The organism is Pseudomonas sp. Pseusp49 (assembly GCF_059491875.1).
This window is the reverse complement of sequence record NZ_CP168514.1, coordinates 4,311,695-4,367,694: the sequence shown is the minus strand read 5'-3', so window position 1 is coordinate 4,367,694 and position 56,000 is coordinate 4,311,695. Positions and strand designations below refer to the sequence as shown.

Annotated in this window: 53 protein-coding genes (1 of these 53 cut by a window edge); 19 read left to right on the top strand and 34 right to left on the bottom strand. The window is 62.2% G+C overall.

What is annotated here, in order from left to right:
• Positions 1-207 precede the first annotated feature (207 nt).
• On the bottom strand, positions 208-1,104 hold the full coding sequence (locus ACEN83_RS19525; protein ID WP_495578130.1) for a LysR substrate-binding domain-containing protein: 897 nt from the start codon (positions 1,102-1,104) through the stop codon (positions 208-210).
• Between the two features lie 222 nt (positions 1,105-1,326).
• Between ACEN83_RS19525 and ACEN83_RS19520 the strand changes: the two genes are divergently transcribed.
• Genes ACEN83_RS19520 through ACEN83_RS19510 form a run of 3 tightly spaced genes read left to right on the top strand, consistent with a single transcriptional unit; the run spans position 1,327 to position 3,580 of the window.
• Complete coding sequence (locus tag ACEN83_RS19520) at positions 1,327-2,343, top strand: aldo/keto reductase (RefSeq protein WP_218483689.1); 1,017 nt, start codon at positions 1,327-1,329, stop codon at positions 2,341-2,343.
• Between the two features lie 2 nt (positions 2,344-2,345).
• Positions 2,346-3,143, top strand: a complete 798-nt coding sequence (locus tag ACEN83_RS19515; RefSeq protein ID WP_218480381.1) for an SDR family NAD(P)-dependent oxidoreductase — start codon at positions 2,346-2,348, stop codon at positions 3,141-3,143.
• Positions 3,144-3,169: 26 nt separating this feature from the next.
• Positions 3,170-3,580, top strand: coding sequence for an SRPBCC family protein (locus ACEN83_RS19510; protein ID WP_495578129.1), 411 nt, complete (start codon positions 3,170-3,172; stop codon positions 3,578-3,580).
• 88 nt (positions 3,581-3,668) lie between these two features.
• On the opposite strand, the gene ACEN83_RS19505 is transcribed toward ACEN83_RS19510, so the two are convergent.
• On the bottom strand, positions 3,669-5,072 hold the full coding sequence (locus ACEN83_RS19505; RefSeq protein WP_116583260.1) for a sensor histidine kinase: 1,404 nt from the start codon (positions 5,070-5,072) through the stop codon (positions 3,669-3,671).
• Positions 5,050-5,733: a response regulator transcription factor gene (locus tag ACEN83_RS19500; RefSeq protein ID WP_020796732.1), complete on the bottom strand. Its 684-nt coding sequence runs from the start codon at positions 5,731-5,733 to the stop codon at positions 5,050-5,052. Before ACEN83_RS19500 ends, ACEN83_RS19505 begins: the two co-directional genes overlap by 23 nt.
• A gap of 782 nt (positions 5,734-6,515) precedes the next feature.
• Here ACEN83_RS19500 and ACEN83_RS19495 point away from each other — a divergent pair.
• Positions 6,516-7,445: a hypothetical protein gene (locus tag ACEN83_RS19495; RefSeq protein WP_495578128.1), complete on the top strand. Its 930-nt coding sequence runs from the start codon at positions 6,516-6,518 to the stop codon at positions 7,443-7,445.
• A gap of 188 nt (positions 7,446-7,633) precedes the next feature.
• Here the strand turns inward: ACEN83_RS19495 and ACEN83_RS19490 are convergent, their stop codons facing one another.
• Positions 7,634-8,239: a glutathione S-transferase gene (locus ACEN83_RS19490; RefSeq protein WP_495578127.1), complete on the bottom strand. Its 606-nt coding sequence runs from the start codon at positions 8,237-8,239 to the stop codon at positions 7,634-7,636.
• A 382-nt stretch (positions 8,240-8,621) separates the two neighbouring features.
• Here ACEN83_RS19490 and ACEN83_RS19485 point away from each other — a divergent pair, with 382 nt between their 5' ends.
• The 3 genes from ACEN83_RS19485 to ACEN83_RS19475 all read left to right on the top strand — a co-directional run bounded on the left by ACEN83_RS19485 (position 8,622) and on the right by ACEN83_RS19475 (position 11,349).
• Entirely contained in the window at positions 8,622-9,026 is a 405-nt protein-coding gene (locus ACEN83_RS19485; RefSeq protein WP_007935965.1) for a TraR/DksA family transcriptional regulator, read from the top strand.
• 235 nt (positions 9,027-9,261) lie between these two features.
• Positions 9,262-10,869 carry a methyl-accepting chemotaxis protein gene (locus ACEN83_RS19480; protein ID WP_495578126.1) on the top strand — a complete coding sequence of 536 codons (1,608 nt, stop codon included), beginning with the start codon at positions 9,262-9,264 and terminating at the stop codon, positions 10,867-10,869.
• Positions 10,870-11,145: 276 nt separating this feature from the next.
• Positions 11,146-11,349, top strand: coding sequence for a hypothetical protein (locus tag ACEN83_RS19475; protein WP_429382853.1), 204 nt, complete (start codon positions 11,146-11,148; stop codon positions 11,347-11,349).
• Between the two features lie 5 nt (positions 11,350-11,354).
• Here ACEN83_RS19475 and ACEN83_RS19470 read toward each other — a convergent pair whose 3' ends face one another.
• From ACEN83_RS19470 to ACEN83_RS19460, 3 genes are all read right to left on the bottom strand, one after another.
• Positions 11,355-11,591 carry a DUF2789 domain-containing protein gene (locus tag ACEN83_RS19470; RefSeq protein ID WP_007973758.1) on the bottom strand — a complete coding sequence of 79 codons (237 nt, stop codon included), beginning with the start codon at positions 11,589-11,591 and terminating at the stop codon, positions 11,355-11,357.
• A 132-nt stretch (positions 11,592-11,723) separates the two neighbouring features.
• Positions 11,724-11,954, bottom strand: coding sequence for a hypothetical protein (locus ACEN83_RS19465; RefSeq protein ID WP_495578125.1), 231 nt, complete (start codon positions 11,952-11,954; stop codon positions 11,724-11,726).
• A gap of 161 nt (positions 11,955-12,115) precedes the next feature.
• On the bottom strand, positions 12,116-12,364 hold the full coding sequence (locus ACEN83_RS19460) for a hypothetical protein (RefSeq protein WP_495578124.1): 249 nt from the start codon (positions 12,362-12,364) through the stop codon (positions 12,116-12,118).
• Between the two features lie 412 nt (positions 12,365-12,776).
• On the opposite strand from ACEN83_RS19460, the gene ACEN83_RS19455 reads away from it, so the two are divergent.
• The 4 genes from ACEN83_RS19455 to ACEN83_RS19440 all read left to right on the top strand — a co-directional run bounded on the left by ACEN83_RS19455 (position 12,777) and on the right by ACEN83_RS19440 (position 15,127).
• Entirely contained in the window at positions 12,777-13,247 is a 471-nt protein-coding gene (locus ACEN83_RS19455) for a hypothetical protein (RefSeq protein WP_495578123.1), read from the top strand.
• Positions 13,247-13,450 carry a hypothetical protein gene (locus tag ACEN83_RS19450; protein WP_007973767.1) on the top strand — a complete coding sequence of 68 codons (204 nt, stop codon included), beginning with the start codon at positions 13,247-13,249 and terminating at the stop codon, positions 13,448-13,450. Before ACEN83_RS19455 ends, ACEN83_RS19450 begins: the two co-directional genes overlap by 1 nt.
• Before the next feature lie 118 nt (positions 13,451-13,568).
• Positions 13,569-14,582, top strand: coding sequence for an ABC transporter substrate-binding protein (locus ACEN83_RS19445; RefSeq protein WP_495578122.1), 1,014 nt, complete (start codon positions 13,569-13,571; stop codon positions 14,580-14,582).
• A gap of 107 nt (positions 14,583-14,689) precedes the next feature.
• On the top strand, positions 14,690-15,127 hold the full coding sequence (locus ACEN83_RS19440) for a DUF3995 domain-containing protein (protein WP_495578121.1): 438 nt from the start codon (positions 14,690-14,692) through the stop codon (positions 15,125-15,127).
• A 141-nt stretch (positions 15,128-15,268) separates the two neighbouring features.
• Here the strand turns inward: ACEN83_RS19440 and ACEN83_RS19435 are convergent, their stop codons facing one another.
• The 7 genes from ACEN83_RS19435 to ACEN83_RS19405 form a co-directional block, all read right to left on the bottom strand.
• Positions 15,269-15,631, bottom strand: coding sequence for a Na+/H+ antiporter subunit G (locus ACEN83_RS19435; RefSeq protein ID WP_218483711.1), 363 nt, complete (start codon positions 15,629-15,631; stop codon positions 15,269-15,271).
• Entirely contained in the window at positions 15,628-15,906 is a 279-nt protein-coding gene (locus tag ACEN83_RS19430) for a K+/H+ antiporter subunit F (RefSeq protein ID WP_007973773.1), read from the bottom strand. The genes ACEN83_RS19435 and ACEN83_RS19430 overlap by 4 nt, the downstream gene beginning before the upstream one ends.
• Positions 15,903-16,391, bottom strand: coding sequence for a Na+/H+ antiporter subunit E (locus tag ACEN83_RS19425; RefSeq protein ID WP_116583265.1), 489 nt, complete (start codon positions 16,389-16,391; stop codon positions 15,903-15,905). Before ACEN83_RS19425 ends, ACEN83_RS19430 begins: the two co-directional genes overlap by 4 nt.
• On the bottom strand, positions 16,388-18,073 hold the full coding sequence (locus ACEN83_RS19420; RefSeq protein ID WP_116583266.1) for a monovalent cation/H+ antiporter subunit D: 1,686 nt from the start codon (positions 18,071-18,073) through the stop codon (positions 16,388-16,390). Before ACEN83_RS19420 ends, ACEN83_RS19425 begins: the two co-directional genes overlap by 4 nt.
• Entirely contained in the window at positions 18,070-18,414 is a 345-nt protein-coding gene (locus tag ACEN83_RS19415) for a Na+/H+ antiporter subunit C (RefSeq protein WP_007973781.1), read from the bottom strand. Before ACEN83_RS19415 ends, ACEN83_RS19420 begins: the two co-directional genes overlap by 4 nt.
• Positions 18,414-21,332, bottom strand: a complete 2,919-nt coding sequence (locus tag ACEN83_RS19410; RefSeq protein ID WP_495578120.1) for a monovalent cation/H+ antiporter subunit A — start codon at positions 21,330-21,332, stop codon at positions 18,414-18,416. Before ACEN83_RS19410 ends, ACEN83_RS19415 begins: the two co-directional genes overlap by 1 nt.
• 207 nt (positions 21,333-21,539) lie before the next feature.
• Positions 21,540-22,475, bottom strand: coding sequence for a DMT family transporter (locus tag ACEN83_RS19405; RefSeq protein ID WP_495578119.1), 936 nt, complete (start codon positions 22,473-22,475; stop codon positions 21,540-21,542).
• An 84-nt stretch (positions 22,476-22,559) separates the two neighbouring features.
• On the opposite strand from ACEN83_RS19405, the gene ACEN83_RS19400 reads away from it, so the two are divergent.
• Both ACEN83_RS19400 and ACEN83_RS19395 read left to right on the top strand, forming a co-directional pair.
• Positions 22,560-23,123: a helix-turn-helix domain-containing protein gene (locus ACEN83_RS19400; RefSeq protein ID WP_116583269.1), complete on the top strand. Its 564-nt coding sequence runs from the start codon at positions 22,560-22,562 to the stop codon at positions 23,121-23,123.
• A 14-nt stretch (positions 23,124-23,137) separates the two neighbouring features.
• Entirely contained in the window at positions 23,138-24,544 is a 1,407-nt protein-coding gene (locus ACEN83_RS19395) for an FAD/NAD(P)-binding protein (RefSeq protein ID WP_495578118.1), read from the top strand.
• 170 nt (positions 24,545-24,714) lie between these two features.
• Here the strand turns inward: ACEN83_RS19395 and ACEN83_RS19390 are convergent, their stop codons facing one another.
• The 4 genes from ACEN83_RS19390 to ACEN83_RS19375 are packed head-to-tail and all read right to left on the bottom strand — an operon-like array spanning position 24,715 to position 30,348.
• The gene (locus tag ACEN83_RS19390; RefSeq protein WP_495578117.1) at positions 24,715-26,166 is read right to left on the bottom strand and encodes a curlin; all 1,452 of its coding nucleotides are present in this window, start codon (positions 26,164-26,166) and stop codon (positions 24,715-24,717) included.
• A 28-nt stretch (positions 26,167-26,194) separates the two neighbouring features.
• Positions 26,195-26,656 carry a curlin gene (locus tag ACEN83_RS19385; protein WP_007973790.1) on the bottom strand — a complete coding sequence of 154 codons (462 nt, stop codon included), beginning with the start codon at positions 26,654-26,656 and terminating at the stop codon, positions 26,195-26,197.
• Between the two features lie 60 nt (positions 26,657-26,716).
• Positions 26,717-28,966, bottom strand: coding sequence for an Ig-like domain-containing protein (locus ACEN83_RS19380; protein WP_495578116.1), 2,250 nt, complete (start codon positions 28,964-28,966; stop codon positions 26,717-26,719).
• 35 nt (positions 28,967-29,001) lie between these two features.
• Complete coding sequence (locus ACEN83_RS19375) at positions 29,002-30,348, bottom strand: hypothetical protein (RefSeq protein WP_495578115.1); 1,347 nt, start codon at positions 30,346-30,348, stop codon at positions 29,002-29,004.
• A 279-nt stretch (positions 30,349-30,627) separates the two neighbouring features.
• Between ACEN83_RS19375 and ACEN83_RS19370 the strand changes: the two genes are divergently transcribed.
• The 5 genes from ACEN83_RS19370 to ACEN83_RS19350 all read left to right on the top strand — a co-directional run bounded on the left by ACEN83_RS19370 (position 30,628) and on the right by ACEN83_RS19350 (position 39,195).
• Positions 30,628-32,073 carry a sensor histidine kinase gene (locus ACEN83_RS19370; protein WP_116581595.1) on the top strand — a complete coding sequence of 482 codons (1,446 nt, stop codon included), beginning with the start codon at positions 30,628-30,630 and terminating at the stop codon, positions 32,071-32,073.
• 185 nt (positions 32,074-32,258) lie between these two features.
• Positions 32,259-35,066, top strand: coding sequence for a multicopper oxidase domain-containing protein (locus tag ACEN83_RS19365; RefSeq protein WP_495578114.1), 2,808 nt, complete (start codon positions 32,259-32,261; stop codon positions 35,064-35,066).
• 17 nt (positions 35,067-35,083) lie between these two features.
• Entirely contained in the window at positions 35,084-36,196 is a 1,113-nt protein-coding gene (locus ACEN83_RS19360) for an SCO family protein (protein WP_007973795.1), read from the top strand.
• A 103-nt stretch (positions 36,197-36,299) separates the two neighbouring features.
• Complete coding sequence (locus ACEN83_RS19355; RefSeq protein WP_116581598.1) at positions 36,300-37,793, top strand: sensor histidine kinase; 1,494 nt, start codon at positions 36,300-36,302, stop codon at positions 37,791-37,793.
• Positions 37,762-39,195, top strand: coding sequence for a sigma-54-dependent transcriptional regulator (locus ACEN83_RS19350; protein ID WP_007973797.1), 1,434 nt, complete (start codon positions 37,762-37,764; stop codon positions 39,193-39,195). The genes ACEN83_RS19355 and ACEN83_RS19350 overlap by 32 nt, the downstream gene beginning before the upstream one ends.
• Here the strand turns inward: ACEN83_RS19350 and ACEN83_RS19345 are convergent, their stop codons facing one another.
• Positions 39,196-39,576, bottom strand: a complete 381-nt coding sequence (locus ACEN83_RS19345; protein WP_495578113.1) for a hypothetical protein — start codon at positions 39,574-39,576, stop codon at positions 39,196-39,198.
• 172 nt (positions 39,577-39,748) lie between these two features.
• On the opposite strand from ACEN83_RS19345, the gene ACEN83_RS19340 reads away from it, so the two are divergent.
• Entirely contained in the window at positions 39,749-40,561 is an 813-nt protein-coding gene (locus ACEN83_RS19340; protein ID WP_116581599.1) for a class I SAM-dependent methyltransferase, read from the top strand.
• A gap of 14 nt (positions 40,562-40,575) precedes the next feature.
• Here ACEN83_RS19340 and ACEN83_RS19335 read toward each other — a convergent pair whose 3' ends face one another.
• The 15 genes from ACEN83_RS19335 to ACEN83_RS19265 form a co-directional block, all read right to left on the bottom strand.
• Positions 40,576-40,884: an addiction module antidote protein gene (locus tag ACEN83_RS19335; RefSeq protein WP_007973802.1), complete on the bottom strand. Its 309-nt coding sequence runs from the start codon at positions 40,882-40,884 to the stop codon at positions 40,576-40,578.
• Between the two features lie 2 nt (positions 40,885-40,886).
• Positions 40,887-41,180: a type II toxin-antitoxin system RelE/ParE family toxin gene (locus ACEN83_RS19330; protein ID WP_015094529.1), complete on the bottom strand. Its 294-nt coding sequence runs from the start codon at positions 41,178-41,180 to the stop codon at positions 40,887-40,889.
• 197 nt (positions 41,181-41,377) lie between these two features.
• Positions 41,378-42,073, bottom strand: coding sequence for a GNAT family N-acetyltransferase (locus tag ACEN83_RS19325; RefSeq protein ID WP_218480357.1), 696 nt, complete (start codon positions 42,071-42,073; stop codon positions 41,378-41,380).
• Between the two features lie 304 nt (positions 42,074-42,377).
• A complete protein-coding gene (locus ACEN83_RS19320) occupies positions 42,378-43,136 on the bottom strand; it encodes a ChbG/HpnK family deacetylase (RefSeq protein WP_495578112.1) in 759 nt (252 codons plus the stop codon).
• Complete coding sequence (locus tag ACEN83_RS19315; RefSeq protein WP_495578111.1) at positions 43,108-44,319, bottom strand: GNAT family N-acetyltransferase; 1,212 nt, start codon at positions 44,317-44,319, stop codon at positions 43,108-43,110. The genes ACEN83_RS19320 and ACEN83_RS19315 overlap by 29 nt, the downstream gene beginning before the upstream one ends.
• 4 nt (positions 44,320-44,323) lie before the next feature.
• On the bottom strand, positions 44,324-45,013 hold the full coding sequence (locus ACEN83_RS19310; RefSeq protein ID WP_116581604.1) for a GNAT family N-acetyltransferase: 690 nt from the start codon (positions 45,011-45,013) through the stop codon (positions 44,324-44,326).
• 87 nt (positions 45,014-45,100) lie between these two features.
• Positions 45,101-47,020: a hypothetical protein gene (locus ACEN83_RS19305; RefSeq protein ID WP_495578110.1), complete on the bottom strand. Its 1,920-nt coding sequence runs from the start codon at positions 47,018-47,020 to the stop codon at positions 45,101-45,103.
• Positions 47,017-48,321, bottom strand: coding sequence for a lipopolysaccharide biosynthesis protein (locus ACEN83_RS19300; RefSeq protein WP_007973813.1), 1,305 nt, complete (start codon positions 48,319-48,321; stop codon positions 47,017-47,019). The genes ACEN83_RS19305 and ACEN83_RS19300 overlap by 4 nt, the downstream gene beginning before the upstream one ends.
• Complete coding sequence (locus tag ACEN83_RS19295) at positions 48,318-49,319, bottom strand: polysaccharide deacetylase family protein (protein WP_495578109.1); 1,002 nt, start codon at positions 49,317-49,319, stop codon at positions 48,318-48,320. Before ACEN83_RS19295 ends, ACEN83_RS19300 begins: the two co-directional genes overlap by 4 nt.
• A 12-nt stretch (positions 49,320-49,331) precedes the next feature.
• Positions 49,332-50,468: a glycosyltransferase gene (locus tag ACEN83_RS19290; RefSeq protein WP_495578108.1), complete on the bottom strand. Its 1,137-nt coding sequence runs from the start codon at positions 50,466-50,468 to the stop codon at positions 49,332-49,334.
• Positions 50,461-51,429 carry a glycosyltransferase family 2 protein gene (locus ACEN83_RS19285; protein WP_495578107.1) on the bottom strand — a complete coding sequence of 323 codons (969 nt, stop codon included), beginning with the start codon at positions 51,427-51,429 and terminating at the stop codon, positions 50,461-50,463. Before ACEN83_RS19285 ends, ACEN83_RS19290 begins: the two co-directional genes overlap by 8 nt.
• Positions 51,426-52,793, bottom strand: coding sequence for an O-antigen ligase family protein (locus tag ACEN83_RS19280; protein WP_495578106.1), 1,368 nt, complete (start codon positions 52,791-52,793; stop codon positions 51,426-51,428). Before ACEN83_RS19280 ends, ACEN83_RS19285 begins: the two co-directional genes overlap by 4 nt.
• Positions 52,790-53,884: a glycosyltransferase family 4 protein gene (locus ACEN83_RS19275; protein ID WP_495578105.1), complete on the bottom strand. Its 1,095-nt coding sequence runs from the start codon at positions 53,882-53,884 to the stop codon at positions 52,790-52,792. Before ACEN83_RS19275 ends, ACEN83_RS19280 begins: the two co-directional genes overlap by 4 nt.
• On the bottom strand, positions 53,881-55,473 hold the full coding sequence (locus tag ACEN83_RS19270) for a GumC family protein (protein WP_495578104.1): 1,593 nt from the start codon (positions 55,471-55,473) through the stop codon (positions 53,881-53,883). Before ACEN83_RS19270 ends, ACEN83_RS19275 begins: the two co-directional genes overlap by 4 nt.
• A 16-nt stretch (positions 55,474-55,489) precedes the next feature.
• Positions 55,490-56,000, bottom strand: partial view of a polysaccharide biosynthesis/export family protein gene (locus tag ACEN83_RS19265; RefSeq protein WP_116581611.1) — the 3' end only. 518 nt of this gene lie beyond the right edge of the window; only the last 511 of its 1,029 coding nucleotides appear in the window; its start codon lies off the right edge, out of view; its stop codon occupies positions 55,490-55,492.

Below are 56,000 nucleotides of genomic sequence, written 5' to 3'. Positions count from 1 at the left end.
AGGCGCTGTAGCTTTCATCAAGTTACGCTGACAGCCGTTAAACAAGGTCGGTCAGTCGATGTTTAATGTGCGGTTGTCACGACAAAAACATGGCTTTGGGCTGGGCACGAAACCTGTGGGAGCGGGCTTGCTCGCGAAAGCGGTGTGCCAGTCGACAACATTGCTGGCAATGCCGACGCCTTCGCGAGCAAGCCCGCTCCCACAGGTTCATGGGGTGGATTCAGGCTCGGTCAACATTTTGCGGAAGGTCTCCACCAACGGCCGCAAATTGATCCGGTGCCACGCCGCCCACAGCGGTCGGGTGAGGGAAATCCACGGCACTTCCCGCAGCACCACGCCCGGCGGTGCATTGCGGCTCAAGCCTTTCTGGATCATGGCGATGCCCAGTCCCGAGGCCACCAGCGCCATTGCGGTGAAAGGGCCGGTGGCTTCCATGCGGATATCCGGAGTGAAGCCGGCGCGGATGCAGGCGCTGACGAAGTTTTCGCGGCTGGCGACATTCTGGTGTTGCACGCCAATCCACTCCTGACCGGCGAGGTTCGCCGGGGTCAGCACGGCCTGTTGTGCCAGCGGATGGTGCTCGGGCAGGGCCAGCAGCATCGGGTCGTCCAGCACCTGGAAACCCAGCAGGTCCGGGTCGTCTTCGGTCGGTGGTTCGCTGACCAGGGCGATGTCCAGGCTACGCTGGCGCAAGCCTTCGAGTTGTTCGGCCGAGCGCAGGTTGTACAGCGCCACGTGTACGTTCGGCCGGTTGACTCGCAGCACGCGCAAGGCATTGGGCAGCACGCCGGCGTGCATGGCATTTTCGATGTAGCCGATGCACAGGCCGCCTTCCTCGCCGCGCCCCAGGCGTTTGCCGAGGGATTCCAGGCGATTGGCGTGGGTCAGCAGGGCGCGGGTTTCGGCGAGGAAGGTCTGGCCGTCGCGGGTCAGGCGGATGCGTTGCTGGCTGCGCTCGAACAGGGTCAGGCCCAGGCGTTCTTCGAGCTGGGCGATCTGCCGGCTCAGGGGCGATTGGGAAATATGCAGGCGTTCGGCGGCGCGTCCGACGTGTTCTTCCTCGGCGACGGCGACGAAGTAGCGCAATTGGCGGATGTCGATCATGTCAGACCTTCAGGGACTCAAGTGCTGCACATTATGTCTTGGACGGTCCGATGCTCGCAATCTAGGATCGGCTCAACGGTCACCTGCAACGAGGTGACCCTCTGTAGGAGCCGGCTTGCCGGCGATAGCGGTTCGTCAGACGACACTTGCTTCGGCTGTTCCGGTGCCATCGCCGGCAAGCCGGCTCCCACAGGTTGACCTGATACTCAAGAGGACTCATCCATGAGCTTGAAAGACAAACTGCCTGGCGCGCTGGGCCTGGGCACCGCACCACTGGGCAATATGTTCCGCGCCATTCCCGAAGACGAGGCGATGGCCACCGTCCATGCCGCCTGGGACGCCGGCGTGCGTTACTTCGATACCGCGCCGTTCTACGGTTCCGGCCTGTCGGAAATTCGCCTCGGCGCCGCATTGGCCCGCTACAACCGCGACGACTATGTACTGAGCAGCAAGGTCGGCCGGGTGATCCTCGATGAAGTCGAAGACACCGCCGCCCGTGACCTGGGCGAGAAGAGCGGGGTGTTCGAGCACGGCCTGCCGAACAAAATCGTCAACGACTACAGCGCCGACGCGACCCTGCGTTCCATCGAAGACAGCCTCAAGCGCCTGCAAACCGACCGCCTGGACATCGTCTGGGTCCACGATATCGCCCAGGATTTCTACGGCGATCAATGGCTGGAGTACTTCAACCAGGCCCGCACCGGCGCGTTCAAAGTGCTCACACGCTTGCGCGAGGAAGGTGTGATCAAGGGCTGGGGCCTGGGGGTGAACAAGGTCGAACCCTGCGAGCTGACCCTTGATCTGAGCGAAGCGCAGCCGGACGGTTTTCTGCTGGCGGGTCGCTACACTCTTCTGGACCATGATCGCGCCTTGCAGCGTTTGATGGACGCCGCCCTGGCGCAGCAGGTCGAAATCGTGGTCGGCGGTCCTTACAGCTCGGGCATCCTGGCCGGTGGCGCGCACTTCGAATACCAGAAGGCCAGCCCGGCGATCATCGACAAGGTCGAGCAGATCAAGCGCATCGCGGCGGCCCATGGCGTCGACGTCAAGGCCGCCGCATTGCAGTTTTCGCTGGCTAACCCGGCAGTCGCCGCGGTGATTCCGGGTTCCAGCCGTCCGCAGCGGATTGCCGAAGACGTGGCCGCGCTGTCGGCGGTGATTCCCGCTGCTTTCTGGCAGGCGTTGCGTGAGGCCAAGCTGGTCTCCGAGCGCGCGCCCTTGCCCCTCATTGGAGCTTGAACATGAAGATTGATTTGAGTGGAAAACTGGCAGTCGTCAGTGGCAGCACCGCCGGCATCGGCCTGGGCATCAGCCAGGCACTGGCCGAGGCGGGCGCCACGGTGGTGGTGATTGGCCGCGATACGGCCAAGGTCGAGCAGGCACTGGCGAGCATCCGTCAGCGTGTTCCTGCTGCGCAATTGCGTGGCGTGACCGCCGACCTGGGCACCGCCGAAGGCGCCGAAAAACTGTTCGCCGCCGAACCTCGGGCAGACATCCTGGTGAACAACCTCGGGATCTTCAATACGGTGGATTTCTACGACGCCCCGGACAGTGAGTGGACGCGCTTCTACGAGGTCAACGTGATCTCCGGTGTGCGCCTGTCCCGGCACTACACACCGGGCATGGTCAAGCAGGGGTGGGGGCGGGTGATCTTCCTGTCTTCGGAATCCGGCGTGGCGACCCCGGCGGACATGATCAACTATGGCGTGACCAAAAGCGCCAACCTTGCCGTGTCCCATGGCCTGGCCAAACGCCTGGCCGGCACCGGGGTGACGGTCAACGCGATCCTGCCCGGCCCGACCTTTACCGATGGCCTGGAGGACATGCTCAAGGACGCCACGGCCGAATCCGGGCGCAGTGCCCGGGACGAAGCCGATGCGTTCGTGCGCAAGGCCCGGCCGACGTCGATCATCCAGCGCGTGGCGGACGTCGAGGAGGTTGCCAATCTGGTGGCCTACATCGCTTCGCCGTTATCCTCGGCCACCACCGGTGCTGCCTTGCGGGTCGACGGCGGTGTCGTCGACAGCCTGGCCATCTGAACCTTATTGATTGGAGAAAGCATTTCATGGCAACTGCAACAGCCTTCATCGACATCCCGGCTTCGGCCGAGCAGGTCTGGCAATTGATTGGCGGGTTCAACTCGCTGCCGGACTGGCTGCCGTTCATTCCCAGGAGCGAGCTCAGTGACGGCGGGCGCGTGCGCAGCCTGCAAACGGCGGATGGCGCGGTGGTGATCGAACGCCTGCAAACCTTCGACAACGCGGGCCGAACCTACAGCTACTCGATTGAGCAGGCACCCTTTCCGGCGACTGATTATCTGGCGACGATCAAGGTCGAGGCGCAAGGCGAGGGCGCGCGGGTGACCTGGTCCGGGCGGTTTGAACCGGTGGGTGTGAGCAACGAGGAAGTGGAGGCGTTGTTTACCGGGATTTATTCCGGCGGACTGCAAGCATTGCGGGCCAACTACCCGGGTTGAGATTTTTAAAAGATCGCAGCCTTCGGCAGCTCCTACAGGTGTACACAAAACCCTGTAGGAGCTGCCGAAGGCTGCGATCTTTTGCTTTTCAAGTCTGCGGTATCAAGCTTTCCCGACAATCAAGCACCAGCCGCGCACCGCCCAGTTCGCTGCTGCCCACCTCCAGCGTAAATCCGTGCAGGCTGACAATCGCCGCGACGATGGACAGGCCCAGCCCGAAGCCGGTCTTTTGATTGCCGGCCTCGGCGCGATAGAAACGCTGGAATACCGCTTCACGCTCCGCCTCGGGGATGCCGGGGCCTGAGTCGAGCACTTCGATCCGTGTATGCCCACCAGCATTGACCCCGCGCAGGATCACCGCACCACCGGGCGGGGTGAACTTGATCGAATTGCTGAGCAGGTTCGCCACGGCTTCGAACAGCAGCGCCCGGTCGCCATTGAGGGGGGGCAATGACGCGGGCAGGTGCAGCTGGAAAACCAGGCCGTCGTCTTCCGCCAGGGGCAGGTAGAACTCATGCAGTTCCTGCAGCAACGCCACGGGGTCCAGTTGCACGAAACCGGAGCGGCGTCGGCGATCTTCCAGTTCGGAAATCCGCAGCAGGCCACGGAAACGCGCCATCAGCGTATCGGCTTCGGCCAGCACCAGGTCCAGTTGCATGGCCTGCGGTGAGCCTTCGCCGGCTTGCTGCTGCATACGGTAAAGCTGCGCGCGCAGACGGGTCAGGGGCGTGCGCAGGTCATGGGCGATGTTGTCGCACACGCCCTTGACCTCGTGCATCAGGCGCTCGATGCGTTCGAGCATGGCGTTGACGATGGCGGCGAGCATGTCCAGTTCGTCACGCCGATTGGACAGTGGCAGGCGCCGGCTCAGGTCGCCGGCGACTATGGCTTCGGCACTGGCCTGGATCCCGCGGATGCGGCGCAACGGCCGGCGCCGCAGCAGATACCAGCCAACGATGCCCGGCAGGATGGTCAGGGTCACCCCCCAGAACAGCGCGTGAAGAATGATGCGGGTCACGGCGAACAGCGAACCGTTGTCGCGCACCAGCACCAGCCAGCGGCCGTCGAGGGTGCGGGTCGCCACGGCGTCGCAACTGTCGGCGGGCAGCGTCTGGTCATCATTGTCGCCGGAGGCATCGCAGTCGCGCAGCATGTGGATCTTGCCATCGAGCGGCAAGCCGTCCGGAATGTAGCGCAGGGCGCCGCTGAGGTAATGGTGCCGGGCATCGAACAGGCCATAGGCGTCGATGCCGCGGATGTCGAAGGTCATGCTGACGGCGAGGGCGTCCACCAGTTGCTCGCCCGAGAAGCGCGAAAACAGGTGCTGGCGCTGCATCAGTGAGTGCTTGGCCAGGTTGTCCAGGTAAGCGGAAACCTCGTAGTACATGACCCCCATGAGGATCCCGCTCCAGATCACGAACAGCGAACTGTAGAGCGCCAGCAAACGGCTGCTGGAGGAGCGCCAGCCTTTAGACGGGTTCGGCAATGACATAACCGGAGCCTCGCACGGTCCGAATCAGTGGGACATTGCCAGGCGGGTCGATTTTCTTGCGCAGACGGCCGATGTGTACGTCGATCAGGTTGGTGCCGGGGTCGAAGTGGTAACCCCAGACTTCTTCGAAAATCATCATCCGCGAGAGGATTTGCCCGGTATTGCGCATCAGGAATTCCAGCAGTTTGTACTCGGTGGGCAGCAGCGTCAGCAGTTGACCGTCGCGGCTCGCTTCGTGGCTGATCAGGTTCAGTTCCAGGTCCGCCACCCGCAACGTGGTGGCCTGGGCGGTCACGGTGTTCTGCCGGCGCAGCAGGACTTCGACCCGGGCCGCCATCTCATCGGTGGCGAAGGGTTTGGTCAGGTAGTCGTCGCCGCCGGCGCGCAAGCCGCGCACGCGCTCATCGACGTCTGACAGTGCGCTGATCATCAGGATCGGCGTCGCCACGCCCATGGTCCGCAGCGTGGTGACGATCGCCAGGCCGTCGAGCTCGGGCAACATGCGGTCGAGGGTGATCAGGTCATAGTTACCGCTCACCGCACGCTCCAGCCCTTCGCGGCCATTGTCGACCCAGTCGACGTCGAGGCCGTGGCTACTCAGTTCGGCGACAATTTCCCGGGCGGTCACGGCGTCGTCTTCGATGGTCAAGATGCGGGTCATAAGGCTGGCCTGATTTGCAGTTCAATACGAAGTTGCGAGCATTTTGCCAAGAAAAAACCGCGACTTAATAAATTAACTTTCATCTGGGCGGGGTCGCGGTCCGCAACATTGAGGTCATTGAGCCATAATTTTGGGTTCCTCACACATTCCCGGAGAATTGTAGGAGCCAGCCTGCTGGCGATGAACTCAAGTGCGCCACGTTTATCCAGTTCACACGCGTAATCGTTAACGACCATCGCTGGCAAGCCAGCTCCCACAAAGGGTCATGCCCACGCTGAAACTGTAGGAGCCAGCCTGCTGGCGATGGACTCAAGTGCGCCACGTTTATCCAGCTCACACGCGTAATCGTTAACGACCATCGCTGCGATGCGGCGACCCGACAAGCCAGCTCCCACAAGGGGTCATGCCCACGCTGAAACTGTAGGAGCCAGCTTGCTGGCGATGGACTCAAGTGCGCCGCGTTAATCCAGTTCACACGTGTAATCGTTAATGACCATCGCTGGCAAGCCAGCTCCTACAAAAGGCCGCGTCCTAATCGAAAAACCGGTGAATGCCCCGAAAAAGGTTGTCTGACTCCCCAGTGGCAATAAAAGCTACAAATAACCCATGCATAAAACCCGTTGGTTCAACCTGTTCCTTGCAGTTTGCATGGGACTGGGAAGTTCAAACTTTCTAAGCGATTGAAGCGCAACGATTTATTCAAAGTGCGTGACTGGCACGGTGACTGCAATTCCTTCCTCGAAGAGTTGTAACACCATCTTTCTGCCTGGAGCGATATAACAATGAATAGATCCTCTGACGGTTTCTATCCCGCCATGGACGAGTCCACGACGCTGTCCGGCGTGTCCTGGGGAGCGATTTTCGCGGGTGCCGCTGCCGCGGCGGCGTTGTCGCTGATCCTGGTGTTGCTCGGCTTCGGCCTGGGTTTTTCGGCGGTGTCGCCCTGGGCCAATGAAGGCGTGAGCGCCAAAGGCCTGGGGATCTCGACCATTGTCTGGCTGGCCTTCACCCAGATTGTCGCTTCGGGGCTTGGCGGTTACATCGCCGGGCGACTGCGGGTGAAGTGGGCGTACATGCACGGCGATGAAGTTTACTTCCGCGACACGGCCCATGGTTTTCTGGCCTGGTGCGTGGCGACGCTGGTGACGGCCACGCTGGTCGCCGGGTCGGTCAGCAGTCTGGTCGGCGGTGGCGTGCAGGCCGGGGCGAACATGGTCGGCGGTGCCGCCAGTGCCGCGACGCAAGCCGTTGGCACTGCGGCGGGCAATACCCAAGGCGATGAGTACGGTTACTTCGTCGACAGCCTGTTCCGTGATGATCGCCCGGTTGCCGTCAGCGATGATGCGGCCCGGGGCACCGTCTCCCGGATCTTTGTGCGTTCCCTGAACAGGGGTGAACTGGCCGCCGAAGACCGGACTTACCTGGCGCAACTGGTCGCGCAACGGACCAACCTCACTCAGGCCGACGCCGAACGTCGTGTCGATGAAGTCTATGCCCGCACCCAGAAAGCCGTGGCCGACGCCAAGCTGGCCGCTCAACAAGCCGCTGACACCGCTGCGACAGTGGCGGCGTGGACCACGCTGTGGATGTTCGTTGCGCTGTTGGCCGGTGCGTTCTTCGCCAGCCTTGCCGCAACCTTCGGTGGTCGTCGCCGGGATGCGGTGGTGTATCTGGAAACCGATACCTACGTCACCACTGCACCGATTCGTTAATCCAGGAGAACTACCATGCGTTCATTACTGCTGTTCTTTCTCGGCGTGCCGATCCCGATCATTATCCTGATTGCGTTGTTTGTGCATTGATTCGACTGAAGCTATAAAAGCTTCGCGAGCAAGCCCGCTCCCACCCCTGTGGGAGCGGGCTTGCTCGCGAAGGCGGTCGATGAGGCGAAATGAATCTGTCAGTCAATCGGCGTACCGACAAACACCTCAAGCCCTTCGGCATACGCCGTGAACGCGGCGATCCGTGGAAACTGCGCCGCACTCACTTGGTCCGGCACCACCAGGTTGGTGAAGCTCCAGGCTACCGCCAGCGTAATGCCGTCCTGCTCGATCACACCCTCAGTCTTCAGCGGCTGCTTTTCCAGCTCCCGCTCCAGCGCCGAATACGCCGCCACCAGCTGTCCTTCGACCCGCTGCACCCAAGGCTCGAACTGAATTTCCGCCGGCCGCAGGTTGCGCTCGTAGTAAAGCTGCACGGACTTTTCGCTGGCGGCCAGCGCCAGGCCGATCAGGCGCAACGCGCGCAGACGCTGAGCCGGTTCGACGGGCATCAGGCTGTTATCGGCGAGGGTTTCCAGGTAGTCGATGATCAGCGTCGAGTCCATCAACACCTCACCGTCATCCAGCACCAGGGTGGGCGCCTTGACCACCGGGTTGATCTGCCGGAATTGTTCAAAGTGGCGGAACACCGAGACCGATTGATGTTCCAGCGTGATTCCCAGGCATTTGGCAGAAATGGCGGCGCGCCTGACATAGGGCGAGTCCAGCATACCGATCAGCTTCATGGTCCTTTCCTTTATATGGCCATTTCGGGAGGGACAACCTTAGCTGAGGTTCGCAGCCATGCAAATGGCAGGGAAAAAGGCGGGGAAAATGGCCCGGTGCAGGCCGTTTGTCTTCTATATACAGCCGCTCGATTGAATTTCTTGCTATAAACGCACTCCGATTACCGCCTCAAAGCCTGCCGTAGAGCATTTTCAGGGCTTTGTCGGACAAATTCGCTGTCTTTTCAGTTGCTGAGGCCTCAAGTCGGCCTTAGACTGCCGCCCCTCGTAAATTGAGTGCCGGGTGGCGCTTGGAACAAACGGCGCCTTTCCGATGGCCTGCCCAGGTCTGCCGGAACGCTCCCTTATTCGCCTTAATGCACGTTTTTTTATAGAGATATCAATGACAAAGGACAAGTTGCTGGCCATGCCGGCGGATGACTACATGAATGCCGAGCAACATGCTTTTTTCTCCGAGCTGTTGCAGAACATGAAAGTCGAAACCCATGAGCGCATCGAACAGAACCGCATCGCCATCGAAAGCCTGGACACCCCGGCCGATCCGGCAGACGCGGCTTCGGTCGAAGAAGAGCGCACCTGGCTGGTGAACGCGATCGATCGCGACCAGCGCATGCTGCCTCAGTTGGAACAAGCCCTTGAGCGCATCAAGGAAGACAGCTTTGGCTGGTGCGACGACAGCGGCGAGCCGATTGGCCTCAAGCGCCTGCTGATCAGCCCGACCACCAAGTACTGCATCGAAGCTCAAGAGCGTCACGAGCAAATCGACAAGCACCAGCGTCAGGCCTGATTCTGTTAGGCAGCCCCGTTAATCCCGGGCTGCCTGGAAAAGATCGCAGCCTTCGGCAGCTCCTACATTTGTTCCGTAGGTGCTGCCGAAGGCTGCGATCTTTGTTTTCTGTCGTCTGCGATTTCCCGATTCTTCTGTTGATCTGCTGCAACGTTCGCGACTAAAGGCTCATGGATAATGGCCTTATGCTGGCGTTTAATGCGAAGACAACAATTAGAAGTTTTCCGGGGTGACGATGATGACAAGAGACGGGTCTCTGGCTGCGGCAGTGCCTGCACCAGTGCTGTTGCCGAAAAACCGCTGGCTGACTCCGACGCTGCAAAGCATCGCCCTGATGCTGTTGTTATGTGGCATGACGTTGGGCGGTGGGTCGCTCTACCTTGGCCTGCCCCTGGCCGTATTGATCATCTGGCTGCCTCGCTTGCGTTCGCGCGCGACCCCGCAGGCGGCTTCCTCCGACAACCCCGATGCCATCGGCGCGTTGACTCGCGATCTTTCCTACACCACCAGCCATAACGCGCTCTCGGCCGCCGGGGTGGCGTTCTCGGTTCGGCAGCTGGCGGAAAAACTGCAATCGCAGCTCTCGGCGGCGGCACAGATCGTCAGCAACGCCGAGGTCATGATTACCACCGAACACGCCACCTCGCTGCTCAGTCGCCAGGCGCTGAGCGCCGCCAGCGAGGCTCATCAAAGCGGCGCGGTGGGGCGTACGGAACTGATCGAGTCCATTGCCCGCATGCATCAGCTCAGCCAACGCGCCAGCAACAGCCGTGAACTGATCGAAGCCTTGAGCCTGCGCAGCGATGATATCCAGCGTGTGACCCTGGTGATTCAGTCTATCGCCAGCCAGACCAACCTGTTGGCGTTGAACGCCGCCATTGAAGCGGCGCGGGCGGGGGAGCACGGTCGCGGGTTTGCCGTGGTGGCCGACGAGGTGCGCGGGCTTGCCGCGCGCACGGCGACCGCGACCGGCGAAGTCGGCGAGATGGTGGCCGATATCCAGCAACGTACGGCGCAGGTGGTGGAGCAGATCCGCCAACTGTCCAGCGATCTCGACACCGGCGTCGAGCAGGTCGAGCGCACGGGGCAGCACCTGGAGAACATTGCCCGTCTGGCGGCCAGTGTCGAGTCCCAGGTCGGGGAAATCGCCCAGGGCGCAGACACCAACCGTGAACAGCTCGACAGCCTGTTTCACGCCATCGAACAGATGCGCAGCGACCTGGCGGTCAGCGACCAGCAGACTCAGCGTCTGGCCCAGGCGGCGGTGCAAATGGAAGGGCAGGCCGAAACCATCAGCGAGCGGTTGGCCGAGGTCGGGCTGGATGATTATCACCAGCGGATCTATGACCTGGCCCGGGAAGGCGCGAGCCGGATTGCAGAACGTTTCGAGGCGGATATCGATGCCGGTCGAATCAGCCTGGACGATCTGTTCGACCGCAACTACCAGGTCATCCCCAACACCAGCCCGACCAAGTACCAGACGCGTTTCGACCGCTACACCGATCAGGTGTTGCCAACGATCCAGGAACCCTTGTTGCCGCGTCACGAAGGATTGGTGTTCGCCATCGCCTGCACCCAGCAGGGTTATGTGCCGACCCACAACCATGCGTTCAGCCAGCCGCTGACGGGGGACGCGCAGGTCGATGCCTTGCAGAACCGGACCAAACGCAAGTTCGCCGACCGCACCGGGATCCGCTGCGGCAATCATCAGAAGGCCGTGCTGCTGCAAACCTATACCCGCGACACCGGCGAATTGATGCACGATCTCTCGGTGCCGATCATGCTCAAGGGCCGGCATTGGGGCGGTTTGCGCCTGGGCTACAAGCCGGAAAAACCGCGCTAGAAACCTCGAATGCTGCTCACTCAAGCGAACAATTAGGAACCTGTGGCGAGGGAGCTTGCTCCCGCTGGGCTGCGAAGCGGCCCCTCCTTTTTCCTAAAGAGCAGGGACTGCTTCGCAGTCCAACGGGAGCAAGCTCCCTCGCCACAGTTACAGTGTTCATCCTTGAGGGATTGTTACAAATCCTGCAACTGACCTGTGCAGCGTTTTGCTGTTTCCTCGTCGAGAATTTAACTAGCATACCTATTAATTAGGTTGCTAATGAAGTTCGAGGTCAGCATGCAAGGCAAAGTTGATGTCGCGGTCATGATCGGCAGTGGCGTACCTGCCAATCTGCGCTCCATGGGACGCAAGGTTTGCTGGGTGGTGTTGCTCAATGGCGAGCGCCGGGGCACGGCGTTCTCCAGTCGCGACGAAGCGGAGGAGTGCAAGGCTGCCTGGTTGGCGCAATTGAACGCGGAACGACCTGACAGCCTGCATTGAAGTGGTCAGTGGGTCTGGTGCATGCGCAGGTTCAGGTCGTCGACCACCCGCGCCCAGTCTGCGTCTTCGCGCAGTTGTTCCTTGAGGAAGCCGGCCTGCTGTGGTGACCAGAACTCGGCGTCGATGAGCTTCTTGTCGTCGGGCAGGGAATGGCCGGCAATGAAGTCGTCGATCGCTTTCTGGCTCGAGTCCAGGCCGAGCTGGTCGAACAGGCCTTTCAAGTCATGTGTCGGTGATTCCATCTTCATCTCCTTGCAGGTCATCAGTCGGGTCGAGGGGCGACGTGCGCTCTCCTGTTTTCGAGGGCGCCGCACGGGTGGAGTTCGATCACGATGTTCAAACGCAACACAGAGCATAGACCGCCAATCCGGCTATCAGGCTTTAAGTGCCCCGGCATCGACCGCCGCCTTCAGTTCCCTGGCCGATTCCCGGGCCGCAATCGCAGCGACATCCGCGGTTTTGAACCAGCGATCTTTTTCGACCTGGTGATAGGTCACGGTCTTGAGCGGAGGTTTGGCGCGCATGACAATCACGGCCTGGAATTCACCCTCGACTTCTCTGGCTTCACCCCGGATAAAAAACTCGCCGATATCAAATTCCGTCACGTTGCAGACTTCCCCTGGAAATACATTGTTGTTGTCAACGCCATCCGATTGGTTGCGGATCCGTTTTATTGGGCGGGCAGTATGGCAGTAGTTGCCCGTCGACGGCTGAGATAAGTCGACGGGCAGACCAAACGTCGATGAAAATGAGCGTGGCGGGCATGTCAACCCTGTGATTCAAGGAACCGGGCGAGGGCGCAGGCTTCGTTATGATTGGCTCGGAAACCTCTTACGCAGCCTGTAGAAATATCCTTGATGTGAAAGAAGGCAATGCCCGCCATCACCACCTGAAAGCGCGCGCGGGGCGGGACATCGGGAAACGGTTCAGAACGGCCGAGCGGTAACGGGTGCGAGATCGTTGTTGTTTCCGAGTCAGGCAGCAAGGGATAGGCAAAGTGTGTCAGTGTGCACATATGAAGTCCTTTTCATTGTTTTACCGACGTATGTACGTCGTTTTGGCTAGTCTCCAGGAGCATCGCTGCTCTAGAATCACCCTGACTGGTGGGTGAATGATGTTTATCTAAAGCAATTTTTTGCTGAGGATATGTAGGAAAATTTGTTCTCTTGGTGAGATTTTTCCCCGAAGTTGATAGTCCATAATTTTCTGGCAGCAGGAAGGGCGTTTTCCTTCAGCCTGTGACGAACGCCAGTCAGGACGACGCGAGTGACGTTCCAGTAGTCTTCTCAAGCTTCGTGATGAATGAGTGCACTGCTCATTCAGGACTTCAATCCGGGTTCTCTGGCTACACCTTCGGCATTGCCGCTTTTTTGGCTGTGCGATTATTTTCGCGTACGGCACCATTTTTCAGATGTGGGGATGTTTCCTTGGCAGTAAGTAATCTCGATATGCATGCCCTGTTCGTGCTGGGCGATTTGCGCGCAAAGCTGGTCAAGCAGTTTCAGTCACGTTTCGTTTACATCACCGAACAGAACGCTGAAGGCATTTACATTGCCGAAATCGACACCGAATCAGCCCTGGTGGTGGACGACAAACCCGGACTCAAGCTCAAGGTCGGCGATCATTTCAGCGCCTCCGTGCTGCCCAGTCGCGAAGGCGGCAAGCTGGACATCAAGTTCCGCGACATCAAGCTGACGGTTTACGGCATTGGCGATTACGCCTTCGTGACCACGGTCGACGGTCAGGGGATCGTGTTCAAGGAAGGTCACAGCGTGGTGATGGTGTTTGCCGCCCATCAACAGCTGCAGGAAGGCCTGACCAAGACCCTCAAGGCCGTGACCGCCAAAGCGGCCAAGTGGCGCAAGGGCGAACTGGTGACCTTCAAGGCCAGCGAGTGATGACCCAGACCCGCGCCGACTTCCATGAACAGAACCTGGCCAGCGCTCAAGACGAAGCGCGGCGGCTGTTAGGGCACAAGACCCTTCTGCAAGGAGCCTGGCTGAACTGGGTGGCGTCACAGCTTTACCAACTGCAACCGGCGCCCTACGCCAGCATGGTCAGACGTGAGCTGGCGCGTTTGCAGGAAATTTCCGAAAACTGATCCACGCACCTCGAAAACGGGAACCTCTACTACAGTCATTGGACTGAGTATTCAGAGGCTTCGCGGTCTACTGCCAGGCCATCCTGCTATTGCTGTGAACAGCACGAGGTGCAAAAGCATGAACGGATTTCGACGGTTGCTGGCTGCTGTCCTGGCCACTTTCGGTTTGCTGGCGATACCCGCCCCGGTGTTTGCCGCCCAGGCGCCGATTCACTTCGCCGACCTGAACTGGGAAAGCGGCAGCCTGATCACCGATGTCCTGCGCATCATTGTCGAGAAGGGTTACGGGCTGCCCACCGATACCTTGCCGGGCACTACCATCACCCTGGAAACCGCGCTGGCCAACAATGACATCCAGGTCATTGGCGAAGAGTGGGCCGGTCGCAGCCCGGTCTGGGTCAAGGCCGAAGCCGAAGGCAAAGTCGTCAGCCTCGGTGACACGGTCAAGGGCGCTACCGAAGGCTGGTGGGTGCCGGAATACGTGATCAAGGGCGACCCCGCCAAGGGCATCAAGCCGCTGGCGCCAGACCTGCGCAGCGTCAGCGACTTGCCGCGCTACAAGGACGTGTTCAAGGACCCGGAAGCCCCGACCAAGGGACGTTTCCTCAACAGCCCTATCGGCTGGACCTCGGAAGTGGTCAACAAGCAGAAGCTCAAGGCGTACGGGCTGGACGACAGCTACGTGAACTTCCGCAGCGGTTCGGGCGCGGCCCTGGATGCTGAGATCAGTTCGTCCATTCATCGTGGCAAGCCGGTGCTGTTTTACTACTGGTCGCCTACGCCTTTGCTCGGCCGCTTCAAGCTGATTCAACTGGAGGAGCCTGCGTTCGACGCCGAAGCCTGGAAGACCCTGACCGACGCCGACAACCCCAATCCACGGCCGACCCGTTCCCTGGCTTCGAAGCTGTCGATCGGTGTCTCCACTCCGTTCCAGAAGCAATATCCGCAGATTGCCGAGTTCTTTGCCAAGGTCGACTTTCCGATCGACCCGCTGAACAAGGCGCTGGCCGAAATGAGCGAGAAACATACGCCGCCGCGCCAGGCAGCGCAGGCGTTCATGAAGGCTCACCCGGACGTGTGGCGCGCCTGGCTGCCCAAGGATGTGGCGGACAAAGTCTCCGCCGCCCTGTAGGAGCTGCCGAAGGCTGCGATCTTGTCTGAAAAAGCAAAATCAAAAGATCGCAGCCTGCGGCAGCTCCTACAATGTTCTGTTCAAATCCCTTTCAAGGATTCCTGACCATGACCTTGCTGTTGGCTCAATGGCTGGTGACGATCTTCGCCGTGATCAGTCTGGTGCATGTGTATTGGGCGTTGGGTGGCGAGTGGGCGGCGGTGGCGGCGGTCCCGCAAGTACCGCAGGAGGGCAGCACAAAACTGAGGCCGGCGTTCAAGCCGCGAGGCTGGATCACGCTGGTGGTGGCCGGGGCGTTGCTGTTGATCGCCGTGCTGGTGTGCTGGCGGGTGGGTTGGTGCCTGCCGCCCTTGCACCACTGGTCGTTGCAGTGGGTGCTCAGCGCCATTGCGATCCTGCTGTTTGCCCGGGCCATTGGCGATTCGGAGCTGGTGGGCTTTTTCAAGGAGGTCAAGGGCTCGGAGTTTGCCCGGCTCGACACCTGGGTTTATTCGCCGTTGTGTGTGGTGTTGGGGGCGGGGTTGTTGGCGGTGGCCTGGATTTGAGGCAGACCGGTGCTGATGTGTTGACAGGTCTATCGCCTTCGCGAGCAAGCCCGCTCCCACAGTGGATTTGTGGCGCACGCAAAACCTGTGGGAGCGGGCTTGCCCGCGAAGAGGCCCGCCCAGGCACTACATATCTTCGTTCTAGCTACCACTCTCCGTACGCCGACTACTCACCTCAGCCGGCACATCATCCCCGGCCATGCGCTTGCGAAACAGCGCCGCCCGGGCCAGCAGCAAGGTGGTCACCGGCACGGTAATCGCCAGCAGGATCGGAATCAGCCAGGCGTGCAAGACCGGCGCGGACTTGAGCGCCGAAAAATAGATGATCGAAGCCAGCGCCACACACCAGGCCCCGAGCGTCGAGGCCAGCGCCGGTGGGTGCATGCGCTGGAAGTAATCCTGCATGCGCAGCAGGCCCGTGGCGCCGATCAAGGCAAACAGGCTGCCGAGCACCAGCAGGATCGCCACCGGGATTTCCACCCACAACGACAAGGGCGTATTCATTCGATCACCTCACCACGCAGCAGGAATTTCGCCAGGGCGAAGGAGCCGACGAAACCGAACAGGGCGATCAGCAGCGCCGCCTCGAAGTAGGTGTCACTGGCATAACGAATACCCAGCGTCAGCATCATCAGCATCGCGACGATGTACAGGTAGTCCAGCGCCAGGACCCGGTCCTGGGCCGACGGCCCTTTGAACAGGCGGATCAGGGTCAGGATCATCGCCAGGGAAAACAGGAACAGGCTCAGCAGGATCGCGTTCGCCAGCAAGGGGCTCATTCGAAGATCTCCATCAACGGACGCTCGTAGGTCGCCTTGAAGTGCTGGATGAACAGCGCCTCGTCGTCCAGGTCGAAGACGTGCAACAGCAGAATGCTGCGGTCCAGCGCCAGCTCCGACCAGACCGTACCGGGTACCACCGTGGTGATCATCGACAGCGCGGCCAGGCCGTTGGCGTCGCGCAAGTCCAGCGGCACCTTGATGAATTGCGAGCGTGGCGGGCGGCGCCCGGCATTGAGCACGCCCCAGGCCACGGCGAGGTTGGACACCAGCACATCGCGCCCGACCAGCAGGACCAGGCGCAGGATCACCCCCGGACGACGGATGCGCACCGGCAGCGGACGCAGCCTGCGCATCATCAGCGGCGCGCAGAACCCCAGCGCCGCCCCCAGCAGCAGGTTGCCGGGGCTGGTCGACAGGTTCAGCAACAGCCACAGCAGGCACAAGGCCAGCGAGAGCAAGGGGGCGGGAAACAGACGCTTCATGGTTGCACCTCCTGCGGGATCGCCTTGGCCGTGGGGTTCGGTACGACGCGGGTGTCGAGGACAGCCATCACGTATTGCTGCGGGTTGTACAAGGCATCGGCGGCGGCCTGGGTGTAGCGCAGCAGCGGATCGGCCTTGAAGGTCAGCGCAATGCTCAAGCCCAGCAGCGCGAAGATCGGCACGCATTCCAGGCGTCGCAGCAGGGGCGATGGTCGTTCCGCCGGCGTCCAGAAGCGCTGGATGCCCAGGCGCGAGAATGCGACCAGCGACGCCAGCCCCGACACAATCAACAACACCAGCAGGCCCCACGCAGCGTTGGAAATCGGTGTGTCGCCGCTGTTGCCCAGGCCCAGCGGATTGAGCAGGGCGCCGATCAACCCGAGTTTGCCGATAAACCCGGAGAGCGGCGGCATGCCGATGATCAGCAAGGCGCAGGCGATGAAGCTCAGGCCGAGAAACGCCATGGTCCAGGGGATCACCTGGCCGACCACGGCTTTCTGGTCGTCGTCGAGGTTGGTGCCTTTGGGAGGATGCAGGGATTCCAGGGGGCGGGGCAGCAGTTCGGCTTCATCTTCGAGCTGTATCTCGTTGGCCGAGCGCGAACGCTCGATCAGTTCGGCCAGCAGGAACAGCGCGCTCAACGCCAGGGTCGAGCTGAACAGATAGAACAGCGCTGCGCCCACCAGGTTCGGCTGGGCGAAACCGATGGTCGACAACAGGATGCCCGCCGACACCAGAATGCTCAGGCTGGCCATGCGCTCCAGGCGTTGCGCGGCGAGGATCGCAAGGGCGGCGCAGACGATGGTCGCCATGCCGCCGTAGATCAGCCACTCCCCGCCAAAGAACGCCGATGCCCCGGCCTGGGCGGAGAACAGCAGCGTCCACAGGCGCAGCAAGGTGTAGACGCCGACCTTGGTCATGATCGCGAACATCGCCGCCACCGGCGCGCTGGCCGAGGAATAGGCCGGCACCAGCCAGAAGTTCAACGGCCACATGCCGGCCTTGGCCAGAAACGCGACGGCCAGGATCCCCGCGCCGGCGTGCAGCAAGCCCCGATCGGCTTCGGACACCAGCGGGATTTTCACCGCCAGATCGGCCATGTTCAGCGTGCCGGTCACCCCATAGATCAGCGCCGCGCCAATCAGGAACAGCGACGAGGCCAGCAGGTTGATCGAGATGTAATGCAGCCCCGACGACACCCGCGCCCGGCCCGAGCCGTGGAGCATCAAGCCGTAGGACGCGGCCAGCAACACCTCGAAGAACACGAACAGGTTGAACAGGTCCGCAGTGAGGAATGCGCCGTAAAGCCCCATCAACTGGATCTGGAACAGTGCGTGGAAACTCGAACCGGCGCTGTCCCAGCGGGCCATGGCGAACAGCAGGGCACTGACGCCAATGATGCCGGTCAGCACCAGCATCAGCGCCGAAAGGCGATCGACCACCAGCACCAGGCCGAACGGCACTTGCCAGTTGCTCGGCAGGTACACGCCGATGGAGCCTGGCACGCCGGTGGTCTGCGTCCATTGCAACAACGCCACGGCAATGCCCAGCCCGAGCAGGCTGGAGAACAGATTGATCCTGGCCTTGAGCGGCCGATGCTTCTCGCCGAGCATCAGCATGATCGCGGCCGTCAGCAACGGCAGCAGGATGGGCGCGACGATCAGGTGGGTCATCGCCATCATTCCCTGGGCTCCCGGCCATCCACATGGTCGGTGCCGGTCAGGCCCCGGGACGCCAGCAGCACCACCAGGAACAGCGCGGTCATGGCGAAGCTGATGACGATCGCCGTCAGTACCAGTGCTTGCGGCAACGGATCGGTGTAGTGCAACAGATCCTGCGGCACGCCGTCCTTGATGATCGGTTCCTTGCCGATGAACAGGCTGCCCATGCTGAAAATGAACAGGTTGACGCCATAGGACAGCAGGCAAAGGCCCATGACCACCTGGAACGTCCGTGGGCGCAGGATCAGCCACACACCGGACGCGGCCAGGACGCCGATGGCGATTGCGATGACTTCTTCCATCAGACGGCTCCCTTGGCGGCAACGGATTTAGGCTGGGCAGCGGTTTTGTGACCACGCACCGATTGGTGGGCGAGGGCGGTGAGGATCAACAGGGTCGAGCCGACCACCACGCCGTACACGCCGATGTCGAAGAACAGCGCGCTGGCCAGGTGAATGTCCCCCAGCAGCGGCAACGAAAAATGCCAGGTATGGGTGGTCAGGAACGGGTAGCCGACCAGCATCGCACCCAGGCCGGTGGCCGTGGCAAACAGCAGCCCGGTGCCCATCCAGCGCAGCGGTCGCAGGCTCATTTGCGCCTCGACCCACTGCGTGCCGGCGACCATGTATTGCAGGATGAACGCCACCGACATCACCAGTCCGGCGACAAAGCCGCCGCCCGGTTGATTGTGCCCGCGCATGAACAGGTAGAACGACACCACCAGCGCCACCGGCAACAGCAGGCGCACCAGCACCGCCGGCACCATCATGAAGCCGAGCGCGGTGTCGCTGGCGTGACGCGGGTTGACCAGGTCGGTGACCACATCCGGTGCGAGCAAGCGTTGCTGGGCCGGCAGTTGCAGGCTTTCTTTCGGCGGACGGAAGCGGCGCAGCAGGGCGTAGACGGTCAGGGCCACGGCCACCAGTACGGTGATTTCACCGAGGGTGTCGAAACCGCGGAAGTCCACCAGCATCACGTTGACCACGTTGCTGCCGCCGCCTTCGGGCAAGGCGCGACTCAGGTAGAAGGAGGAAATGTCGTTGGGGGTCTGGCGCGTCAGCATGGCGTAGGCCAGCAACGCCATGCCGACACCGACCGCGGTCGACAGCAGCAAGTCGCGTATCCGCCGCACCCGCGCGCGGCGCAGGCTGCCCGGCAATGGCGAGACTTCTTCGATCCGTCGTGGCAGCCAGCGCAGGCCCAGCAGGATCAGCACCGTGGTCACCACTTCGACCGCCAGTTGGGTCAGGGCCAGGTCCGGCGCCGAGAACCAGACGAAGGTGACGCAGGTCATCAGGCCGCACACGCTGACCATGGTCAGGGCCGCCAGACGGTGATACTTGGCCTGATACGCCGCGCCAAGGGCACAGGCGATGGCCAGCAACCACAGGGTGACGAAGACGATCGAGCCGGGGATCTTCGGCCGGTCGCCCCAGTGCAGGCTGCTGTGCAGCATGGGAATCAAGCCGGCCAGCACGGCGGCGAGCACCACCAGGAACAACTGCATCTGCAGGCGCCGGGTGCCAATCCGCGGCTCCAGGCGACGGGCCAGGCGCAGGCTGGCGACCAGTGCCCATTCGAACAGGTGCTTGCCGTCCAGGCGACCCATGACGGGCGGGCGGTTGAAGCGTCCGTGCTTGAATTGATTGCGCAGCAGCAGGTAGACCACGGTGCCGCAGGACAAGGCGATCAGGCTCATGATCATCGGCGCGTTCAGGCCGTGCCAGATCGCCAGGCTGTATTCGGGCAGCGTGCCGCCGACCACCGGTTGCGCCGCCGCCGCGAGCAGCGGGCCGACCACCTGGGCCGGGAAGATCCCCACCAGCAGGCAAGTGAACACCAGCAGCTCGACCGGCGCGCGCATCCAGCGCGGTGGCTCGTGGGGCGTGTGAGGCAAGTCGGTCGCGGGCGGACCGAAGAACACATCCACGGTGAAACGCAGGGAGTAAGCCACGCTGAAGGTACCGGCGATCGTTGCCACGATCGGCAAGCTCAACTCGACCCAGCGCGTGGCATTGATGAACACGGTTTCGGCGAAGAACATCTCCTTGGAGAGGAAGCCGTTGAGCAACGGCACGCCGGCCATCGAGGCGCTGGCGACCATGGCCAGGGTGGCGGTAAACGGCATCAGCTTGTACAGGCCGCTGAGTTTTCGGATATCGCGGGTGCCGCTTTCGTGGTCGATGATGCCGGCGGCCATGAACAACGAGGCCTTGAACGTCGCGTGGTTGAGGATGTGGAACACCGCGGCGACGGCGGCCAGCGGGCTGTTCAGGCCAAGCAGCAGGGTGATCAGGCCGAGGTGGCTGATGGTCGAGTAGGCCAGCAGTCCCTTGAGGTCGTTCTGGAACATCGCGCAGTACGCCCCGAGCAACAGGGTGCAGGCACCGGCGCCGCTGACGATGTAGAACCATTCTTCACTGCCCGAAAGCGACGGCCATAGCCGCGCGAGCAGAAACACCCCGGCCTTGACCATGGTCGCCGAGTGCAGGTATGCCGACACGGGCGTCGGCGCGGCCATGGCGTGGGGCAGCCAGAAGTGGAAGGGGAATTGCGCGCTTTTGCTCAAGGCGCCGATCAGGATCAGGGGCAACAGGATGGGGTAGAGGGCATGGGCACGAATCAGGTCGCCGGCGGCCAGGACCTTGTCCAGGTCATAGCTGCCGACCACATGGCCGAGCAGCATGACCCCCGCCAGCAGGCACAAACCGCCCGCGCCGGTCACCATCAGCGCCATGTAGGCGCCGCGCCGGGCATCGGCGCGATGGTGCCAGTATCCGATCAGCAGGAACGAGAAGAGGCTGGTCAGCTCCCAGAAAAACACGATCTGGATCAGGTTGCCGGAGATCACCAGCCCCAGCATGGCGCCCATGAAGGCCAGGAAAAACGCGAAGAAGCGCGGCACCGGATCGTTCGGCGACATGTAGTAGCGGGCGTACAGCGACACCAGGGTGCCGATGCCCAGCACCAGCAGGGAGAACAGCCAGGCGAAACCGTCCATGCGCAGGACGAAGTTCAGGCCCAGGCTGGGCAGCCAGGAAAACTCTTCGCGAATGACGCCGCCATGGGCGATCTGCGGGTACAGGAATGCGACCTGAACGCTGCCGATCAGGGCGATCAGGCCAGCCAGCAGGGATTCGGCGTTACGGGCATTGTGCGGCAACACGGCCGCCAAACAGCTGCCTATGAATGGCAGAAGCAGTAGAACTATCAGGGACATAGGCTTCTAATCTGCGGAAGTTTGTTAAGCATCATACGTGCCAGCTCCCGGATCGCCAAACGCCAAGCTGTCGCAGAATCCTACACGGTAGACGGAAAAGCCCTGATTCACATTGTTTCGTCGGGAGGCAAATAAAGATCGCAGCCTGCGGCAGCTCCTACAGAACACCGAGTTCCCCTGTAGGAGCTGCCGCAGGCTGCGATCTTTCTAGTTGCCGCTTTCGCTTTCCAGCAACTCATCAACCTCGACTACCTTCGCCTTGGTCTTCAACTCACTGACAATCACCGCCGCCACAATCAACCCGGCCCCGACCAGGGCAATCGCCGGCAGGCGTTCCCCGGCGATGCGCCCGACAATCCCGGCCCATACCGGCTCACCGGCATAGATCAGCGTGGCGCGGGTCGGTGACACGCTTTTCTGTGCCCAGTTCATCGCCACCTGAATCGCCGCACTCGCCGCCCCGAGGCCCAGTGCGCTGCACAGCAGCAGCCAGGAGAAGTCCGGAATCGCTTCGTTGGTCGGCACCACCATCAGGAACGACAACACCGAAGTGACCGCCAGTTGCACCACCGTTACCCGGCGCACATCGACCTGGCCGGCATAGGTGCTGATCAGGATGATCTCGGCCGCAATGGCCACGGCGCTGATCAAGGTGGCGATTTCACCGGGGCTGAAGTTGAACGACGCACCGGCCGGCCCGGACAGCAGCATCAGCCCGGTAAAGGCCAGCATGATGCCGATGCTCGGCATCAACCCCGGACGCCGCCCCAGCACCAGCCATTGCAGCAATGGCACGAACGGAACATACAGGGCGGTAATGAATGCCGATTGGCTGCTGGGAATGCTTTGCAACCCGACCGTCTGCAAGCCGTAGCCGAGCATGATCGCCACGCCGATGAACGACCCGGCCTTGAGTTCGAACAGGGTCAGGTCCCGCAGGTGACGCCAGGAGAACAGGGCGACGATGCTCGCGGCGGCGGCAAAGCGCAGGCCGACGAAAAACATCGGGCCGCTGACGGTCATCGCATGCTGGACCAGCAGGAAAGTTCCGCCCCAGACCATCGTGATCAGCACCAGCACGCATTCGGCCTTGCTGAACCTTGTGAAACGGGAGGAAGCCTTTGGAGAATTCACCGACGTCATGACCTTGCACGCTACTGGAGGGGGACGCACAATGCGCCGAATGTTGCGCAGTATACTGCCCAACCCCACTCAGTGAGCAATATAGTGCACAAAGATTCTACCCAACGGGCTTCGGTCCTCCAGCACGTCAGTCAAAATGTTCGTCGTTTGCGTCATGCCGCCGACCTGAGCCAGACCGCGCTGGCGGAAAAATCCGGTGTCAGCCGCCGAATGCTGGTGGCGATCGAGGCGGGGGAAAAGAATGTCAGCCTGACCACCCTCGACCGGGTGGCCGAAGCCCTCGACGTCGCCTTCAGTGACTTGATCCAGGCCCCCGATGCCCGTGATCCCAGCCGTATCAACGAACTGGCCTGGACCGGCACGATCCCCGGCAGCAGGGCGGTGTTGCTCTCCAAGGCCAGCGCCAGCCGCGAAGTCGAGCAGTGGGAGTGGTGCCTGCAACCGGGCGAGGTGTATCCCTCGGAGCCGGACGCCGATGGCTGGAGCGAACAGATTTATGTCTTCGAAGGTTGCCTGACCGTTATGCTCGGCGACCGGCCGCAGAATATTGCGGCGGGTGAATTCTTCATGTTCGCCAGCAACCAGCCGCACTGTTATCGCAATGACGGGCTGGTAGCGGCGCGGTTTGTGCGTAATGTGGTGATCTGAACAGGGAGAGCAGGATGGGCCAGACCTTCAACAATGACGCCGAGGTCCTGATTGTCGGTGGCGGCCTCAGTGGCGCGATGCTGGCGGCGCAGTTGATGCGCTTGCCGGGCCGGCGTCGGGTGCTGGTGATCGAACCCCGGGCCGAGTTGGGGCGGGGTGAAGCCTACAGCGCGGTGGAGTTGGGCCATACGCTCAACGGCAACGCGGCGCGCATGAGTGTCGACCCGGACAACCCCGACGACCTGACCCAATGGCTTACCGACTACATTGCCGGCGGCGGCTGGCCGGAGTCGGACCAGCAGCATGTGCCGATCAGCGAATTGTTTCCGCCTCGAGGAATCTTCGGCCTGTACGCTCGGCAACGCCTGGCCGAAGCGCAGGCGGTGGGCGCCTTGGTCGGTTCGACGGTCGAGCATGTGCAGGCCGAGGTGGTCGATTTGCAAGTCGATGCAGACGCCGTGCGGTTGACCTTGAGCGACGGCCGAGGCTTGCAGGGCGCTTTTGCGGTACTGGCCACCGGGATGTTCCCCGCCGCGCGCACGCCACAAACCCAATCCAGCGGCTTGAATGCGGCCGCCCTCGATCCCTGGGACGTGGCGGCCATGCAGCTGCTCGATGCGCAATCGACGGTCCTGATCATCGGCTCGGGCCTGACCATGGTCGACGCCGTAGTGTCCCTGGAGCAGGCCGGACATCGCGGGCCGATCGAAGTGTTTTCCCGCCATGGTCTGCTGCCCCATGTGCGCCGCCAGCCACCGGCCTGGGTGGATTTTCTCGCCGAGGATCAGGACATCCGCACACCTCGCCAGTTGTTGCGCGAATTGCGTCGACACTGCCGGGACGCCATCGCCCGGGGCATCGACTGGCAGGCGCCGCTGGACACGGTACGGGCACACATCGGCCGCTTGTGGCATCAGGCGACGGATGTGCAGCGTCGGCAGTTCGTGCGGCATGTGCGGCCCTGGTGGGAAAGCCATCACCACCGCTCGCCACCCTTGAGTGCCGAACTGGTCGAGCGCTTGTATAAAGAAGGACGGTTGCGTATTCACGCAGCGTCCTACCAGGGCCTTGAGCCTTCGATCCATGGCGGGGTGAGCATTCGCCTTCGACGACGCGGAGAGGCGCAGGCCTGTGTGGTCAGCGGTGCTGCCCTGATCAACTCCAGCGGTATCGAATACGACTGGCGCCGCGTCGCGCGACCGCTGCCCCGGCAACTGCTCGCCCGTGGCCTGGTGCGGCCCGGGCCGTTGGCCCTGGGCATCGCGGCAGAAGTCGATGGCGCGGTGCTGAACGCCGAAGGGCTGCCCGCCAGCCGTCTGTTTGCCATGGGCCCGCCGTTGCGCGGCATGTGGTGGGAAAGCACGGCCGTCACCGATGTGGCGAGCCAGGCCAAGGCGCTGGCCGAGCGACTGGTGCGCTAAGGCCGTCCATTCAACACACCGCGCCGGTAGGAGCTGCCGAAGGCTGCGATCCTTTGATCTTGATTTTTGACAATGTCAAAGGGATGCAAGATCAAGATCAAAGGATCGCAGCCTTCGGCAGCTCCTACAGGGAAACACCGCGGGGTGTCAGGCTCCCCGCAGCCCCCCGACTACTGCTGCATCACGGTGGCCTGGTTGGTCGAACCATACTGTTGCACGGTGGCGGTCTGGGCCATGCCGCTCTGGTCGATGTTGGCGATGTTGCCGGTACCGCCCTGGGTGACATAGGCCACGTTCATGGTGTCGGCCTGTTTCACGGTGATCATGTTGTCGCTGCTGCCGGACAACTGCTGGGTGTACGCACGGTTGCTGCTGCCGTCCTGATTGAATTCGGTGCTGTTGCCCGTACCCATTGTGCTGCCCATGGCCAGGTTGGTCTCGCCGCGCTGGTCGGAGATCAGGATGTTGTCAGTGCCGTTCTGGTCGAAGTACAGCTCGTTATACAAATTGTCCTGGCTGACGGTGGTTTTGTTGCCGGTACCGGTCTGGTTAGTGGTCACGATATGGCCGGTGCCGTTCTGGGTGAAGTTGGCGACGTTGTCGTTGCCATTCTGGTTGATGGTCGCACGCTGGTTCTTGCCGAACTGGCCGCCGGCCTGCGGGCCTTTCCAGTTGCTGGCATAGACCTTGTTGCCGTCACCTGTGGTGTTGACATTGAGCACCTGGTCAGTGCCGTTTTGATAGGTGTAATGGACGTTGCTGTTGCCTTGTTGATACAGCGCCAGGGTCGCGTTGGTGGATTCGTACTGGTCGGCATAGATGGCATTGAGGTTGCCGACCTGCAGCACCGAAGCCACGTTGTTATCGCCAAAGCTCTGGTCGACGATGGTTTCGTTGGTGTTCCCGTATTGGTTGATGGTGGCCTGGCTGGCGACCTGTGTCTCTTGCCAGACTTCGGTGCCGTTGCCATTGCCGTGCTGGTTGATGCTCAGGTTGCCGCCCTGGCCGTTGCGCTGGTCGCCATAGGCATAGTTGCCGTCGCCGTTCTGGTTGATGTCCATCCGGGCGCCGTTGTGCAACACCTGTTCGGCGGTGCCGTAGTTCTCGTTGCCGTGCTGGGTGACCGTCGCTTTATTGTCGATGCCCACCTCCATCTGTTCGACGTTGGCTTCGTTGTTGTCACCGAACTGGAAGGTCTTGGCGGACGCGCCGTCCTGGCTGCTCTGGTAGATGAGCGAGAAGTTGCCGTTACCTTCCTGTTGCTGCAAGGCTTCGCTGCTACCCACGCCGATTGACTGGCTGGCATGGGTGTTGTTGTACGTGCCGGATTGCAGCTGATGGATGGTGCTGCCGTCCTCGTACAGCTGCTCGGCGTATCCGGCGTTGTACTGGCCGGACTGTTGCTGGTCGATGGTGCTGGTGGCGCTGTCCTGCACCGCCGCGGCATCGTTGCCCAGACCCTGTTGCTGTTGATTGGCGCTACTGAGCGGAGCCGCGATCTGCTTCACGTCGGCGATGTTGGCGGTGCCGTCCTGAAACTGGTTGGAAATGCTGTCTTCAGCCATGGCCTGGGCACTGGCCATGACGAGGATCGCGGCGGTGAGGGGCGTCAATTTGAACATGATTGAATCTCCATATCGGGTGAGTGCTTTAGCGATATTGTTTGACCGAAACGCTCATACCGTTCCCGGACTGGTTCACGGCGCTTTGCAGCCCCGTGCCGGCCTGGTCGATGCTGGCGCTGTTGTCATTGCCGTTCTGCGAGATCCGGGCGCGGTTGTGGCTGCCTGTCTGGGTAATCGAGGCATCGTTACCGGAGCCTTGCTGATTGATCATTGCCATCAAGTCGCTTCCTTGTTGCAGGATGTAAGCCTCCTGATTGCTTCCCGCCTGGACGATGGTGCCGAGCAACGACTGACCGTTCTGTTGCAGCATCGCGACGTTGGCCTGGCCGTTCTGGTCGATCAGCGCGTGCTGACCTGCCGGAGGTGGCAACTCACCAAGATCGCCACCGGGGCCGAGGTCCTCGTTTTCCATCAGATCGTCGGCGTGCACGCCTGTAATGCCGCACAGCAGAAGCAGGCAGAGCAAGGTGGCAGTCGAAGTTTTCATGGACCTGTCCTTAGGTTTGAAGCCGGCCCCATCAGCCAGCGTGGCTGATGGGGCGTGGGCTCAGTTGGCGATCACCGGCACCGAACGCACGGAGCCTTGGGACGAGGTGATCGTGGCGGTCGGGTTCGCCGACGGAACCACGGTGGTGGTGTTGTTCACCGTCAACTTCCAGCGTCCATTCACCGGTACGGAGGTGGTGCCCAGGGTGACCAGCCCGGCAGGGGTAGTGACCTTGACGGTGATGGTGTTGCCGGTGGTCACCGATGAGGTGCCGGCAAAGTCCCAGGTGAAGCGGTTATTGGAGCGGGCGCTCACCGTTGCGGTGGTCACTGCGAAGGTTTCCGCAGCAGGCTTTGGCGAGACCTGCACCGTAACCGTGGCCGGCGTCGTCGACACGGCGCCGAAGCTGTCCCTGGCGAAGTAGGTGAAGGTCGTGGTGAAGGCCGTGGGGAAGCTGGCCGGTGGGGTGTAGGTGAGCACCGTGCCGTTACTGCTGACGATGCCGCGACCTGTCGGTGGTTGAGTGAAGCTGGCGACGGCCAGTGGCAGGTTGCCTTCCGGATCGGTGTCGTTGGCCAGCACGCTGATCGGGATCGCCACACCCAGTGTCGTGACGGCATCGGCGACTGCCACCGGAGGCCGATTTGGCGCCACGGTAATGGTCACGGTTGCCGCCGTCGTCGAGGCCAGGCCTTTGACGTCCTGGGCCTTGTAGGTGAAGGTCGCGGTCAGCGGCGCGTTGACCACGGCGGGAGGGGTGTAGACCACCGCCGTGGTGCCGCTCAATGCCACGGTGCCCTGGCCGGCAGCCGGTGGGGTCAGCGCAGTAATGCTCAGCGGTGTGTTGCCATCAGGGTCCCTGTCGTTGGCCAGCAGGTTGAGGGTGATCGGCACACCGAAGCTGGTGCTGCCGGTATCGGCGACGGAGATCGGTGCCTGGTTGGCGCCGGTGTCCGGTGCAGTGCCGACGACGACGACCGGCTCGGTGTCACTGCCACCGGCGGCGGATTTCACCGTGACGGTTGCAGGTGGTTGGGCCAGGTCAGCCACCGTCAGGCTTTGCAGGGTGCCGGATTTCGTCAGTCGTCCGAAACCCTGGGCGACCATGTCCGGTACCACCACTTCGTCTGTGGAGGTGGCTTCGATCAGCAGGCTGTGGTTGCTCCAGCTGTACCGAGCGGTCTGGATTTTCACCACGTCCGACAGCTTGCTCGACACCGAGGTCGGGCGGGTGGTGCCGGCCGGGTTGGTGGCGGTCACCACCACGACCGGAGGCACGGTGCCGTTGGCCAACAGATGCTGGGCGAAGAACGTGCCGTTGTTATCGCTCACCATGCTGGTCTGGCAAGGCGTGGGTGGCGGGCCGGGCACCAGGGCGATGCTTTCGCGAAAGCACAGGGTTGAACCATTGTCGGCTTTGGCGAACACTTCGACCCGGGTGCTGTTGCCCCCCGTGCCGGCGGTGCGCCGGTAGGTGGCGCGGCTCATGTCCACGGCGGTTTGCGCGCGGCTGTCAAGCACCTTGCCGGCCACGGTGAAGAGGTTGGTCTGGATGGTCCCGGCCGGGCCCTGGATGCGTACGAAGTTGGTGTTGTTGGGGCTGCCGGTCACGGCCTCGGTGAGGTTCGGGTCGCCGATGAAGGTTTCGATGGCGCCGGTGTCCGGATTCACCGCGGTGTAGGGGCCGTTGACGCTGCGCAGGAACGGCCCGATCGCGCCGTTGACCGCACCGGTGAACACCCCTGGCGCACCGATGCCGACGTCCCGGGTGATGTTGATCGCACGCCGTCCGGGCGTGGTGACGTTGACGGTTTCCACACCATAGGGGTGGGTAATGGTGTAGGTCCCGGCAGTGGGAATGTTTATCCGCATGCGAATCCGCGCGAAGCTGATCTGGTCGCCGTCGACCGGATTGCCGCCGGCAAAGGCAGCCTCGATCCCGGCGACATAAGCGTCCATGCCATAGCCGGCGGCGTTGTTGGGGATGGTGGTCTCGGCCAGGTACCAGAAGGCTTCGTCCGGCCAGTTATCCGGGAACACCATCGGCTGGGTGTCGTCGAAAATGCCGGGTGTCGGCAGCAGGGTGCACATGTAGGCCGGCGGCACACTGGCAGCGACCCGTGTGCTGACGGCACGGGACTGGCACAGCTCCATCGACAGCAGATTCTTGTCCTGATACCAGATCGGGAATTTCCCGGTGGCAAAGGTGTAAGGGCCGGGATCGACGGCGGCGAGTTGCGCGAAAGCACTGCCGGACAACGATAGAGTCAGTCCCAGGGCGTTGACCGCCAGGCGTGGCCATTTGTTCATGATGCCTCCTGATGAGGATCTGGGCATGTGAGCGTTCATTGCACGATGACCACTTCTTCGGTATCGCTGCCGCCATTGGATGACGTCACGCGAACCTGGGCTGGCGGAATCGGCGTGATGCCGGTGGCCAGGCTTTTCACGGCGCCGTCGCCACTCAGGGCGCCGATGGCTAGACCGGTGCCGGTGGTAGCGGTGAGCACCGGTGGCGATGTTTCATCGCTGGTCGAGGCGGTGATGCTGATTTGCCCGGTGTTCAGGCTGTACTCGGCACGTGAGATCGTCACCAGGTCGGTCAGCGGCATGGGCAAGACGGTCGGCGTGCTGCTGGGGATGGCCAGGTGGTTGTCGGCGGTCACCTGCAAGGTGCTTGGCAGGGCCGGATTGGTCGGCGACTGCGCATACCAGTGGCCGGTAGTGTTCGCTTCGGAGAAGTTCAGCACCGGGTTGTTGCTGGTCAGGGTCACGCTGGCCGGTGGCGGCGGGGCCATCACGAACACATCCTGCTGGGCCACCGGTGCGCTGGCGCCGGCATGTCGCGAGTAGGTGCTGCGTTCGGCGATCACCGGAGTCGGCCGGACCACCGTCGACAACTTGCCGGAAACGGCGAAGAGGGTGGTGCGCAAGTCCAGGCCATTGGGGCCTTCGATGCGCACGTAGTTGGTATTGAACGGGCTGCCGGTGACGGCTTCGTTGAGGTTCGGGTCGCCAACGAATTTTTCCGCCTGGCCCGTGCTCGGGTTGGTCTCGGTGTAGGGGCCGTTGATGCTGCGCAGGAACGGTCCGACGTCACCCTTGAGCGCGCCGTTATAGGTTTTTGGCGCACCGATGCCGATGTCCCGGGTCATGTTGATCGCCCGCCGGCCGGGGGTGTCGATATTGAATACCTCGACACCGTAGGGGTGGGTGATGACATAGGTGCCGGCAACCGGCACGTCGACGCGGATACGGATACGGGCGAAGCTGATCTGATCGCCCTCCAGCGGATCACCACCGCTGAAGGCGGCTTCGAGCGCCGAGACATAGGTCAGGTCGATGCCTCGGGCGGCGTCGACGATGGTCGTTTCGCCTGTCGCCCAGAACGCTTCGTCGGGGAAATTGGTCGGGAAGACCAACGGTTTGGTGTCATCGAAAATCCCCGGGTTAGGAATCAGCGAGCACATGTAAGTCGGGGCGCCAGGCGCGCTGGCAACCCTGGAACTGACAGCCTTTGACAGGCACAGGTCAAGTGTTCGGCCGTGGGAATCCTGATACCAGGCGGCGAAATTGCCGTTGGCTGGCAGGTAGGGTCCCGGGTCTACGGCAAACAGCGCTGCCTGGGCGATGCCTTGGGCCAGAGCGGTCACGACCAGCGCGGTCGCGGTTTTGTACAGTAAAGGGTGCATGAGTATTCCCTCTATCGAAGTACCTGCCCCATAGGGGTGGGTCAGTTGGCTGGGAAGTTGGCAACTTCCATACCAATTAGCGAAAACGCCCGTGAGAGGCCCGGGTTAAAGGCGTTGACGCAGTCGCGGCCGACAGACCGGGAAGTGCTCAAACGGGCGGTTGTCCCCAATGTTGGGGGTGATGGGGCGTAGGGGCGGGTGGGGAATCACAGCCCCCAGGTTCGGGCAATTTGCCTCGGGTGGGCTATAAACCTATGGGGGGTTACCGGGAACGTGTCCATGACCACAATCGCCAAAGTGCTTGCGAGCGAAAGCGAAGTCCGCTTGAGAACGCGCAAGCAGCCGTTCGATCTGCTGCGCTGGTTTTCGCTGATCAGCATGGCGGTGATCGGCACGGTGGCGGTGGCGCTGGGGGCGGTGTCGACGCGGTTCGTGATTACCGAAAGCGTGCAGCGCGATGCGCTGTTGACCTCACAGTTCGTCCAGGCGATTGCCACGGCCGAGGTGCGCCATGTGTCGATGCCCAATGTGCGGACCATGGGCGAGTTGCTCGACCCGCGAACAGACAAGGACTTTCCCGACGTCGACCCGCTGGCCCGGGCCAGTGCCCGTGATGAATTCCTCGACCATATCGAAAATCTGCCGGACGTGATCCTGGCCAATATCTATGCCCCCGACCGCATGGTGATCTGGTCGACCAACCCGTCCTTGATGGGCACCACGATTCATGACGATGAAGACCTCGAGCGGGCCTTCAACTCGAAGACTTCCGTGTCGACCAGTTACCACGATGTGGACAAGTCCCGCATGGAGCAGAAGTTCGCGGTGCGCCCCAAATTCATCTTCCTCGAGAACTACATTCCGCTGTTCGACGCCGATGGCACCACTGTCACGGCGATGGTCGAGATCTACAAGGAACCGCAGGACCTGATCAACCGCATGGAGCGCGGCCTGGTGCTGATCTGGCTGGCGACCGCCCTGGGCGGCGCCCTGATTTACCTGGGGCTGTACTGGATCGTGCGGCGTGCGGCGATCCTGCTGGCGACGCAGCAGAAACAGTTGATCACCAACGAAACCTTCGTCGCGCTGGGGGAGATGTCCTCGGCGGTCGCCCACAGTCTGCGCAATCCGTTGGCGAACATCCGTTCAAGCGCCGAGCTGGCGATAGAGTTCGACGACGGTCCGGCACACGGCAACATCACCGACATCATCGGTCAGGTCGATCGCATGTCGAATTGGGTACGAGAGTTGCTCCAGTCCCTGCGCCCACTCAATGACGAGGCGGAACCGGTGAACCTGGTGGCTGCACTGCACGACAGCCTGCTGGCTTACGAGCAGCAGATCGGCAAGGCCAGGGTCAATGTGGTGTTCGAGCCGGGCCAGACGCCCATGGTCCTGAGCCAGCACGTGCAATTGACCCAGATCCTCAATAGCCTGCTGTCCAATGCATTGGAAGCCATGGGCAGCGGCGGAACGCTGACCATCCGGATCGAGCCGCGCGAAGCTCAGCGTGTCAGCGTGACGGTCAGCGATACCGGCATCGGCATGAGCGAAGAACAGCGCACCATGGCCTTCCGGCCGTTCTTCACCACCAAGCAGAGCGGGCTGGGCGTCGGGCTGGTGCTGGTCAAGCGGATCATGGAGCGTTTTGGCGGTGCAGTGACCCTCGACAGCCGTGAAGGCGAGGGCACGACGGTCCGTCTGTCGTTCATGTTGGTCCCCTGAAAGCGGGGATGAACTATCCCCGTTAGCGGGTGTCACTCCCCAGTCATTCCCACGCTCATGGCACATTGATGTTGATAAGCCATTGTTTTGTCGGGTGTTAATACTTTTGTATAAAACAGTTACAAAGCTGGCGAGGTCCTTGCACAGCCACCATCACCCCCTTCACGACATCGAGGCGGCTGGTGATGGAAAGAAAAGCTCGGTACAACTTCAAACGTTTGACACTGTTAACGCCTTTGGGCGTCGTATTGACAATGGCGCTGGGCACCGCGACATTGCGCGCCAGCCCCATCGACGACGAGCGACAGCCAGAGCCTACCGATCCTTCGGCGTATTACGACGAACCCGCGGATGAACCGGCGGCGCTCAATGCCATTTTGAGCATGCCGGAGGCCAACCAGGATTCCTTCGATCTGCCTGACGGGAACAAAGGCTCGCGGGATACCACCCGGGTGGAAAACCAACTTCCGCCGGCACAGCAAACCAGTTTCAATTACCCCACCAATGGCAAGCCCAGCCCGTTGTTCGGCGCGCAGCCATTTACCCAGCAATTGGTGTTGTTCGAGGAATTCGGGCCGGAAAAACTCGACCCCACCACTCCCTCTGCACCGCTGCCGTTTCCACCACCGGCCATTGGCCCTTTGCCGCAACAGGACCCTACCAGTGCGGCGCGCAGTGCACCGCCCACCGCGGCGCTCGATGCCTTTTTGCGCCAACCGGGGCTGACACCCTTTCCGAGCCAGTATTCCAATGCGGTTGACCGCAATCCGTGGCAGGCGCAGATCGAATATTTTCTCAACCGCCGTATCGGTTCTTCCGCCGAAGGCCGTCCACCAGGAAAAGGCTGGTCCCATCAGCGCTGGAACGAGTTCTACCCGCAGAACGCCTACAAAACCGTGCAGACCGGCGCACGGGTCAATGGCGGTATCCGTGATGCCCGGCAAATGCACCACTACGCCGTGGGCGAGTTCGGTCCCGGCGGTCTGTATCACAACGTCGCCGGTGTACCGGCAACCGATGGCACCTCCAAGGGCGTCGATGCACGTTTTCACCCGAACATGCCGGTGCAAAAGCACAACTCGGTGTGGACCTTCGACGGCACCTTGCCGCCGAAACTGCTGATGGTCAGGTATGGCCAGCCGGTGTTGATGCGTCACTACAACGGCTTGCCGATCGACCCTGGCGCGAACATGGGCTTCGGCCTGCACACCATCAGCACCCACGAGCACAACGGTCACGCTCCGGCGGAAAGCGACGGCTATGCCAACGCGTTTTTCTTTCCGGGACAGTATTACGACTATCGCTGGCCGATCCAGTTGGCCGGCTATGACAGCATCAATACCGATGCCAAGGATCCGCGTGCGGCGTTCCCTTGCTCGCCCGGCGAAACCCTGTGGACCAACGACGGCAGCCCTGGCCTGAAAACCTGCGACCACGGCACCATCAAGATCCGCGGCGACTGGCGTGAAACCATGAGTACCCACTGGTTCCACGACCACATGCTCGATTTCACCGCGCAGAATGTCTACAAGGGCAACGCGGCGATGATGAACTACTACAGCGCCCTGGACCGTGGCAACGAATCGGTGAACGACGGCGTCAACCTGCGTTTCCCCAGCGGCAGCGCCTTGCCTTGGGGTAACCGCGACTACGACGTCAACCTGGTCGTGGCCGACAAGGCCTGGGATCAGACTGGTCAGCTATGGTTCAACCCGTTCAACACCGACGGCTTCATCGGTGACCAGGTGCTGGTCAACTGGCAGTGGAAACCGACCCTGGACGTGCGGGCCCGCAGCTACCGGTTCCGCATCCTCAACGGTTCGGTATCGCGTTACTACAAACTGGCGCTCGTACGTGAAATCAAGGGCACCAGCGGCGAGTTCCAGGGCCCCAAAGGCTCGGGTGTGTCCTATGCCCGGGTGCCGTTCCACATGATCGCCAACGACGGCAACATCATGGAACACAGCGTGCCTTTCGACGGCAGCATGGACCTGGACGCCGACGGCGACAAACAGAACCACAACGCCATCCTGCCCACCCAGGGCATTGCCGAGCGGTTCGACATCATCGTCAACTTCGCGAAAAACGGCATCAAGCCAGGCGACAAGATCTTCTTCGTCAACCTGCTGGTGCATGACGACGGCAAAGGCCCGAAAGAGCCGGTGGCGCTGGCGGACGTGCTCTCGGAGAAATACCTGGCGGTGATCAAGCAAAGCAGCAAGGGACCGCAGTGGGACAGGGGTGATCCGGCGGTGGGCAAGATCCTGCAGCTCAACGTCAAGGCCTACACAGGCCAGGACCTGGCCATGGACCCGGCGCTGTACGAGCCGGCCAAACCGGGCAAGGCTGAAGGCCTGGTGATGATCCCGCTGAAGATCCATCGCGACAACGCGGCCGACAAGGCGCTGCTGGCCAAGGCCCGCCATCGCACCTTCACCTTCGGCCGCTCCGACGGCACCGATGAGGCGCCCTGGACGGTCAAGACCGATGGTGGCTTCGGCTTCCACATGGATCCACGTCGCCTGAACACGGCCACCCAGTTGGCCAGTGGACCGACCGATGCCGGCGTCAAGGGCTTCGGGACCCTGGAGGTGTGGAACATCAAGCTCGGCGGCGGTGGCTGGAGCCATCCGGTGCATGTGCACTTCGAGGAGGGGATCATTCTCAGCCGCGGCGGCAAGGCGCCGCCTGAGTGGGAAAAATGGGCGCGCAAGGACGTGTACCGCATCGGTACGGAAAAGGATGGGCTGGACAGCGTAGAGATGGCGATCAACTTCCGTGAATTCGCCGGGACCTATATGGAGCATTGTCACAACACGCAGCACGAGGACAACTCGATGCTGCTGCGCTGGGACATTGAACACCCGGGGCAATTCCAGTTGATGCCGACACCGCTGCCGAGCTGGGATGGTGTGCGCTACGTGAACTCTGCCGCGCTGCCAACCTTCCGTACCGGTGATGGTTACGGTCCGAAAGTGACCGTCACGAAATGAACCGGGAGGGTGTCGACATGAACACGAAGTTGCATTCACCACGCTCACGCGCTTTGGGCATGCACCTGGTGCTGATGCTGGTGACCGGTTTGCTGGCCAGCCAGCTGCTGGTCGCCAGCCAGCCATTGTCGACGCCCACAGCGGCTCCGGCAGCCGCTGCCGAACCCGCTGTCGTCGAGGACGCCACCCCCTGGGGTGCCGGCTATTTCCCCAACACCCTGCTGACCGACCAGGACGGTCGGCAGCTGCGTTTTTTCGATGACATGATCAAAGGCAAGGTGGTGGTGATCAACTTCATCTTCACCACGTGCAGCGACTCCTGTCCCCTGGAAACCGCGCGTCTGCGTCAGGTGCAGAAACTGCTGGGAGACAGGGTCGGCAAGGATATTTTCTTCTACTCCATCAGCATCGACCCCTTGAGCGATACCCCCGAGGTGCTCAAGGCCTATGCGCAACGCTTCCAGGTCGGGCCCGGGTGGAAATTCCTCACCGGGGAATTCGCCGACGTCACCGAGCTGCGGCAGAAACTGGGCCTGTTCATCGACGGCATCGACAACGGACGCAACAAGGACCACAACCTGAGCCTGATCGTCGGCAACCAGGAAACGGGTCGCTGGATGAAAGCCTCGCCGTTCGAAAATCCGTGGATCCTGGCCGACCAACTGGCCAACACCCTGCAGAACTGGAAGCAGCCCAGTGTGGAAGAAAGCTACGTCGATGCACCGGAAATTCGTCCGCCAAGCAATGGCGAAGAGCTGTTCCGCACCCGCTGCGCGTCTTGCCACAGCCTCGGCCCACAGGACGGACAGGGCATTGGTTTGCGCAGCATCGGCCCGGACCTGATCGGCGTGACCCGTCAGCGCGATCCGACCTGGCTCAACCGCTGGATCCGCGAACCGGATCGCATGCTGGCGGAAAAGGACCCGATTGCGATGGAACTGTTCGATCGCTACAACAGAATCTCGATGCCCAACCTGCGGCTGGACCAGAAGTCCGCCCAGTCCATCATCGACTTCCTGCACGAAGAAACCGACCGTCAGCATCCGCCCGTGGCGCCATTGGCCAGTGGTAGCGAGGAGCCTGAACATCATCATTCAGTTACGCAACCGAACGTACCCCAAATGCAATAGCGTCAAAATAGTTACGTTGGCCAGTCAATTGCTATCAATGTTACCTACACTGACTTGATACAGGGCTGGAAAGGCTGGTTTTCAAGGACTCAGGACAGACCTCATGCAGATACTGGAACAACAAAAAGTACCTGCGCCGCAGGCCCCGGCAGCGCCGCGCAAGGGGTGGCGGCCGCAGTTCAACTTGCTGCGCTGGTTCTCCCTGGCCAGTTTTTTCATCATCGCCGTGGTGGCGCTGGGGCTGGGTTACATCTCCACGCGCTTCGTGGTCGATGAAAGTATCGAGCGCGATTCGATGCTGACCGCGCAGTTCATCCAGGCCATCGGCGAGGCCGAAATCCGTCATGCCGGAATTTCGCCGGACAGAACCATGGGCGAAATGCTCGATCCGCGACTGGATCATGCCTATGCCGACGTCCGCCCCGAATCCCGGGCCGCCGCACGGGCCGAGTTTCTCGACCATGTGGAGCATCTGCCGGACATCCTGCTGGCGACTGTGTACGCCCAGGACCGCACCGTGGTCTGGTCGACCAACTCCGAGTTGATCGGCGTGCGCATCGAGGACGACAATGAACTGGATGAATCCTTCGAAATGAAATCGCCGGTGTCCACCAGTTACCACCAGATCGATGAAGAGCGTCCCGAGCAGCGCCTGCTGCACGAACCGGAATACCTGTTCGTCGAGAACTACATTCCGATGTTCAACGCCGATAAAAGCAAAGTGATTGCCATGGTGGAGATCTACAAGGAACCGGTGGACCTGGTGGGACGCATCCAGCGTGGCTTCAAGGCGATCTGGCTGGCGACCCTGATTGGCGGGGCGGCGATCTACCTGGGGTTGTTCTGGATCGTGCGGCGTGCGGCGATGCTGTTGCAAAGCCAGCAAAAACAGCTGATCGCCAACGAAACCTTTGTCGCCCTGGGGGAAATGTCCTCGGCGGTCGCCCACAGCTTGCGCAATCCACTGGCCAACATCCGTTCCAGCGCCGAACTGGCCCAGGACATCGCCAGCCAGCCGGCGCAGAAAAACATTGGCGACATCATCAATCAGGTCGACCGCATGTCGCGTTGGGTCCGGGAGTTGCTGGTGTCGTTGCGGCCGATGAATGACGACTTTGAAGCGGTCGACCTGGTGCTCGCCATCGACGACACCCTGAGTGCCTTTGAGTCCCTGATCAAGCGTTCGAACGTCGAAGTGCGTTTCGCTCCCGCCAGCGTGCCACCGGTCGTCAGCCACCAGGTGCTACTGACGCAAATACTCAATAGCCTGTTTGCCAACGCACTGGAAGCCATGCCCAAGGGGGGCATGCTGACGATCGAGATCGACTCCCCGGTGCCCGGCTACTTGAGCATGATCCTGACCGACACCGGCAAGGGCATGTCCAAACAACAACAGCAAATGGTCTTCAAGCCGTTTTTCACCACCAAACAAGGTGGATTGGGTGTGGGCCTGGCCCTGGTCAAAAGAATAATGGAGCGGTTTGACGGCTCGGTCGATCTGACCAGCCGGGAGCAGGAAGGAACCCGTGTTTGTCTCAATTTCAAAGTGGCAACGGGAGGGGTATATGGAGCACAGCATTCTGCTGGTCGAGGATGACGAGATCCTCGCCGAGAATATTCAGACTTACCTGGAGCGCAAGGACTTCGAGGTGACCGTCTGCCACTCGGCTGAAGATGCACTGGAGCAATTGGGTTCTTTCGCACCTGACGTGGTACTGACCGACAACTCGTTGCCGGGCATGAGTGGTCACGACCTGATCCAGAAGCTGCGCATCAGCGCGCCGGATCTGAAAGTGATCATGATGACCGGTTACGGCAACGTCGAAGACGCCGTGGTGGCAATGAAAGAGGGCGCCTTTCACTACGTCACCAAACCGGTGGCCCTGCCGGAACTCAAGCTGCTGCTGGACAAGGCCCTGGCGACCGACCGCATGGAGCGCACGCTGTCCTTCTACCAGGAGCGTGAGGCCCAGAAGTCAGGGGTGCAGGCACTGATTGGCGAGTCGGCACCGATGGTGTATCTCAAGGGCACCATCAGCCAGTTGCTCGACGCCGAACGGCGGATGGCCAACAGCGATCTGCCGCCGGTCCTGGTGGAAGGCGAGACCGGTACCGGCAAGGAACTGGTGGCCCGGGCATTGCACTTCGACGGCCCGCGCAGCAAAGGCCCGTTCATTGAATTCAACTGCGCTTCGATCCCGTCCAACCTGGTGGAATCAGAGCTGTTCGGCCACGAGAAGGGTGCCTTCACCGACGCCAAGGACCGTCGCATGGGGCTGGTGGAAGCGGCCGATGGCGGCACGCTGTTCCTCGATGAAATCGGTGAAATGGACCTGCTGTTGCAAGCCAAGCTTCTCAAGTTGTTGGAAGACCGGACCATTCGCCGGGTCGGCTCGGTGAAGGAGCGCAAGGTCGATCTGCGGGTGATCAGCGCCACCAACTGCAATCTCGAACAGATGGTCCAGCAAGGCAAATTCCGCCGCGACCTGTTTTTCCGCCTGCGCATCATTTCAATCAAGGTACCGCGCCTGTATGCCCGTGGCGCCGATATCCTGCTGCTGGCCCGGCACTTCCTGGGGCTGCACGGCAAACGCTACGGCAAGCCGAACCTGTATTTCAGCAACCAGGCCGAAGAGTTGCTGCTCAGCTACAGCTGGCCAGGCAACGTACGCGAATTGCGCAACATGCTGGAGCAAACCGTATTGCTGGCGCAAAGCGACACCATCGCCGCCCATCAATTGAACGTCTGTCTGAGCCTGGTGGATGAGCCACCGATGTTTCAGCACGAGCCGCAGCATTTCAGCGAACAGCGTCCGTCCTACAACGGCGGCGAATCCATGAACCTGCCGGAAGTGGAGCGCGACATGGTACGCAAGATGCTCGACAAGACTGACTGGAATGTCACCAAATCGGCACGCCTGTTGGGGCTTAGCCGTGACATGTTGCGCTACCGGATCGAAAAGCTCGGCCTCGCCCGCCCGGACAAACGCCAGTGGTAATCACTGCAGCACCGGGCCCTGTCTCAGGCAGGACAGCATGCAGTCGGGATTCTCGACTTCCTGGTTCACGTAGACGCCACGCTCCGGATCGTAGGAGCGGATAAACACCCGGACCGTGGCATCGGCCACGGTTGGCAGGCGCGAGTCGGTAAACACATGCTGGCTTGAAACCGGAATGAAATCCCCGGGCGCGGTCGGGATGTATGAGCCCGGCGGGATGATGTTCATGGACGGTGGTGAGGGGTGGGCGAAGGGTTGGTCGGCGCCGTAATAGTTGAATTCACTGCTGTAGTCAGTAGTGTTTGGAAAGTCGTCGGCGCGGGCAGCAGCGGACAGGCTCAGGCAGAAGGCGAGCAAAAGCGTCAGGTCGGTCTTTTTCATGGCAACACCTGCTAAATCGGTTTAACCACATTTCTTCCAAGGTCATTAACTATAGCTCGCACCGGGAGCGGCCGTCGGCGCTGCGCGGATTACAAGTTCGCAACATCTGTCAGGATGGGCTTGATCTAGACTCCGGCCGGTCAATTCGACGAACCGAACCCTGGAGCGTGCAATGGAACTGCCGACAAAAGAACAAGCCATCGCCAGCAACCGCGAGGCCTGGAATGACTCCGCCCGTCACCACAAAGACTCCAGCGAATGGCAAGCCTTGTTGAAGGGTGTGGAACAGGCGGATTTTTCCTGCCTGGATGACACCCTGACCGCCTTGCTGGCCCAGACCGGTGTCGACGGCAAGGAGGTGCTGCAACTGGGCTGCAACAACGGCCGCGAAAGCCTGTCGCTGTTTGCCCTGGGTGCGCGCAACGTGGTGGGCGTCGACCAGTCCGGTGCATTTCTCGAGCAGGCACGGGAACTGGCTTCCCGCTCGCCCCATGCGCCGCAATTCATCGAGGCGGACATTCACCACTTGCCTGCGCCACTGCAGGAGCGCTTCGACCTGGCGCTGATCACCATCGGGGTCTTGAACTGGATGCCGGACATCGGCGAATTCTTCCGCCATGTGGCGCGTACGCTGAAACCGGGGGGCGCACTGGTGGTGTACGAAACCCACCCGTTCCTGGAAATGTTCGACCCCGAGGCCGCCGACCCTTTTCGCCCGAGCAGTTCATACTTCCGTCGCGAACCCTTCGTGCAGCACGAACCGATCGTCTACGAGGGCAAGGTCGAACAGCCGGCCGCGCCGTCCTACTGGTTCGCCCACACCCTGGGCGACCTCTTCGGCGCCGCCATTGCCGCAGGCCTGCAGATCCGTCACTTCAAGGAATACCCGCACTCCAACCGCGAAGAACTGTATGACCGCTATCAGCAGCAGGCGGCGCAGTTGCCGTTGTGTTTTACCTGGGTGGTGGTGAAGCCAGTGACATAACGCGCGGAATCAAATCAGAGATTTGAGTGATTGACCGTGTGCCCTGGCTGCGCGCAGAGATCTATGCCCAGGGCATGAATGACCTTCAGGACCGTATCAAAACGTGGTTTTGCTCCGGGCGCGAAGGCTTTGTAGAGGCTTTCGCGACCCATTCCCGAGTCTTTGGCAATCTGTGTCATGCCACGGGCTTTCACCACATAGCCGATAGCGCGAAGAAACTCCTCGTTGTCACCGTCTGCCAGTACCTGAGACAGGTACTCGCTAATGGCTTCATCACTGTCGAGCAGTGCCGCCATGTCGAAATTCGTCAAAGTCTGGCTCATGGTCAAACCTCCTTTGCCATTTTTTTTGCTCGTTTGATATCGGCGGTTTGAGATGACTTGTCACCCCCGGCCAGCAAGACAATGACGACACCGCCTCGCATCGTGAAGTAAACCCGGTATCCGGCACCCACGTCCACGCGCATTTCAGAAACGCCATCACCGACCGGTTTGTTATCGCCGAGATTACCCGCAGATGCTCGGTCAATGCGACGAGCGATAGCTAGCTTGGCCCGCAAATCGCGAACTGAGGCGTGCCATGCTGCGAAAGTAGTGGTTTGCTGGACAAGATAATTCATTGCTCGAATGTATCCAAGTGGATACATATGAACAGTCAGGCATTTCCGCGATCAGGTGGTTTTTTTCTGAGGAAGATGTAGGCGACCCCATCGCGAGCAAGCCCGCTCCCACACTGGATTTATGAACGACACAGATCAAATGTGGGAGCGGGCTTGCTCGCGAATGGGGCGACACAGTAAAGCGGATAATCCCGGAATCAAGCCTGCGCCTGCGCCTGCGTCACCACCGGCCGCCCCGGTTTGCGCAGCGGATCCAGGCGTGAGCCGCTGTAGCGGGTTTCGCGGAAGAAACGCCAGCGGCCGAACAGGCCGTAGACGTGGGTGACGCGGCCCTGTTCCTGGTAGCCCATGCGGATGTGCAGTTTCAGCGCCGGGATGTTGTGGGTCTCGCAGACGTCCACCACCTTGTTGCAGCCTTGCAGCGCCATGGCTTCCCAGAGGGCCACCTGGACATCCACGGACAGGCGGGTGCCGAAGTAGGCGCGGGTCATTTCGCCACCGAATTCGAAGAACTCGCCTTCCTTGACCGGGAACCAGCAGCCGTAATAGTGACGGTCGAAATAGTCCCGGGTGCTGCCCCAGATGAAGCCGATCGCATGGCCTTCGTCATCCAGGTACATATGCCCGGTATGACCTTCGGCGGCGAGCTCGGCCATGGTCCCGACGCGGTCGCCGAAGTGCTTGGCAAACGCCGTGGCGTTCTGCGGGGTGATGGTCACCTGGCGCACGGGAGAATAGGGCCGCAACTTGTGCGGCGGTACCGGGCTGACCAGGTCGCGCTCCATCCACAGCAACTCCCAGTGGAAGAACACATAGCGCTTCCACAGCGTACTGAACGTGCGACCCAGGCCCTTGCGCTTGATGTGTTCGTGAAGCTTGTCGAGTACGCTCATGAATCCCTCCTTTAACCGAGGATTGGTGGTGTGTGGTGAAGGCAGTGATGGGTATAGATCACTAATGGCAATTGCATGGCCATGTCCTTGCCATCAATGTATTTCAAGTTGTGTTTCAGTCTTGACACGGTTTTCAGGCGTCAAAAAGCTGCTCGTCCCGGACGTATTCGCGAGGAAAACAGCCGATTGAAAGGTGTACAACCTGTGGGAGCGGGCTTGCTCGCGAAGGCGCAGTGTCAGGCGACATCATGGGTGCCTGAACTGACGCCTTCGCGAGCAAGCCCGCTCCCACAGGGGGTCGGTGTTACTCCAGAGCGGTATAGGCCACCCGCGGCACACCCGGCAAACGCTGTTCCAGCAACGCACTCAAGGACTCCCCCGGTTCCAGGTAGGCATCACCGAAGTCGGCGCCGAGGCGGTTCGGGTGGGCGACGATTTCCAGCAGTCCGTCGGGCGGCGGCGTGCCGTTGCGCAGATCCACCGGGGTACACACGTAGTTGGCGGTGGCGCCGGCCAGGTGGCTCAGGCGACGGTTGAGCAGGTCCTTGAACACGCGCTTGGGCAGGCTGAGGTTTTGCCCCAGGTTGCGCGCCAGACGCACGGGCACCCCCTGGCGGGCGGCGAAGCGCGCGACGATCTCGCCGATCGGCCAGATGTTGTGCACGTGTTGATGGGAGTCCAGGTGACTGGGGCGCAAGCCGTTGTCCAGGCAGCGTTGCCACTGCGCTTCGAGTTCTTCGAGTACGGCGTGGCGATCCCGGCGCCCGAGCCAGAGGCGGGTGCGGCGCAGGTTGAGGTCGAACACGCCGGCGCCGTCGCAAAAGGTCGGGCGCTGCACAATGCTCTGGCTCAACGGGCGGCCGTAGGTCAGGTTGAAGTGCAGGCCGATGCGACCTTCGAGCAACGGGTGCCGGGCCAGGACGCAGGCCGCTTCGAACGCCGGCATGTTGGCCATGGCGGTGGCGGAGCTGATGAGGCCGGCCTGGAACGCGCCGAGGATCACCGCGTTTTCGCAGGCGCTGAGGCCGAAGTCGTCAGCGTTGACTATCACTTGCCGAGGCATGTTCACCCTCCTTGAAATTTTCCGTAGGCGCAGGCGTTTTTACAGCCGGTGTCGCGACAGGCGCCGGGGTGGCGACTGCAGCCGCTGCGCGTCGGGCACGCCATTGCTGCAATCGGGGTTTGAAGCGTTGCCAGACCCGCAAGGCCAGTCCCAGCACCAGACCGCTCGGGCGCCAGGAGTAAAAACTCCAGCGCCAGTGTTCCAGTTGCCCGGTCATGCGTTCGTGCAGTTGATGGCTGGAATTTTCCAGACTGACCCGTGATGCATCGATCCACTGCCAGTGGTCTTCCAGGCCCCAGCGAATCCACTCTTCGAGCAGCACCCGGCCGCTGCCCAGGTCGGCATATTGCGGCAGGAACGCCAGGTTGTAGTCGTACAGCCGACCCTGTTCCAGCAAGCCGAGGCGATAGCTGATGCAGCGCCCCTCAAGTTCCAGCACCACCACGCGCACCAGGCCGTGGGCGGCCAGTGCGGTGAAGGCGCGGTCCATCCACTGGCGATGGCGTGCATCGGAAAAGATCCCGACCCCTTCATCGCCTTTCCAGCTCACGGCTTCGACTTCAGCGATTTCCTGCAGCAGCGGCCCCATGGTCAGCGCGTCCGGGGTAATCCGCCGTACCCGGGCGCCACAGGCGGCGATGCGTTTGCGTGCGCGGCGCAGCTTGTAGCGCGGATCGCCGGAGACTTCCTGGTGGTCGGCCTCGCTGATCAGATGCACCGGCACTCGACAGCTCAGGCGTTGTTCGGCGGTCGAGCTCTGCGCCTGCCACGGTGCCAGGGTCTGGGCCGAGGCACCGGCCAGTTCATTCAATTGCAGCAGGGCATTGGGCAGGCGCTGGCGGATCTGCGTCAGCGCCTTGCCAAAAGCGTCGCCGTCCAGCCTGGTCAGCAGCGCGAGACGGTCGGCGAGGGGGTAACCCAAATGATGCAGGACCCGAAAGGGCACACGCGCAAAGCGCTCCACGGACGCCACCAGCGGCAGGCACAGCGCCAGTTCGTCACCCTGCCAGCCGAGCAGCACGTGCAACCGCTCGCCGGGTTTGAGTGCCTGTTCCGATGCACATAGCCAGGCCAGGGTGTTGAACGGCGTGTGGTCCGTCACGCACTGGCGCAACGCTTCGTAAGCCGCCGCGGGAAAGTCGTGGGTGCACAACGACGTGTGCCATTCGAATCGTAGCGTCATGGGATCACGTCGCCTCGGCGGTGGCAGGTTCACGCACCGGTTTGCGCAAGGTTTCCAGGCGCGAGCCGGTGTAGCGTGTTTCGCGGAAGAAGCGCCAGCGGCCAAACAGTTCGTAGACGTTGGTGATCCGTCCCTGTTCGCTGTAGCCGGTGCGTATATGCAGCTTGAGTGCCGGGATGTTGTGCCACTCGCACACGTCCACCACCTTGTTGCAGCCCTGGGCGTGCATGGCTTTCCACAGCTCGGTTTGCAGGTCCATCGACAGCCGGGTGCCCCAGTAGGCCCTGGCCAGCTCGCCACCGAACTCGAAGAATTCCCCTGGCTGCACCGGGAACCAGCAACCGTAGTAGTGCTTGTCGTGATAGTTGCGGGCGGCCCCCCAGATGAACGCCACCGCGTCACCCTTGTCGTCCAGGTGCATTTGCCCGGTGTAGCCCTCGCGGGCCAGTTCGGCCATGGTCTCGACCCGGTCGCCGAAGTGACGGGTGAAGGCCACGGCGTTCTCCGGGGTGATGCTCGCGACCCGCAGCGGCGGGTAGGCCTTGAGTTTGTGCGGTGGCACCGGGCTGACCAGGTCCCGCTCCATCCACAGCAGTTCCTGGTGGGAAAACACGTAGTGCTTCCAGGCTTTTTTCAGGGTGGCGCTCAGGCCTCTTTGCTTGATGTGTTCGCTGAGTTTGTGCATTGCACTCATGTTGTTGGCTCCTGACGGGATTGCCCGTAAGTGGAGGGATTCCTGCGCGCGGCGAAATGCCGACACGGCCAAGCACAAGCGGGGCGGTCATGAGGCAATCCAGCTGAGGGCGAACAGGGTTTGCCCGGGCAGCTCGAAGCTCACGCGACCGTCCCGGCAGTTGAAGGGCGCGTCGCGGCTGCGATTGTCGGCACCGAAGTAACGCAGGGCGCCCTTGCCCAGCGGGCAGGCCACACCGCTGAGGTCGACACGCTGCAAACGCGTGCCCTTGTTCACCCCCAGCAGCGTGCGCTTGAGGTCGTCGGCCATGGCCAGCGCATCGACTTCGAAGGCATCGTTGTCCAGGCGCACCACCTGGCTCAGCCAGTGTTGCCGGATGAACTGCTGGGCCAGGCCGACGGGTTTGAGTTCGAAACGATCATCGCCGAGCACCCGCAGCATGCCCTTGGGGTACTCGGGCTCGTCCGCGGCCTGGAACCAGCCGAGCATGTCGAGCAGGCCGTCCTGGGACGCGTTGATCACCACCGAGGCCCACCACAGCGAGGCGTAGTGGGTTTCCTGATCGTAAGGGCTGAGGCTGGCACCGCTGGACATGTTGGTCTGGTCGAGCAACAAGGCCTTGCGCGGCCGCCCCTGAGCGTCGAGCCCCACCAGTTCGGCGGCACGGCGCACGCTGTCGCGGTAGACACGGGTCGCGAGCAGGTCGCGGATCATCCATTCGTGCCAGGCCAGGGCGTCAACCTGCTCGCCGTTGTCCTTGAGCAGGCGCCGGGCCCAATCGATGCCGCGCCGCTCGCCGGCGTGTTCAGACAGCGGCCCGTTGATAAAACGCGAGCTGGCCGGTATGGCGATGCGCACACCGGCCCTGGCATTGTCGGGGTTGTCGCGTACCTGCCGGGCCATGCTGTCGAACTGGGTCTGGAAACTGGCGTAGTCCGGGTAATTGAGGTTCGGCTCGTCGGCAAAACCGATGTAGTGCGTGCCTTTGCCGCCCAGGGCACGGGTCGCGGCCAGCCAGGCCTCGAGGCCGCCATGGCTGGTGCTGTCGGCGCGCAGTTCGGCCTGGCGCTGGCTGCCGGCCAACAGGGTGATGTCCTTCGTGATGCCGAACCGCTCCTGGTACAGGCGACGGAACGCGTCTTCGTAGTGCGGCCGCGTGGCCATGATGTCGACGAGGCTGTAGTAGGTCGCCGCCTGCGGTTTGAGCGCATCGAGCACGGCAAAGCTGGCGGGTGGGGGCATCACGTAGGGCAGGGCGATGCCCAGGTCCGGGGTGTTGCCGAGCAGCTCCTTGTGCAGGGTCAACCGGGTCCGGCCATCGTCCTCGCGCAGCGGCTTGAGCTGTTGCGGATTCTGCGCGAACAGATTGGCCGTGCCATCGAGCCAGAATGCCGCCTTGCCACTGCCTTGCAGGCGCAGGCGCCAAACCTGATCGCTGTCGGCGACCGGCAGCTCGGCCTGGTCGAATTGCCAATAGGCGCGGTAGGGCTTGAGGGGCAACGTCAGTTGCTTGCCGTCGCCCACGCGCTGGGCTTGCAGGGCTTGGACGCCATCGTGGAATTTACCGGCGAGGACGGCGTGCTCCCCGGCCGCGACCTTGAAATACAGCTCGTCGCCATCACGGGTTTCCGCGCTGAAATGCACCTTGGCGGGTGCGAACAGCGCCACCGTGCGCTCATCGTGTTCCACGCGGTAGCGGCGGAAGCTGTAGCCCGGAATCTCCAGGCGATAACTGCTGGCACCCGGTGTCAGTGGCCAGCGCTGGCTGCCCTGGGTTTCGGCGGCGGCAATCGCCCGTTCGCCCGCAAGCCGGCCCTGGCCATCGAGCAGATACAGATGTTCTTCGTTGGCCCCGGCCTGCCACGCCGGCACCCATTGCACGCTCAGGGTGTCGGGGCTATCCGTTTGCAGGTACAGGCTGCCGTCGCGGATATCGGCCCAGCGCATCGGCCCGGCATAGACGTCGACGCTCAGGCCAAGGCTCACCAGCAGCGCGAAATACTTCATGCCGACTTCCGTTGCAGCACCAGCAGCATCGGCGCGATATCGCTGGGCAGGATGATCAGGGTTTGCCAGAGCGGCACCTGGCTCAGGCGGCAATACATCACCAGCAGGGCGACCGTCACTGCCAGGTAGGCGATGGACGAGGCCGCCGCCGCACCGACGATGCCATAGGCCGGGATCAGCACCAGGTTCAGCGCCAGGTTGAGCAGGGCACCGAGGCCCATCAACAACGAAATCGAACCCGGGCGATTCTTGCCCAGCAAGTCCAGGCGCAGGATGCTCGCGTAGCACAGCCCGAGCAGGCCCGGCAGCAGGGCGAGCAATGCCGGATAGGCCGGTTGGTAGGCCACGCCGAACAGCGTGACGATCAGCCATTCACCGATCAGCGCCATGCTCAGGCAGGCGCCGAGCATCACCGTGGCTGTCAGGCGCAAGGCCAGCGGCGTGACTTTGTCGATGCCTTCCTCCTGTTGCAGCAGACGTTTCATCAGCGGCGTGGTCACCGCTTCCGGGACAATCAGCAACAACTCGGCGGCGGCGCTGGCCATGGCGTAGTGACCCAGCGCGGTGCTGCCGAGCAGGGCGCCGATGAACAGGTAGTCGGAGCGCAGGATCACTTGCTGGAACAGCAGGTCCGGATGGCTGCGGGCGCTGTAGCGCAGCAGTTCGTTCTGGCTGGCGCGGTCCCATTGCAGGGTCAGTGGCTGGTTGCGCTTGAGCCACACCCAACCGACCAGCACCACCAGGCTGATGCCCGCCAGCCAACTGATCAGCGCCGCTTCCAGCGCCGCGCTTTGCCACATCCAGAACAAGGCGAGGAACAGCAACAGCGGCGCCAGCGATTCGATCAGGCGCAAGGCATTGAAGGCGACCACGCCGCCCGAGGCGTTGTGCAAGGTCAGCAAACCGCTTTTGAGCACCGTCAGCGGCACCGCCAGCAGCAACAGCCAGGCGAGCAGGCCCAATTGCGTGGTGATGTCCAGCTCACTGCCGAACTCGCGGGTCAGCGCCACCACCAGCAGGGTCAGCAACGCTGCCAGCAGGCAACCGAACACCAGCACCTGGCTGAGCAGCAAGCCCATCGGTCGTTGTTTGGCCGCCTGATAACCCACCGCGGAGTTCAAGCCGCCGCTGGTGGCCGCGCTGATCAGGTCGGGCAGGGTGCTGAGCAAGGCAAACAGGCCGCGCTCGCTGGGGCCGAGAATCCGCGCCAGCAGCACGTTGCGCAGCAGGCGCAAGGCGATCATCGCCAGTTTGGTGCCCATGCTCAGGGCCAGATGCTTGAGGTAGTGGCTGCGACTCATGGACGTGCCCCACGGTAGATGCGCCAGGACAGCAGCTCGGGATTGCGTGCGGTACGCTGGCTGACGCCGAAGCGCGGCAGGGCCAGCGGATCTTCGGCCCCGCGAAAAAGGCCGGTGGCGGTGCCCAGGGCAAATGGGAAGCCTTGCCTGGCCACCTGTTGGCGCACCCGTGCATCGTTGTCGCCATTGGGGTAGCAATAGACCGGCAGCGGCCGGTTGCAACCGTGCAGCAGCGCGTCGCGACTGCGGCTCAGTTCTTCGTCCAGGCGTTGATCGTCGAGACCGGTGAGGATCGCGTGGCTGGCACCGTGGGGGCCGAAGCGCACCAGGCCGGACGCTTCGAGCGTACGCACCTGCTGCCAGTCCAGCGCCTGGGGCAACGACTCCTGCGGGCAGTCGTCGGTCAGGCGATGGAGGTCCGGCGGCGCCAGGGTCTTGAGGCTCTGCAGGAAACTCAGCAACGCCAGGCTGCGGCGCTGCTCGTCCGGGTCATCGCACAGTGTCGGCAGCGGACGCCCCGCGAGCTGCAAGCGTTCGATCAGGTGCCGGCGTGCCTGTTCGCCATGGCTGTTCCACAAGGTTTCGCCGATGCTTTCCCACCAGAACCGCTGGCGGCTGCCGATGAAATCGGTGGACAGGAAAATGCTCGCCGGCACCTGGTATTCCCGCAGCAACGGGAAGGCATTCATCGCGTTGTCGCGCCAGCCGTCGTCGAAGGTCAGGGTCACTTTCGGCCGTTCCGAGCGTGGCGTGCCGGGTTGCAGGATGTCCATCAGCGGCACGCAGTCGAAGTGTTTCTTCAACCACAGCAGCAGGTGTTCAAACGCCTTTGGCCCGACGCACAGTTCATTGCGATGGGGCAATGCGGCGGCCCGGTCGCTGGCCAGCACCCGGTGCAGCATCAGGATCACCCCGGCGCCGTGCAGTTGATTGCGCCCGACCGGGGAATTGAGGTACAGCCAGCCACTGGTGCGTTTTAACAATTGCTTGATCGCCATGGCACGCGCCTCTTATCGATTTTGCTCGGGGTTCCATTGGGCGTAACGCTGACCGCGCAGGAACTGCCACAGGCCAATGCTCATCCCGGCAAGGGTCACCAGAAGGAACGCGGCGAGGCGAAAGGGTTTGGGCAAGCGGTGTTGCGAATCCAGCAGGCCGGCAATGGCCACCGTGTAGCCGAGCAGTTGCGCGATCAGGCTCAAGCGATAGAAGCCGTGGTCTTCCCACAGCCAGAAATTGCTCAGCAGCAACGGCAGCAACAGGATCGGCGCCAGTCGCCGGATCAGCTTGTGGCTGATCAGGGCAATCGCATACAGGCCGTGGGTCAGCGGATTGAGCAGCGCGCGGCGCTGGGCCAGGCTTTGCAGGCCACCGACCGTGACCCGCTGACGGCGGCGGAACTGCTTGTCGGCTTCGTCCACGCCCTGGTCGATCACCTGGGCCTGGGGCACGTAGACAATCTTTTTGAAGGCCGCCGGGGCGCAGGTGCTGATAAAGAAGTCGTCGTTGACCTCCGCCGGCACGTTCTGGAACAACTCGCGGCGCAGGGCAAGCAAGGCGCCGTCGGCGGAGACCATGCAACCGGTGCGATTTTCCACGTAGCGCAGCCAGCCTTCGTAATGTCGATACAGGCTGTCGCCAATGCTCAGGCCCTTGCCGGTCACCGGGATCACCATGTGCCCGGCGCAGCCACCGACCTGCGGGTCGTTGAGCGGTGCGAGCAGATGGCCGAGGGTGTCGCTGGACCATTGGTTGTCGGCGTCGGTGAACACCAGGATCTCGCCGCTGCTGATCGCGACCCCGGCATTGAGCGTCGCCGCCTTGCCCTGGCGGGGCAGGTCGAGCACGCTGATGCGCGGATCATCGACCCTGCGGGCGCAGGCCACGGTGTCGTCGGTCGAACCGTCACTGGCGAGGATGATGTGCAGCGAGCGGGCCTGGTAATCCTGGGCCAGCACGGTGCGCAGTTTTTCCTCGATATGCCGCGCCTCGTTATGTGCGGCAATCACGATGCTCACGTCCATCGGTTGCGCCGGCCCATGACGCGGTGCCCGATAAAAGGGTGCCAGCAACGTCAGTAACAGGGGATAGCCGAGGTAGGCGTAGACCGGCAGCAACAGGCACAACCAGAAAATGAATTCAGCCACGGGCGGGCCTCCTGGCATTCCAATGACAAAGGCTGAGGATGAATCCGGCGCCCGCCAGGTGCAGGCGCACCCAGTGCAGGCCCCAGAGTTGCAGGGTCAGGCGCATGTCGTGGTGTTTGGCACTCTGACGCAGGCTCAGGCCCAGGGCGGGCAGGACAGTCAACAACAGCATCAGCAGCGCATGGTGGGGGAAGCCGTCGAACAGGGCGGAAATGGCCAGGAAGTCGATCCCCCAGGCGGCCATCGACAGCAGCGGAAAACGCAGCAGGCGCAGGCTCGGGCCGTGGGTGCGCAGCAGTTGCAGATGACTGCCCTGGCGCCACAGCTCCTTGCCCATCCATTCGCGCCAACTGCCTTCGTAGCCCCAGTGCAGCGCCACGCTCCGGTTCACCGAGCGCAGCTTGGCGCCCGCATCGGCCAGGCGCATGGTCAGTTCCTTGTCCTCGCCGGTGCGCAGTTGTTCATTGAAACCGCCAACCTTGTCGAACCAGCGACGGCGCATCAGCAGGTTGGAACTGGGCAGCCATTGCACGACATGCAACGGCTGCGAATCGGGGTGCAAGGTGCGGCGCTGCCAGGCATCGGCGTACCACGGCGCTTCGGCCGGGGTGTGCAGGTCAAGCCCCATGACATCGGCCTGGCCGGCGGATTCGAGGTCGAACAGCAGCTTGAACCAGTTCTCCGGCATCTCGATGTCGGCATCGATGAAGGCCAGCCATTCACCCCGGGCGATCGCCGCACCGCGATTGCGCAATGCGCCGATGAGCAGGCCGGGCAGGACCAGTACCTGGGCGCCGAACTGCCGGGCGATGTGCGGGCCCTGGTCGTCGGAGCCGTTGTCGACCACGATCAACTCGCATTCCACCTTGGCCGCATCGGCGGCATGTTGTGCCGCGAACAGGGTCCGGGCGATGTGCCGGGCTTCGTTGTACATCGGGATGACGATACTGATGCGGTTCATGCCCTGACCTCCGTCAACGGGGCTTCTTCGGCTTTGGTGCGCAGCACGCTGGTCAACGCGAGCATGATCCACAGGTACTTGTGGTTCGGCGCGCTGAGGAACATCAGGAACAAGGTCAACGACAGAAAACTCATGCTCAGGTGGGTCATCACGTCGGCTCGCGCTGCGTCCCCGCGCACCAGCCAGGCTCGGCGGGCGCGAATCAGGTTGTACAAGCCCAGGGCGAGCATGCCGACGAACATCAGGCCGGCGGGAATCCCCAGTTCACTGAAGATTTCCAGGTAGGTGTTGTGGGCGCGCCGGTAAAGGTCTTGCGTCTCGCCCTTGATGGAAAAGGCCTTGGCGTAACCGGTGGTGGCGTAATGCAGCGGGAAGGTGCCGGGGCCGGTGCCGAGCAAGGGGTTCTCGGCGATCATCGCGCTGCCGACCACAATGTAGGAGGCGCGACGGCCCAGGGACGGGTCCTGGCTCTTGGCCCCGGAACTGAGGATGCTCAGCGACTGGATACGCGCCACGTAACCGGCCGGCATCGCATACAACCCCAGCGGAATCACAATCGCCAGGCCGAGCATGGCAAAGCCCAGGTGGCGCGGGCGAATGCGTGGCAATTGCGCACGGTAATGCCACGCACCGATCAACAGGCTGAGGAACAACACCACCAGCCCCGAACGGGAATCGGTCCTGGTCATGCCGCCCAGCAACAGGAGGGTGCAGCCCCCCCAGAACAACCGCTGCAACAGGTTCGGGCTGCGCACCACCAGCAACAGTGCCATGGGCACGGCGAAGGCGATCATCAGGGCGAAGTTGTTCGGGTCCTTGAGCAAGCCGGACGCCCGGCCGGCGTCCTGGTATTTGGTGGAGAACATGGCCATGGCGCAGGTCACCGCGACACTGATGGCGACCAGCCGGGCGAACATGTCGAGGTTCAACTCACGCCCGACCAGCAGGGTGATGACAAACAGAATCAGGCCGACGCTCAATTCGCGCAGATGGCCCAGGGAGATGCCCATGTCGTCGGTGTTCAACAGACTGAGCAGGTACAGCAGCATGAATCCGACCAGCAAGTGCCAGACATTGCTGCGCAGGCGATCGGCCGGCAGTTGCCGAATCGCCAGTTGCAGCATCAGGACCAGCGCCAGCGAGGCCCCGAGGAATTTGGAGCCCGATAACGCGTTGTCCTTGAACAGCCCCTCGAACGGCAGGATGGCGACAATGCCCAGCAGGCCCCAGGTCGGCTTGCGGTACAGCACCGCGACACCCGCCAGGCCCAGCACCGCGCCCGGCGCCAGATACGGATAAGGGCTGGCCAGCAGACCGAGGCAGACCAGGCCGAGCAAACTGACGATCGAGAGCGGAAAAATCACGCGCGTGCCTCCCGTGCAGTGCGGATGTAAAGCTGCGACCAGCGTTCGGCCAGGGCCTTGAGGTCGTAGCGATCCCGTTGCGTACGTTTTGCGTTGTCGATCAACTCGCCGGCCAGTGCCGGGTCCCGCACCAGCGTGCCGATCTGGCGGGAGAGGGCGGCGCTGTCGGTGGGCGCGGCAAGCAGGCCGTTGTGGCGGTCCTGCAGGACATCGGGAATCCCGCCGACGCCAAAGGCCACCACCGGCACGCCGGCCTGCATCGCTTCGAGCAGAATCATCGGCGTGCCTTCGGTGCGCGAGCTGATCACCAGCGCATCGAGTTGCCGCCACCAGGCGCGCATGTCGGTCTGGTAGCCCGGCAACGTGATGCGTGCCTGCATGCCGGCCTCGTCGATGCGCGCCTGCAGGCTTTCCCGCTCCGGCCCGTCGCCGAGCATCACCGCATCCAGTTGCGGATACTGCTGACACAACGGGATCAGCGCATCGAGAAACAGGTCAGGGCCTTTTTCACTGCTCAGGCGCCCGACGTAACCGGCCAGCCAGCGTTGACGTGCGCCGCTGTGCGGCAGCAGGTCGTTGGCCGCCGGCAGTCCGTTGGGGATCACCTGCAACTTGTCCGTGCGCACGTTGGCCTGGCGATGCAGCGCCGCAATGCTTTCGGCGACACACACCACCCGGTCGACCGAAGCCGTGCGGCACAGTTGCAGGCTCAGCCAGGTGTAGAACTTCTGCTTGCGGCTGCGCGGGGTGAAGCCGTGCTGAGTGATCACCAGCGGCAGGCGCAACAGCGTGGCGCCGACCCAGCCGAACAGCAGGCCCTTGAAGTTGTGCGTATTGATCAATGGCCGTAGGTCCCGACGCTGACGCAAATGCCCCAGCAACGCGCCCAGGCCCGCACACCCCAGGCAATCGACACCGGCCTGGCGAAAGCGCGCGATCAGCTCTGGCGGCGCATCGAGAAACAGCACCTGGTGCTGCCCCGGCGTCGCCAGGCAATGGTCCAGCAGCATCCGCTCGGCGCCATAGAAACCGCCGCTGCTGAGCAAATGAATGATCGGCAGGTCGCGGGTGGAGCCGAGCGCCGCGTTCAATTGCGCACCCAATGCACGAGGGCCGGAACGCTCCAGTTCCTGTGCGGATTGTTCGGCAGGGTACTTTGGTCGTTGAGCACCAGCAGCACCGGCAAGCCCAGTTCATGGGTGATTTGCGCAGGGTGCTTGAAGCGGTGGTCGAAGAACTCACGCACGTAGACCAGGGCAATCGCCAGCAGCAGACCGGTGAACAGCCCGAACGGAATGATCAGCAGCGGTTTGGGGAACGCCGCTTCAGTCGGTTCGAACGGCGGGCTGAGCACCCGGGCGTTGGACAGGTCGTTGTCCAGCGCGCGCGCGGTGCTGCTTTCGGCGAAGCGCTGGGCATAGGTGGAGAACGCCGCATGCAGCGCATCGATCTCGGTGTCCATCTGCCGCAGCTTGCTCTGGGTTTCCTGCAACTGGTGGATGCGGTTCTTGAACTCGGCAATGCGCGCGGTTTTCTGGTCGATGACCGAACTGATCGTCGCCAGGTCGCTGGTACGCTCCTGGATCCGGTTGCTGACAATCTTCAGGAATTGCCCTCGGGTGCGGGTGATTTGCTCACGCGCCAGCTGCATCGGTTCGCTGCCGGGCTGAAAGATCGCCAGGTCGCTCATGTAGCGGCTGACCAGGGTCGTCAGTTGCTCACCCAGTTGCTTGATCTCGCGGTCTTCGAAAGCGACGTTGTCGACCGTGGTGGTGAAGGTGTAGGGGAAGGTGTAGTCGTTGAACCTGGCATTGTTGGCAGTGGCCAGGTTGGTTTTCAGGTAATCGAGCCAGCGCTGGCTTTGCAGCAACCGGTCCTGATACAGGTTGAGCGCCTGCTCCTCGGTGTTGATCGCGTTGAGGCGGAAGGTGATTTCTTCCTTGGGATCGGACGAGCCGATGCTTTCGAGCAAGCCCAGGCGATTGGCTTCCAGGCCATCGAGACGTACCTGGTACTGCAACTTCTTGGTTTCGTAGAAGCTCTGCGGCAGGTCGATCGATTGCATTTCCTGGCGACTGACCAGGTAGTTCTGCAGCAGGGCGGCGACGAACCGGGTGCCCTGGGCCGGGTCAGGGAAGCTGTAGACAATCGAGATCACGTTGGAGCCCGGCAAGGTTTCCACCTTGAGGGCGTCGGACGCTTCCTGGGTGAGCACATCGAGCACGGTGTCGCGCACCGGATCGGTCTGCAGCCCCAACATGCTGCGAAACGGGTTGATCACGTGCTCGCGAACGGGATTGCTGACAAAGCGTTTGAACGGCTGCACCAGCACTTTGTTGAGGACGCTCACGGGCGGTGTGTACTCACCCTTTTCGCGCAACTGGCCGATGGTCTGGCGGATCAAGGCCGGCGAACGCAGGATATTGCTTTCGGTCTCCATGTCCGCCAGCGACGGCGGAATGAAGGACGCGTTCTCCTGGTTGAGGGTGCTGGTGGCATCCCCCTGGGAGATTTTCTTGGACTGCACGATCACCTGGGCGGTGATATCGAAACTCTGCTTGAGCATCAGCGGCAAGACCACGGCGATCACTGCAAAGACCAGGAACACTCGTTTCACCAATTGCTTGTTGGCGAAGAAGATCCTGAAGAACTCATGCAGGTAGTTTTCCTTTGGATTCATGGCGGTCACCTGAGAGTTAGTTGTTGCTGTCTTTGTTGTCGATGCGATAGCTGAAGCTCAGGCCCACGCCCTGGAACAACACCACGTCCGCCAGTTGCCGGGCGAGTTCGCCGGCGCTGGCCAGTTTGGTCTTGGGCACGTACAGCATGTCGTCGGCCTGCAGGTAGGCGATCTGCGAGGCATCGCCGGACAAGGCTTTCTCCACGTCATAACGATGCGCGACCACCTGGTTGCCGTTGCGTCGCATGATCATCACCGAGTCCAGGCGCGCCTTGACGTTGGAGCCGCGTGCCATGGTCAGGGCCTCAAGCACCGACACCGGGCGGCGGATCGGGTAGGAGCCCGGCTGGCCGACTTCACCCAGCACAAAGATCTCGTTGCCGGCGGTGGACTTGAGCAGCACGTCCACGGTCATGCGCCCCGGCAAGGTGGCGTAGCGTTTATTGAGGAAGGCCTCCAGTTGGTTGACGGTCATGCCTTGCAGCGGCACGGCGCCGATTTCCGGGAAGCTGGCGTAGCCGTCGGTG

Excerpts from the sequence above, each read along its gene's own strand:
- ACEN83_RS19475 (WP_429382853.1), top strand. The coding sequence starts at position 11,146 with ATGCAAGGCAAAGTTGATGTCGCGGTCATGATCGGCAGTGGCGTACCT.
- ACEN83_RS19430 (WP_007973773.1), bottom strand. The coding sequence starts at position 15,906 with ATGAGCCCCTTGCTGGCGAACGCGATCCTGCTGAGCCTGTTCCTGTTT.
- ACEN83_RS19310 (WP_116581604.1), bottom strand. The coding sequence starts at position 45,013 with ATGAGTGCAATGCACAAACTCAGCGAACACATCAAGCAAAGAGGCCTG.
- ACEN83_RS19365 (WP_495578114.1), top strand. The coding sequence starts at position 32,259 with ATGGAAAGAAAAGCTCGGTACAACTTCAAACGTTTGACACTGTTAACG.
- ACEN83_RS19405 (WP_495578119.1), bottom strand. The coding sequence starts at position 22,475 with ATGACGTCGGTGAATTCTCCAAAGGCTTCCTCCCGTTTCACAAGGTTC.
- ACEN83_RS19525 (WP_495578130.1), bottom strand. The coding sequence starts at position 1,104 with ATGATCGACATCCGCCAATTGCGCTACTTCGTCGCCGTCGCCGAGGAA.
- ACEN83_RS19425 (WP_116583265.1), bottom strand. The coding sequence starts at position 16,391 with ATGAAGCGTCTGTTTCCCGCCCCCTTGCTCTCGCTGGCCTTGTGCCTG.
- ACEN83_RS19460 (WP_495578124.1), bottom strand. The coding sequence starts at position 12,364 with ATGTGCACACTGACACACTTTGCCTATCCCTTGCTGCCTGACTCGGAA.
- ACEN83_RS19340 (WP_116581599.1), top strand. The coding sequence starts at position 39,749 with ATGGAACTGCCGACAAAAGAACAAGCCATCGCCAGCAACCGCGAGGCC.
- ACEN83_RS19470 (WP_007973758.1), bottom strand. The coding sequence starts at position 11,591 with ATGGAATCACCGACACATGACTTGAAAGGCCTGTTCGACCAGCTCGGC.
- ACEN83_RS19335 (WP_007973802.1), bottom strand. The coding sequence starts at position 40,884 with ATGAGCCAGACTTTGACGAATTTCGACATGGCGGCACTGCTCGACAGT.
- ACEN83_RS19385 (WP_007973790.1), bottom strand. The coding sequence starts at position 26,656 with ATGAAAACTTCGACTGCCACCTTGCTCTGCCTGCTTCTGCTGTGCGGC.
- ACEN83_RS19320 (WP_495578112.1), bottom strand. The coding sequence starts at position 43,136 with ATGCCTCGGCAAGTGATAGTCAACGCTGACGACTTCGGCCTCAGCGCC.
- ACEN83_RS19295 (WP_495578109.1), bottom strand. The coding sequence starts at position 49,319 with ATGGCGATCAAGCAATTGTTAAAACGCACCAGTGGCTGGCTGTACCTC.
- ACEN83_RS19360 (WP_007973795.1), top strand. The coding sequence starts at position 35,084 with ATGAACACGAAGTTGCATTCACCACGCTCACGCGCTTTGGGCATGCAC.
- ACEN83_RS19380 (WP_495578116.1), bottom strand. The coding sequence starts at position 28,966 with ATGAACAAATGGCCACGCCTGGCGGTCAACGCCCTGGGACTGACTCTA.
- ACEN83_RS19305 (WP_495578110.1), bottom strand. The coding sequence starts at position 47,020 with ATGAAGTATTTCGCGCTGCTGGTGAGCCTTGGCCTGAGCGTCGACGTC.
- ACEN83_RS19395 (WP_495578118.1), top strand. The coding sequence starts at position 23,138 with ATGGGCCAGACCTTCAACAATGACGCCGAGGTCCTGATTGTCGGTGGC.
- ACEN83_RS19440 (WP_495578121.1), top strand. The coding sequence starts at position 14,690 with ATGACCTTGCTGTTGGCTCAATGGCTGGTGACGATCTTCGCCGTGATC.
- ACEN83_RS19410 (WP_495578120.1), bottom strand. The coding sequence starts at position 21,332 with ATGTCCCTGATAGTTCTACTGCTTCTGCCATTCATAGGCAGCTGTTTG.
- ACEN83_RS19300 (WP_007973813.1), bottom strand. The coding sequence starts at position 48,321 with ATGAGTCGCAGCCACTACCTCAAGCATCTGGCCCTGAGCATGGGCACC.
- ACEN83_RS19330 (WP_015094529.1), bottom strand. The coding sequence starts at position 41,180 with ATGAATTATCTTGTCCAGCAAACCACTACTTTCGCAGCATGGCACGCC.
- ACEN83_RS19510 (WP_495578129.1), top strand. The coding sequence starts at position 3,170 with ATGGCAACTGCAACAGCCTTCATCGACATCCCGGCTTCGGCCGAGCAG.
- ACEN83_RS19325 (WP_218480357.1), bottom strand. The coding sequence starts at position 42,073 with ATGAGCGTACTCGACAAGCTTCACGAACACATCAAGCGCAAGGGCCTG.
- ACEN83_RS19500 (WP_020796732.1), bottom strand. The coding sequence starts at position 5,733 with ATGACCCGCATCTTGACCATCGAAGACGACGCCGTGACCGCCCGGGAA.
- ACEN83_RS19345 (WP_495578113.1), bottom strand. The coding sequence starts at position 39,576 with ATGAAAAAGACCGACCTGACGCTTTTGCTCGCCTTCTGCCTGAGCCTG.
- ACEN83_RS19495 (WP_495578128.1), top strand. The coding sequence starts at position 6,516 with ATGAATAGATCCTCTGACGGTTTCTATCCCGCCATGGACGAGTCCACG.
- ACEN83_RS19480 (WP_495578126.1), top strand. The coding sequence starts at position 9,262 with ATGATGACAAGAGACGGGTCTCTGGCTGCGGCAGTGCCTGCACCAGTG.
- ACEN83_RS19435 (WP_218483711.1), bottom strand. The coding sequence starts at position 15,631 with ATGAATACGCCCTTGTCGTTGTGGGTGGAAATCCCGGTGGCGATCCTG.
- ACEN83_RS19390 (WP_495578117.1), bottom strand. The coding sequence starts at position 26,166 with ATGTTCAAATTGACGCCCCTCACCGCCGCGATCCTCGTCATGGCCAGT.
- ACEN83_RS19485 (WP_007935965.1), top strand. The coding sequence starts at position 8,622 with ATGACAAAGGACAAGTTGCTGGCCATGCCGGCGGATGACTACATGAAT.
- ACEN83_RS19450 (WP_007973767.1), top strand. The coding sequence starts at position 13,247 with ATGACCCAGACCCGCGCCGACTTCCATGAACAGAACCTGGCCAGCGCT.
- ACEN83_RS19270 (WP_495578104.1), bottom strand. The coding sequence starts at position 55,473 with ATGAATCCAAAGGAAAACTACCTGCATGAGTTCTTCAGGATCTTCTTC.
- ACEN83_RS19315 (WP_495578111.1), bottom strand. The coding sequence starts at position 44,319 with ATGACGCTACGATTCGAATGGCACACGTCGTTGTGCACCCACGACTTT.
- ACEN83_RS19285 (WP_495578107.1), bottom strand. The coding sequence starts at position 51,429 with ATGAACCGCATCAGTATCGTCATCCCGATGTACAACGAAGCCCGGCAC.
- ACEN83_RS19350 (WP_007973797.1), top strand. The coding sequence starts at position 37,762 with ATGGAGCACAGCATTCTGCTGGTCGAGGATGACGAGATCCTCGCCGAG.
- ACEN83_RS19420 (WP_116583266.1), bottom strand. The coding sequence starts at position 18,073 with ATGATGGCGATGACCCACCTGATCGTCGCGCCCATCCTGCTGCCGTTG.
- ACEN83_RS19415 (WP_007973781.1), bottom strand. The coding sequence starts at position 18,414 with ATGGAAGAAGTCATCGCAATCGCCATCGGCGTCCTGGCCGCGTCCGGT.
- ACEN83_RS19520 (WP_218483689.1), top strand. The coding sequence starts at position 1,327 with ATGAGCTTGAAAGACAAACTGCCTGGCGCGCTGGGCCTGGGCACCGCA.
- ACEN83_RS19445 (WP_495578122.1), top strand. The coding sequence starts at position 13,569 with ATGAACGGATTTCGACGGTTGCTGGCTGCTGTCCTGGCCACTTTCGGT.
- ACEN83_RS19355 (WP_116581598.1), top strand. The coding sequence starts at position 36,300 with ATGCAGATACTGGAACAACAAAAAGTACCTGCGCCGCAGGCCCCGGCA.
- ACEN83_RS19490 (WP_495578127.1), bottom strand. The coding sequence starts at position 8,239 with ATGAAGCTGATCGGTATGCTGGACTCGCCCTATGTCAGGCGCGCCGCC.
- ACEN83_RS19505 (WP_116583260.1), bottom strand. The coding sequence starts at position 5,072 with ATGTCATTGCCGAACCCGTCTAAAGGCTGGCGCTCCTCCAGCAGCCGT.
- ACEN83_RS19375 (WP_495578115.1), bottom strand. The coding sequence starts at position 30,348 with ATGCACCCTTTACTGTACAAAACCGCGACCGCGCTGGTCGTGACCGCT.
- ACEN83_RS19515 (WP_218480381.1), top strand. The coding sequence starts at position 2,346 with ATGAAGATTGATTTGAGTGGAAAACTGGCAGTCGTCAGTGGCAGCACC.
- ACEN83_RS19370 (WP_116581595.1), top strand. The coding sequence starts at position 30,628 with ATGACCACAATCGCCAAAGTGCTTGCGAGCGAAAGCGAAGTCCGCTTG.